Here is a 54,741-nt window from a genome sequence, read left to right on the forward strand (position 1 = left end):
CTTACAGGCCGGCCGCGGCGCGCAGCACAGCGACCTTGTCGGTCGCTTCCCACGAGAATTCCGGCTCTTCACGGCCGAAGTGGCCGTAGGCAGCGGTCTTTTCGTAGATCGGGCGCAGCAGGTCGAGCATCTGCACGATCCCCTTCGGACGCAGGTCGAAATGCTCCTGCACCAGCGCGGCGATCGCCTCGTCGGAGATCTTGCCGGTGCCTTCCGTGTACACCGTCACGTTGATCGGGCGGGCCACGCCGATGGCGTAGCTGACCTGCACCTGGCACTGGCGCGCCAGGCCGGCGGCGACCACGTTCTTGGCGACATAGCGCGCGGCATAGGCAGCCGAGCGGTCAACCTTCGACGGATCCTTGCCCGAGAAGGCGCCACCGCCGTGCGGCGAAGCGCCGCCGTAGGTGTCGACGATGATCTTGCGGCCGGTCAGGCCGCAATCGCCTTGCGGGCCGCCGATGACGAAGCGGCCGGTCGGGTTGACCAGGTACTTGGTGTCCTTGAGCATCTCGGCCGGCAGCACCGGCTTGATGATTTCCTCGATCACGGCTTCGCGGATCTGCGCCTGGCTGATATCCGGCGCGTGCTGGGTCGACAGCACCACGGTATCCACGCTGTGCGGACGACCGTCGACATAGCGCACGGTCACTTGCGACTTGGCGTCCGGACGCAGCCAGGGCAGGCGTCCGTCGCGGCGCAGTTGCGACTGGCGCTCGACCAGGCGGTGCGAATAGTAGATCGGGAAGGGCATCAACTCCGGCGTTTCGTCGCAGGCGTAGCCGAACATCAGGCCCTGGTCGCCGGCGCCCTGGTTCAGGTAGTCGTCGGAGGCGCGGTCCACGCCCTGGGCGATGTCGGGTGATTGCTTGTCATAAGCAACCAGCACGGCGCAGCCCTTGTAGTCGATACCGTATTCGGTGTTGTCGTAGCCAATGCGCTTGATGGTGTCGCGCGCGACTTGGATGTAATCGACGTTGGCGGTCGTGGTGATTTCCCCGGCGAGGACTACCAGCCCGGTGTTGCACAGCGTTTCAGCTGCCACGCGCGCGTACTTGTCCTGCGCCAGGATGGCATCGAGGACGGCGTCGGAAATCTGGTCAGCGACCTTGTCGGGATGGCCTTCGGAGACAGATTCCGAAGTGAACAGGAAGTCGTTTGCCACGAACTTTTTCTCCAGGTTTGGCTATTGCGCGCCAACCTCTCAGCCCGGGCGGCGACGCTTTAGCGGTATTTTCAAGCCGTTCCGGTAGAACGGTATCGCCCCGCAAGTTGTCAGTTAACTCGGCGATACGCGCTATTATACGCGCCTGCAAGCGGTGCTGCAGCGTGCCGTTATCCTGGACTTGCTTGCATACCAGGCGCTGTCGCCGGCTAGCGCCATCCAGTTAGCGGCAGACCGCTGGCCTGGTACCTGCCCACAGGCCGTGCACGCCGCAAGGCGGGACCCATTACAGCATTGAATGCTTGTTGATAGCCCCACTAACGGCACCGCCCGGCAAAACATTAATTACCCACCCGGCCCACCGGGCCGCTATCGCAACCCGATGACCTTCCTGTTCTGGCTGATTTCCCGCTTGCCGCTCTGGTGGCTGCACGCCATTGGCGGCGTGCTCGGACTATTGGCGGCGCGCCTGCCAGGACGCTATGGCAGGCGGCTGGCCGAGAATCTGCGCCAGGCTTACCCCGATGCCAGCAAGGCGATGCTGGCCGAAGCGGCCCGCTCGACGGGGCGCATGATCCTGGAAATGCCCTATTTCTGGAGCCGGCGCAATCCCGAGGCGCGCATGTACGGCTTTGCCGACCGGCTCTGGCCGGAACTCGACCGGCTGATGGCGCAGGGGCGCGGGCTGATCATCCTGGTGCCTCACCTGGGCTGCTTCGAAGTGCTCCCACAGGCATTTGCACTGCGGCATCCGGTCACGGCCCTGTACAAGCCACCACACCAGGCCTGGCTGCGCGACTGGATCGTCAAGATGCGCACGCGGCCCAACCTGGCCATGGCGCCCGCGCAGCCGCGCGGGGTGCGTATGCTGGTGAAGGCACTCAAGCGCGGCGAGGCCATTGGCATCCTGCCGGACCAGGTTCCGACCGGCGGCGAAGGCGCCTGGGCGCCGTTTTTCGGCAAGCCCGCCTACACCATGACGCTGGTGCAGCGCCTGCAGCAACTCACGGGCGCACCGATCGCGGTGGTCTTCGCCGAGCGCCTGCCGCGCGGCGTCGGCTATCTCGGCCATATGCAGGTCATCAACCATCTGCTGCCCGCCGACCCGGCCGAAGCTGTCGCCGTCATCAACGAAGCCGTCGAAAAGCTGGTGAGGGCATGCCCGACCCAGTACCTGTGGGGCTACAACCGCTACAAGCATCCGGGCGGCGCGGAGTTGCCGCCAGCGGAACCGCCCCGGGCGCCGCCGGGCGACGCCTCGCGCAATCCACTGGAAGTACCGCACACAGCATCCGCATCCCTCTCTGACGACCAAAAATGAGCCGCATTTTCACCTGGCTTGGCATCGGCCTGCTGACCGTGCTGGGCAAGCTTCCCTATCCGCTTGTTGCACGCTTCGGCGAAGGACTGGGCAGCCTGCTCTACCTGATTCCCAGCAGCCGCCGCCGCGTGGTGCAAACCAACCTGCGCCTGTGCTTCCCCGAGCGGACCGAGGCCGAGATCGAATCGCTCTCGCGCCAGACCTTCCGCAATGTCTTCCGCAGCTTTGCCGAGCGCGGCATCTTCTGGACCGGCAGCGAGAAGCAGATGCGCCGCTGGGTCCAGATCGACGACCAGGCCGATCTCGTGGCGCTGGACGGTACGCCCCACATCCTTGTCACGCTGCATCTCTCAGGCGTGGAGGCCGGCGCGATCCGGCTCACCATCCATCTGCGCGAACACGTGAGGCGCTCCGGCGCATCGCTCTACACCAGGCAGAAGAACGAACTGTTCGACGGTTTCCTCAAGCATGCGCGCGGCCGTTTCGGCGCCAAGATGATTGCCCGCAACGACAGTGCGCGCGACATCATCCGCTGCCTGCGCAAAGGCGAAGCCCTGCAACTGATCGCCGACATGGACTTCGGCGAGCGCGACTCGGAGTACGTGCCGTTCTTCGGTGTGGAAGCCCTCACGCTGACTTCGGTATCGCGCCTGGCGCGGCTGACCGGCGCCAAGGTCGTGCCGATCTATACCGAGATGCTGCCCGACTACAAGGGATATGTGCTGCGCATCCTGCCAGCGTGGGAAAACTATCCCGGCGACAGCGTGACCGAGGACACCCGGCGCATGAACGCCTTCTTCGAAGATTGCATCCGCCCGCGCGTGACCGAGTATTACTGGGTGCACAAGCGCTTCAAGCACCGCCCGGACGGCGAGCGCGAAAACTACTGACCAGGCAAGCACGGCGCGGGCACCACCTGTCAGATATGCCGCCCGAGCCACCTTCGATAAGCCGCCGGCAAGCGCCGGACAGCCCGACTACAATCGCACTATGAAACTCCAGTTCACCAAGATGCACGGTGCCGGCAACGACTTCGTCGTGCTCGACGGCATCCACCAGACCCTGAACCTGACGCCCGGGCAATGGCGCGCGTTGGCCAGCCGCCATTTCGGCGTAGGCGCCGACCAGATCCTTGTGGTCGAGAAGCCCACCCGCGACGACGTCGACTTTCGTTACCGCATCTTCAACGCCGACGGCGGCGAGGTGGAGCATTGCGGCAATGGCGCACGCTGCTTCGTGCGCTTCGTCACGGACCAGGGCCTGACCGACAAGCGCTCGGTACGCGTACAAGTGATGAATGGCGTCATCACCCTGACCCTGCAAGACGACGGCCAGGTCACGGTCGACATGGGCGCACCGGAGCTGGAGCCGGCCCGCGTCCCCTTCCGCCCCGACGGTCTGCCGGCCAGGGCTGAAGGCCGCGATACGCTCTACGGGCTGGAAGTGAACGGCCGCACGGAATGGGTCTCCGCGGTTTCGATGGGCAATCCGCATGCGGTGCAAGTGGTGGATGACACCGAGGCGTTCCCCGTGCTGCAGGACGGTCCCATCATCGAGCATCACGCGAGCTTTCCCAACCGCGTCAATGCCGGCTTCATGCAGGTGCTGGAGCGTCATGCCATTCGCCTGCGCGTGTTCGAGCGCGGGGCCGGCGAGACGCTGGCCTGCGGTACCGGCGCGTGCGCGGCGGTCGTCGCCGGCATCCGCCGTGGCCTGCTGGACTCGCCGGTGCTGGTGCATACGCATGGAGGCGACCTCTCCATCGCGTGGGATGGCGAAGGCGAGTCGGTGCGAATGACCGGCCCGGCCACCACGGTATTTGAAGGCAGCATTGACCTGGACCGGCTGCCGGCCTGACCATAGGGGCTTGCGGCCAGCCACGGCCGCGCCCACCATGGAGTGCCAATGTCGCTTGCCGATTTCCGCATCACCTCGGGCAAGAACTTTCGCCTTGCCGACTTCAACAGTGACGCCAAGCCGTTCTCCAGCGGCGACAAGACCGCCGACCAGGCCCGCCTGACCGATCTGAGCACCCAGCTCGACGCGGTGCAAGACATCTTCTACGCCGAACACCAGCGCAAGCTGCTGGTGGTGCTGCAAGGCATGGATACCAGCGGCAAGGACGGCACCGTGCGTGGCGTGTTTCGCAGTTTCGACCCGCTGGGCATTCGCGTGGTCGCCTTCAAGGCCCCTACCGCCGAAGAACTCGCGCACGACTACCTGTGGCGCATCCACGCCCAGGTGCCGCGCGCCGGCGAGATCGTCGTGTTCAACCGCAGCCACTATGAAGACGTGCTGATCACGCGCGTACACGAATGGATCGACCAGGACGAATGCGAGCGCCGCTACAAGCAGCTACGCGCATTCGAGACGATGCTGCTGGAAACCGGCACCACCATCGTCAAGTGCTTCCTGCATATTTCCAAGGACGAGCAGAAATCCCGGCTTGAAGCGCGGCTGGCGGATCCGCAGAAGCATTGGAAGTTCGACCCCAGGGACCTGGAAGAGCGGCAGTACTGGAAGAGCTATGCGACCGCCTATGAGGCCGCCATTGCCGCCACAAGCACGCCGGAAGCGCCGTGGTATATCGTGCCGGCGGATTCCAAGACGAATCGGAACCTGATGGTGGCGGAGATCCTGATGGAGGTGTTCTCCAGGTTGAAGCCAGAGTATCCGCCGGGCAAGCCGGAGTTGGCGAAATTGAAGGTGGTGTAGGGTTGGCTGGGGCTTTGACTGCGACCGCGACCGCAGTCAAGCTTCTCCCCGCCCGATCACGAATGCCCGTTCCCCCGATGAATATCGTGCGTGACAAACGGCTTCTCATGCGTGGGCATGGCCAGCCATTCCGGATGCTTCAACGTCTCCCGGATATCATCCAGCCCGCTGGTCCAGTGCTCATTCATCGTCAGTCGTCCAAACTGGTAATCCTTGGCATTCCCCTCGAATGTCTTATCGCGATAAATGAGCTGGATCACATTGCGTCTCGCATCGCACGCGTGCCCCGCCGCTTTCCGGTACCAGTCGTTGTCGCGCTGGCCCTGCGGCACCAGCGCCATCACTTCGCTGAGCATGCGGCGGTAGTTCTGCTGCTCGGCCATGTAGTCGGTGATGGTGCGCGTGCGGCTGGAATACTGGATGTCTTTCTGGCGTTCGGCCACGTCCAGCAGGTTGTGCGGCAGCTTGCCACGCGCGCTCCACAGGTCCACCTGGAAGATCAGCGCATCGCGCCGCGGCTGGGCGGTCAGCACCTCGGACAGCGGCGTGTTGGACACCAGGCCGCCATCCCAGTAGAACTCGCCATCGATCTCAACGGCCGGGAAGCCCGGCGGCAAAGCGCCCGAGGCCATGAAATGCTCGGCACGCAGCTTGCGGCGGGTGTTGTCGAAATAGGCAAAGTTCCCCGTATGCACGTTGACCGCGCCAACCGACACCCGCATCTCGTGATGCTGCTCGTTGATGCGGTCGAAATCGGCGAAACGCTCAAGCGTGCTCTTGAGCGGCGAGGTGTCGTAGTAGCTGGAGGCGCCCGGCCCGGCCTGGCGTTCGAGCAGGCTGGGCCAGGGGCGTGGCTGGAAGAAGCCACGCTGCCCCTCTAAAACCCCGCGCGCGGCTTCGATGCCGTCGAACCAGATGCGCAGCGGATCGGGCCAGTGCACGGCGCTCTCGGCAACGACCTCATACGGCAGCAGGCTGGGCAGCCAGGGCTGCCGGCAGATGTACTCCCAGAAGGCGCGCAATTGCTCGACCCTGCGCTCGGGCGCATTGCCTGCGATCACCGCGGCGTTCAGCGCGCCGATCGAGATGCCTGCCACCCAGTTCGGCTGGATGCCGGCTTCGGCCAGGCCCTGATACACCCCCGCCTGATAGGAACCGAGCGCGCCGCCGCCTTGCAGCACCAGCGCCCTGACGGTGTATTCGTGGTGAACCGGCCGCTTGCTGCCGTCCCCTTGCGGCTCCGGGTCCGGCGGCGCGCAGCCGCCGGGCGGCAGGGGGGTTGGCTCCGGNGCGGCAGGAGGTTTGGCTCCGGCGGGCCCAGCGCTTCGCTCTTGCGCGCCTCGCGCTTGATCGCCGGTGCTGCGGGGTCCGCCACAACGGCTGCCGCTGCGCTCTTCACGGCCGCCTTCGGCGCCCTCCTTCCTGGTACTGCCTGATCCTGCTTTTGCCGACGTCCGCCTGCCACGACCCCTCCTTGATTGCTTTGCTTAACAACGTTGCACGCAGCCATGCCGGCCGGGCGGCGGTGCCGTGGCGCGCCAGCGCCCGGCCATCCCGCCGCAAGGCCGTTTCCTTGCCGCTTATTGCATGTACCAGCCGTGGCTCACGATAAACGACTGCCCCGTCAAAGCCGCCGACGGGAACGCACACAAGAACAGCGCGGTCTGCGCCACGTCGTCCACGGTGGTGAATACGCCGTCCACCGTGCCACCCAGCATGACGCGGCGGATGACGTCTTCCTCGCTGATGCCGAGTTCCTTGGCCTGTTCGGGAATCTGCTTGTCCACCAGCGGCGTACGCACGAAACCCGGGCAGATCACGTGCGAGCGCACGTTGTACTCGGCGCCTTCCTTGGCAAGCACACGCGCCAGGCCCAGCAGCGCGTGCTTGGCGGCCACGTAGGCCGATTTCAGCGGCGAGGCCTCATGCGAATGCACCGACCCCATGTAGATCACGGTGCCGCCGCGCTTGTCCTGGTACATGTACTTGAGCGCGGCCTTGGTGGTGAGAAAGGCGCCGTCGAGATGGATGGCCTGCATCTTCTTCCAGTCGGAGAAGGCGTAGTTCTGGATCGGGTTGACGATCTGGATGCCGGCGTTGGAAACGAGGATGTCGATGCCGCCAAATGCCTTGGCGACCGCGTCGGTTGCATTGTTGACGGCGTCTTCGTTGGTCACGTCCATGGCCACGGCGATAGCGCGCCCGCCCGCTGCCTCGATATCGGCAGCGGCCTTCTGCGCCGCCTCGAGGTTCAGGTCGGCGATGGCCACCGCTGCGCCTTCCCTGGCCAGCAAATCAGCGATAGCCTTGCCAATGCCGCTGGCGGCGCCGGTAACGATGGCGGATTTTCCCTGGAGCTTCATGACGTACCTCCCTTGCGGATGATGCGGGTGGATCGGGCTGATCGGGTTGACCGCATGGGTCGGGCCGATGAAGACCGATGTGGATGCAGGCCGTTCAGGCCAGATAGTCGAACACCACCTCGCCCAGCCCGAGGGTGAGGTCGGCAACGTAATGCTTGGCGCCAATGACTTCCAGCACCGGCAGGCCGGCCACCGGCGCCAGCGCATGCGGGAACAGCGACAGTGCCGCCGGCCCGGTCCAGGCGCCCTTCATTGCCACGTCCTTGAGGAAGTAGCAGACCAGTTCGCAAATGCGCGGGGTGCCATTCACGTGGGGAATGACCTTGAGCAGATAGTTTGGCGTGGTGGACAGCGCCACCCCCAATGCGGCCGCATCGATCTCGCGATGCTTGTAGCCCATGGTGCCGGTGGCCACGCGCACCGGACCGTAGTCGAGCGTGCCGACCAGCGTATCCGTATGGACGGCCAGCTGCGGGGAGGCGAGCTTCTTGGGGAAGCCCCATAGCTCGCGCCCGCCCGCCAGTGGCGGCAGGTCGTCGAGGTACATGGCGTGGGTGTAGTTGCCGGGCCTGCCCTGGTAGGTGACGGGAATCACCTGGCCCGATTCGGTGTAGTCGCCGAAGCCGGTGGAGTCCGGCATGCGGATGAATTCGTAATTGACCACCGCATCGGCGATCTCCAGGGGTTCCGGTACCACGGCGCGCAGGAGCTCGGGATCGGTGCGGTAGGAGATGATGAAGAATTCCCGATGGATGAAGCGGTATGGCCCCATCGGATATGCCGGACTGGTGAGCGGCATGGCGAATGCCTGCTCGCGGATCGTCTTGATGTCCATCGCCAGCTAACCTCCTGAAGAGATGCTGCGTCGCCCCGCCGGGCGGCAAGGCGAATTGCTGGCGGCCGGGCTGGCCAGCCAGCTAGATCAGTCAGACCGGCGTCTTTCCTGCGCGGTTCCCGATATCTGCTGCATTGCGACAGACCTTTGCACGCAACATGCAACTGGCAACAGGCAACAGGCAACAGGTTCCAGACTATACGCCGTAGCGCTGCCGATAGGCAGCCACTGCCTCGCGCGAGCTGCCCAGCGCGGGATCCTGCGAAGCATCCAGGTAGGCCAGCAGGTCGGTCAGGCTGGCGATCGAGATTACCGGCACGCCATATTCACGCTGCACATCCTGCACCGCGGAATGCGTGCCCACCTGTTCCGCCGTGCCGCTCTTTTCCATGCGGTCCAGTGCGATCAGCACGGCGGCGGGCTCCGCACCCGCGGCGCGGATCATCGCCATCGATTCGCGCACCGAGGTGCCGGCCGAGATCACATCGTCGATGATCACGACCTTGCCCTGCAGCTTGGCGCCCACCAGGGTGCCGCCCTCGCCGTGGTCCTTGGCTTCCTTGCGGTTGTAGGCGAAGCCGACATCACGTCCGAGACCGGACAGCGCAACCGCGGTGGCGGACGCCAGCGTGATGCCCTTGTAGGCTGGCCCGAACAGCACATCGAACTCCAAACCGGAGGCCAGCAGGGTTTTCGCATAGAATTGCGCCACCTGGCCCAGCATCGCGCCCTGGTTGAACAGGCCCGCGTTGAAGAAATACGGCGACTTGCGGCCCGCTTTGGTCACGAATTCGCCGAAGGACAGCACGCCGGCGTCCAGCGCGAAGCGGATGAAGGTCTGGCTCAGGTCGCCAGCGCCGGACTGCGGTGTCGTCTGCTGCGTCATCTTTTCTCTCTGATTTCAAAATTTCCCGAGATGTTACGGATTATCAGCGCCAACCTCAACGGCATCCGCTCCGCGGCCAAGAAAGGCTTTTTCGAATGGATGGGCAAGCAGGACGCCGACATGGTCTGCGTCCAGGAGCTCAAGGCGCAGGCTGCCGACATGACGGAAGCGTTCCTGGCGCCACACGGCTACCACGGCTACTTCCATTATGCGGAGAAAAAGGGCTATAGCGGTGTCGGCCTTTACACGCGGCACAAGCCGGAGCGCGTAATCACCGGCTTCGGCGTCCCCGAGTTCGATAACGAAGGCCGCTATGTCGAGGTGCAGTATCCGCACCTCGCCGTGATCTCGGTCTATGTGCCCTCGGGCTCCAGCGGCGAAGAACGCCAGCAGGCGAAATTCCGCTTCATGGAAGCCTTCCTGCCCCACCTGCTGCAGCTCAAGGCCAGCGGGCGCGAGGTCGTGCTGTGCGGCGACGTCAATATCGCGCACAAGGAAATCGATATCAAGAACTGGAAGGGCAACCTGAAGAACTCGGGGTTCCTGCCGGAAGAGCGCAGCTGGATCGGCGAACTCTTTGACGTGCACGGCTACGTGGACGTGTTCCGCAAGCTGGACCCGCGCCCGGAACAGTACACGTGGTGGAGCAACCGCGGCCAGGCCTATGCCAAGAATGTCGGGTGGCGCATCGATTACCATCTGACCACGGCGAAGATCGCGGAAACGGCACATGCCACCTCGATCTACAAGGACGAGAAGTTCAGCGATCACGCGCCGCTGTCGATCGACTACGACTTCCCGCTGTAAGAGCGGGCGCGCCGGCTACGCCGAGCGCACCTCTTCAAGCAGCTCAGGGTGCCGCTCCAGCACCCTGAGCAGCTTGACCAGCGCCAGCGGCGGTTTGGTCTTGCCGGTTTCGTAGCGCGAGAAGGCATTGACGCCACCGCCGAAGATCTCGGCGGCCTCGCGCTGGTCCAGGCTCAGCTTCTTGCGTACGGCAACGATGAAGGCGGGATCGACGATAGCGGCGTTGACCTGCTTGTTGAAAGCCAGCATGCAGGCGGACACGCGATCCGATTCGTCGGGGTCGAGCACGGCCTCACCGCATGCCGGGCAGAACTGTCCGCGCACCGCCGGAATCTCGGTGGATTCGCCACGGTAGACGTAAGGCAGGTCGCGCACGCCGTCGACGAGCTCGGCGCCACCGCAATTCGGGCATTTCATTTTCAGCGCTCCTTGAATGAGACGATCAGCAAGTCGTCAATGACAGTCAGCTTCAGATAGACGCCGCCATACGGCGTAACTGGCCGGTACACGTCCTGCCAGATGGTGTGATCGGCATGCGTCGTCATGCTCTTGTAGAAATCGTGCGGAACCAGACCCGCCACGATGGCCAGCATGGCTGCCCGNGGCCAGCATGGCTGCCGGGTCCAGCCCCAGTGCGCTGGCGCCGGCCACGGCGGAGACCGTCATGCGCACCCGGCCAGCCCCTATCAAGTGCCGGACCCGTTCCAGTTTGCAATGAGGCGTACTTTTCTCCATGCGAATTTAACCTACTTGGTTATACAGCACAAGGGGATTTGCGATGCACTGCGGCACGCACCCTGCGACGTCCCCCTAACCTAGTTACAATGCTGCTTCCCATCCGATTCCGGCATGGGACCTTTCGTATTTCCGAGTGAGTCCGCCATGGTTTTCAAAGTGTTCGTAGATGGTCAGGAAGGCACCACCGGTCTCCGGTTGCTCGACTATCTCTCCGGCCGTTCCGACGTGGAGCTGCTGCGTATCGCCGATGACAAGCGCAAGGATCCGGCCGAACGAGCACGCTTTCTGAATGCCGCCGACGTCGCTTTTCTTTGCCTGCCCGATGTCGCCTCGCGCGAAGCCGTGGCGCTGGTGACCAACCCCAATACCTGCGTGATCGACGCCAGCACGGCGTTCCGCACCACCGACAGCTGGGCCTATGGCCTGCCGGAACTCACGCGCGGCCAGCGCGAGAAGATCCGCACCAGCAAGCGCATCGCGGTGCCGGGCTGCCACGCCAGCGCCTTCCTGATGGCGGTGCGTCCGCTGGTGGAAGCCGGCGTGATGCAGGCCGACTACCCGGTCTCGGCGTTCTCGCTGACCGGCTACAGCGGCGGCGGCAAGCAGATGATTGCCGAGTTCGAAGCCGGCGGTAACCCGAAGCTGAACAGTCCGCGTCCGTATTCGCTTGGCCTCGCGCACAAGCACCTGCCCGAGATGCGCGTGCAGGCCGGCCTGGCGCAAGCGCCGATCTTCAACCCCATCGTCGGCAACTTCCTCAAGGGCCTGGCCGTGACGGTACCGGTGTACCCGGATCGCCTGGCGCGCAAGGTCACGCCCGAGCAGATCGCGGATATCTACCGCAAGCACTACGAAGGCGAGCAGTTCGTGCGCGTGATGCCAGTGGGCGACGAGGCCAACCTCGACGGCGGCTTCTTCGACGTGCAGGGCAGCAACGACACCAACCGCGTCGACCTGTTCGTGTTCGGCTCGGCCGAGCGCATCGTGCTGATGGCGCGCCTGGACAACCTGGGCAAGGGCGCTGCCGGCGCCGCGGTGCAATGCATGAACGTGCATGTGGGCGCGGATGAAGCGACCGGCCTGAGCGCCTGAAGCAAGCCAACGCCTGCGGGAACAAAAAAAGAGCCACCATGTGTGGCTCTTTTTTTGTCTGGGGCCTAAGCGCCCGGACCAGCCCGCTCGGGATCCTCGCTCAGGATGCGCCCCTGTACCGCTGGCGCCTTTACTTCTTCAGCGGCTTTTGCCGGTCGTCGTCGCCGCTGTCCATCGGCGCGCCGCCCAGGTTGGCCATATTGGCGCGGTAAGGCGGCAGCTTGCCGACGCTGGAGTCGATCGCGCGAGCATAGAGCGGCAACACCTCGGGCAGGTGCTTCTCGAGTTCGGCGATGCGGGTGCGGCCCGAGGGATGGGTGGAAAGAAACTCCGAGCCTGACTGCGCCGTGGATTGGGACACCGTGCCCATTTTCTGCCACAGCGATACGGCGGCGCGCGGGTCGTAGCCGGCGCGCGCCGCGATGTCCATGCCCACCAGGTCAGCCTCGGTCTCGTCCGAGCGCGAGAACCGCAGCGTGAGCAGCTGCGCCCCGGTGCCCAGCGCCATATTGCCCAGGTTGCCGAAGCCGAACAGTTGCGAAATCACGTTGGCGCCCAGGTTGGTGATCTCTGACTTGGCAGCCCGCTCGCGCGCATGCTCCTGCAGGGCGTGAGCGATCTCGTGGCCCATCACCATGGCGACTTCGTCGTCGGTCAGCCTGAGCTGGTCGAGCAGGCCGGTGTAGAAGGCGATCTTGCCGCCCGGCATGCAGAAGGCATTGACCTGCTTGGCATTGATCAGGTTGACCTCCCACTTCCATTGCTTCGCGCGCTCGTTCCAGCGCGCGGTCTGCGGCAGGATGCGCCTGGCGATGGCGCGCAGGCGCTGCAACTGCGGATTGTTGTCGCCGACCAGCGTCTTCTTGGCCTGCGCTTCCCCCTTGATCTGCTCGTACTCCTGCGAGGCCTGCTGTTCGATGACCTCCACCGGCACGATCTGGCGGATGGACGCCCCGCCGCGTTGCACGCGGATACCCTCGTCCGCGTCCTGTGGCTGCGCCTGGCCCTGGGCCTGTGCCACTCCCATGCCAAGCGTGGCACTGGCGGCCAGCGCCAGCGCGGCCAGTTGCCGCGGCAACGCAATCCCGGCCCGCTGGTGGCGGTTCTGACAACGCTGGCGATCGGACATGGCGATTCCTCGGATGCGGTTTTCGGCAAGCAGGGCGCTGAAGGATTGGCGCGGCCAGGGCACCGCACGGACCCGGCGCATCCCGCTCACCAGGCCTGTGCTGACGGTAATGCAATAATACACGGCGCCTTGCCCCGCCTGATTGCCATCCTGATTCATGACCTTCCAAGACTATCTCGACATTTTCCGCAATCGCCGCATTGGCGCCATGCTCACGCTGGGCTTCGCTTCCGGGCTGCCGCTCGCGCTCACGTCCGGCACCTTGCAGGCCTGGATGACGGTGGAAGGCCTGGACCTCAAGACCATCGGCTTCTTCTCGCTGGTGGGCCAGGCTTATATCTTCAAGTTCCTGTGGGCGCCGCTGATGGATCGCTACACGCCGCCGCTGCTGGGCCGGCGCCGCGGCTGGCTGCTGGTGACCCAGCTCGGCCTGGTGCTGGGCATCGCGGGCATGGCATTCTGTCCACCGCACGAGGCACTGTGGACGCTGGCGGCGCTGGCCACGCTGGTGGCCTTCCTGTCGGCGTCCCAGGACATTGTGTTCGACGCCTACAGCACCGACGTGCTGCGCGCGCCCGAGCGCGGCGTGGGGGCGGCGGTCAAGGTGCTGGGCTACCGGCTGGCGATGCTGGTGTCGGGCGGGCTGGCGCTGTGGCTGGCCGACCGCGTGATGGGCTGGCAGCAGATGTACATCCTGATGGCGGGCCTGATGGGCATCGGCATCTTCAGCCTGCTGTGGGCGCCCGAGGCGGAATCCCCGGCGCGCACGCCGCGCTCCATGGAAGAAGCGATTCTGGGCCCGCTGCGCGACTTCTTCTCGCGCCCCGGCGCCTGGTGGCTGCTGCTGCTGATCGTGCTCTACAAGCTGGGCGATGCGTTTGCCGGCAGCCTCTCCACCACCTTCCTGATCCGCGGCGTGGGCTTTTCGGCCGGCGAAGTCGGCCTGGTCAACAAGACGCTGGGGCTGGCCGCCACCATCGTGGGTGCGCTGTTCGGCGGCACACTGATGGTGCGCCTGGGGTTGTACCGCTCGCTGATGGTGTTCGGCATCCTGCAGGCGGTGTCCAACCTGGGCTACTGGATCCTGGCAGTGACGCCGCAGCACCTGTGGACCATGGGCGCCACCATCGGGGTGGAGAACCTCTGCGGCGGCATGGGCACGGCGGCCTTCGTGGCGCTGCTGATGACGCTGTGCAACCGTTCGTTCTCGGCCACCCAGTACGCGCTGCTGTCGGCGCTGGCCTCGGTCGGGCGTGTCTACGTGGGCCCCAGTTCGGGCTACCTGGTGGAGGCCTTCGGCTGGCCGGCGTTCTACCTGAGCACAGTGGTGGTGGCGCTGCCCGGCGTGGCGCTGCTATGGGCGATGCGCCACACCGTGCACCGCTACGAGGCGCAGGCCCGCGCCGCGGCCTGAAGCCCGGTAGCGCGCTTACTGCTTGTAGTAGACGATCTGGTGCGAGGTCGCGAGCAGCTCGCCCTGCGGGCTCCAGATCTGCGCACTCTGGTCGAAGAAGCCCTGGCGGAACACCTGGGCCTGGGCGCTGCCCAGCACATGGCTGTCGCCCAGCGCGGCCAGCGTGGGCGCGTCCGCATGGAAATACGTGGTCAGTGACACCGTGCCGGCCGGTACGAAGCCGGCGCGCTTGAGAAAGATGCGCGGGTAGAAGGTGTCGCACCACGCCGCCATCGCGGCAAAGTCCGGCGTGCGCGCCGGCGCGTCGCGCAGCCAGAACTGCGTCAGGCTGTCCGGATGCTCGGTGCCCGATTCCGCGCTCGGCTTGGCGCCGCGCACCGGCCGCAATTCGTAAGCATCCAGCCAGCGCACCTTCGCGAAGCCCGACATGGGCGCCACGGCCTGCGCGGGCGGCACTTGCGGGAACACCGCCTCGCCGCAGTTCCAGGTCTCGCGGCGCACCGCGAAGAAGGCGGTGGCGGTGGTGGCCACCTCATCTCCCTGGCGCAGTTCGATGGACCAGTGCTGGGTGTTGCGGTTGGTACGCACCGGACGCGCCTCGATCACGAACGGCCCTTCGACGATCGGTCCGGCGAAGTTGACGGTCAGCGCGGACGGGTCGCCCAGCCGGGCGGGATGCTGCAGCACTGCCTGCAACAGGGTGGCCGCCGTGATGCCACCGAAGGGGCCGATCATGTTCCAGTAGGCGGGCGTGGTGCGTCCGTGGAACAGATTGTCGCCCGCCGGCTCCAGCGCGATCGCGTGGTCGAAGGAATGGACGATCTGGCTGGCTGACGTGGCTGACATGTTGGGGACCAAAAAAGTACGATCGTTCGATAATACTGCAAACGATGGACGGGCGCTGGCGCCGTCGTTCGAACTTCCCCTCCAGTCCGGCGCCGCTTCAGCCCTGCGCCCGTGCGTGCCGGAACGGATTCCAGCCCAGCTGGTTGCCGATCACCGCCAGCAGGATCAGCGCCATGCCGGCCACTTGCAGCGGCGTGAGCACGACCCCGAACACGAGCACGTCGATCACGATGGCCACCAGCGGGTACACGAAGGACAGCGTGGCGATCGACAGCACGTTAAGGCGCTGGAAGGCGCCGTACAGTAACGTGTACATCACGCCGGTATGTACCAGGCCCAGCGCCAGCAACGCCCCCCAGGTGCGCCCGCCGAACGTCTCCACCGCCGGGTGCGCGAGCGGGAACAGCAGGACCACCCCCATCACCATCTGCAAACCCGCGATCTGCCCTGCCGGAATGCCCTTGAGGCGGCGCGTGGCCATGGTGGTGACGGCGTACAGCAAGGCCGCCAGCATCGCCAGCGCCACCCCGTACAGCATGCCGCCGCTGGCGCCGCCTTGCTCCAGCCCGGTGATCAGCACCACCCCGCCAAAGGCCAGCACCAGCCAGGCAAGCCGCCCGGGGGAGATGGCCTCGCGCTGGAACAGCGCCGCCAGCAGCAACAGGAAGAATGGCTGGGTGTGATAGACAACCGTGGACACCGATATACCGCTATACGAATAGGCGGAGAACAGGGCCAGCCAGTTGAGGATCAGCGTGACACCGCCGAGAGCCAGCCATCCCCAGTCCTGGCTGCGCATGGGCTGCCAGCCGCGGCGCAGGGCCAGCGTGCCCAGCAGGGCGGCGCCGCCGAAGATGCAGCGGAAAAACACAACGTCCAGCGGCGACTGTCCGCTGGTCACGACGAACCAGCCGATGGTGCCCGACAGGGTCATGGCGGCCACCATGCGCCACGCGCCGCCGCGCCGGACCGGTTCCGTGGCCGGAGGTGCCGCTTCGGCGGCCGGCGAAGCGGCGGCGGTGCCGGATTGATTAATGTTCATGGGAGTCTCCTGCGTACTTCGTGCCAATGGCCGCTATTGTTCCACCATGCAGGCAGGTCAACAATCCGCCCGATAAGCAATTACCATTTGACCTGTAGTCACAAATTCAGGAGACAGGCCATGCCAATCGCGCAGCTGAACGCCATGGCGGTATTCGCCAGGGTGGTGGAATGCGGCAGCTTCTCCGCCGCCGCCCGCGAGCTAGGCATGACGCCTTCGGCCGTCAGCCGCCATGTGACACGGCTGGAGGCGGCCATCGGCGGCAGCCTGTTGCAGCGGACCACGCGCGCCTTCGCCCTGACCGAACTGGGACAAGCGGTGCACGCCGCCTGCGCGCGCATGGTGGCGGCCGCGCAGGAGGTGAACACACTGGCCGGCGACCACGCCGGCACGCCGCACGGCCTGCTGCGGATCAGCGCGCCGGTGGTGTTCGGGCAGGCCTGGCTGGCGCCGCGGCTGCCGGCCCTGCTGGACCGCTATCCCGGGCTGGACCTGCAACTGACGCTGGCCGACCGCATGGTGGACCTGGTGGAAGAAGGCGTCGACGTGGCCATCCGCATTGCGCGCGAGCTGGCGCCGGGGCTGGCGGCGCGGCCGATTCGCGCGGTGCGTTACCGGCTGGTGGCCGCCCCGGACTGGCTGGCCCGGCATGGCACGCCCACCGAGCCGGCGGCGCTGCCCGGACATCGCTGCCTCTACCTGGGCTATGGCGCCTTCGGCGAACGCTGGAGCCTGCGGCACAAGGAGGACGGACAGACAGTGACGCTGCGCGTCCCCCCGCGGGTCACGCTCAACAACAGCGCGGCCATTGTCGCCATGGCACAGGCCGGCGGCGGCATCGGGCTGGTGCCCGACTTCTCCCCCGTGGCCGCGCTGGCGTCAGGCAGCCTGGTGCCGGTGCTGGACGACTGGGAAATCCTGGAGCCTTACGTGGGCACCGCCTTTGCGGTCTATACGCCGACGCGCCACCTCGCCCCCAAGGTCCGCGCCTTCATCGATCACCTCGTGATGCAGGCCGCCCTGGAACAGGGCGCGGCGGGCGCCTAGACAATGCTTCGCCGCGCCCTGCCCGCGCGCGTTCAGGTTCAGGTGGAACAGACGCGGTACACCGCCAGGCTGCCGCGCCAGTTCGAGCCCCAGTTGACGGTCACACCCTCGTGCATCACCACGCGATCGAGAATGCGCAGCCCGACCTTGGACGCCAGCGACTCGAAGTCGCTGATGGTCAGGACCCGCACGTTGGGCGTGTTGTACCACTGGTAAGGCAGCGCCTCCGACACCGGCATGCGCCCGCGGAAGACCGACAGCCGGTGCGGCCAGTAGCCGAAGTTGGGGAAGGACACGATGCATTCGCGCCCCACCCGCAGCGTCTCGCGCAGGACCTGCGCGGTGTTGTGGATGGTCTGCAGCGTCTGCGACAGGATCACCGTATCGAAGCTCTTGTCCTCGAACAGCGCCAGGCCGCCTTCCAGGTTCTGCTGGATCACGTGCACGCCCTTCTGCACGCACGCCAGCACGCCTTCGTCCTGGATCTCGATGCCGTAGGCCTGCACATCGAGCTCGTCCTGCAGCACGCGCAACAGGCTGCCGTCGCCGCAGCCCAGGTCGAGCACGGTGGAGTTGGGCTCGATCCAGCGCGCGATGGCGCGGAAGTCTGGGCGCAGCGCCAGGATATTGGGGTTGGCCGCGGCATTCATGCGCCTATCTCCTCGGCGATGCGTTCGTAGTAGGCGCGCATCAGGTTGTGATAGCGCGGGTCGTCGAGCAGGAAGGCGTCGTGGCCGTGCGGTGCATCGATCTCCGCGTAGCTGACCGGACGCTTGTTGTCGAGCAAGGCCTTGACCAGCTCGCGGCTGCGATTCGGCGCGAAGCGCCAGTCGGTGGTGAAACTGGCCACCAGGAAGCTGGCCTGGGTCTGCGACACCGCGCGCGTGAGATCGCCGCCGAAGGCCAGCGCCGGATCGAAGTAATCGAGCGCGCGCGTGATCAGCAGGTAGGTGTTGGCATCGAAGTACTCGGCGAACTTGTCGCCCTGGTAGCGCAGGTAGCTCTCCACCTGGAACTCGACGTCGAAGGAGAAGCGGATATCGTCGGTCTTCAGTTCGCGGCCGAATTTCTCCGCCATGTCCTCGTCGGACAAATACGTGATATGGCCGATCATGCGTGCCACGCGCAGGCCGCGCTTTGGCTTGACGCCGTGCGCGTAGTAATTGCCGCCGTGGAAGTCGGGGTCCGACAGGATGGCGCTGCGCGCCACCTCGTTGAAGGCGATGTTCTGCGCCGACAGCTTGGGCGTGGAAGCCACCACGATGCAATGGCGCAGCCGCTCCGGATACATCAGGCTCCAGGCCACCGCCTGCATGCCGCCGAGGCTGCCACCCATCACCGCGGCAAACTGGCTGATGCCGAACCTGTCCGCCACACGCGCCTGGGCGTTGACCCAGTCTTCCACCGTGACCACCGGGAAGGTGGCGCCGTAGGGCTGGCCTGTAGCGGGATTGGGGCTCATCGGCCCGGTCGAGCCGAAGCACGAGCCGAGGTTGTTGACGCCGATGACGAAGAAGCGGTTGGTGTCGAGCGGCTTGCCGGGCCCGACCATGTTGTCCCACCAGCCCACGTCGCGCAGGTCGTGCGCGTACACGCCGGCCACGTGGTGCGAGGCATTGAGCGCATGGCACACCAGCACGGCGTTGGAGCGCGCGGCGTTGAGCGTGCCGTAGGTCTCGACCATCAGGTCGTAGTCGGCGATCGAGGTGCCGTTGCGCAGCTTCAACGGCTCGGGAAAATGCATGCACTGCGGCTCGACAATGCCGACCGAGTCGGACGGCAGGGCCAGCGCGGCAAGAGGCGGAGCTACGTCTGTCATGGAATAGGCCCGTTGGCAAACGGGCGTAAAAAAACCCGACCGGCATTGCGTGGACGTTGCGTGCACATGACATCAAACATGGCATCAACGATGGCGCAGCCAAATCGGGTTTTGCACGGGTCTTGCGTCCCGCGTGCCGGTGCCTTGCGTGGCAGGGTACCGACCCACCTCTTTAGCCGCATTTATATTGGCTGCCGGTTTCCCCCGAATCAGTGACTCCAGGGGTTACCATGCCGCCGCGCGCCCGCAAGCCAGTCATCAAATCGGCGCGACCCGCTTATTATAGAGCAAACCAACGCGGCGGCGGCGCGCCACCGCAACCATTCCAGAACCGAGCCCGAGCCGAGCCCAGCCTTGACGAAATCACCCAGCATCCTGGTCATTGAAGACGAATCCGCGATCGCGGACACCATCCTCTATGCGCTCGCGACAGACGGCATGGCGGTGGAGCATTGCGCGCTCGGCGGCGCGGCGCTGGAACGCCTGCGCGCGCAGGCGCCGGACCTGGTGATCCTGGACGTGGGCCTGCCCGACATCAACGGCTTCGAAGTCTGCCGCACCTTGCGCACCTTCTCCGATGTGCCGGTGATCTTCCTTACCGCGCGCAACGAGGAAATCGACCGCATCGTCGGGCTGGAGATCGGCGCCGACGATTACGTCGTGAAGCCGTTCTCGCCGCGCGAACTGGCGGCGCGGGTGCGGGTGATCCTGCGGCGCACCGGCATGCGCGCCGCGCAGGCAACCCCCGCGCAGGAAGCCGCTCCGCCCGATGGCTTCACGCTCGACGCCGACGGTGCGCGCCTGGCCTGGCGCGGCCAGTGGCTCGACCTCACCCGCTACGAATACCGGCTGCTCGCCTTGCTGCTGCAGCATCCCGGGCGCATCTATTCGCGCGCGCAGCTGATGGACCTGGTCTGGCATGACGCGGTCGACACCATCGACCGCACCGTCGACACCCATATCAAGACCGTGCGCGCCAAGCTGCGCGCGCTCGACGCGGAGTGCGACCCGATCCGGACCCATCGCGGCATGGGCTATTCGCTCACACGCTGAACCGCGCCTTCCCTCCCCTCTCACCTACGGCCACGCATGCATATCGGGCTTCGCATCTTCTTCGGCTTCTTCCTGATCGTCGGGCTGGCGGCTTTTCTCACGCTGCGGGTGTTCGTGCAGGAGGTCAAGCCGGGCGTGCGGCAAGCCATGGAGGACACGCTGGTCGATACCGCGCATGTACTGGCGGTGCTGGCCGCCGACGACATGAAGAACGGCCGCATCGCCAACGGCGCCTTCGCCCGCCGGCTGGCGCGGCTGCGCGAGGACAAGGTCGATGCCAGTGTGTGGGGCATGCACAAGGATGCGGTGGGCTACCGTATCTACATCACCGACGAACGCGGCATCGTGCGCTTCGATTCCGGCGAGGCGGCCGTGGGCGCCGACTACTCGCGCTGGAACGATGTCTACCGCACGCTGCGGGGCGAGTACGGCGCGCGCAGCACGCGCGCCAATCCGGATGACGACGCCAGCACGGTGATGCACGTGGCCGCGCCAATCCGCGACGGAAACAAGACCATCGGCGTGCTGACCGTGGCCAAGCCCAACGTGACCATGGCGCCTTTCATCGAGCGCAGCCAGCGCAAGATCCTGCTCAACGGCCTGTTACTGATGGGCGGCGCGTTCGTGATCGGCCTGGGCTGCACGCTGTGGCTGGTGCACGGCCTGCGCCGCCTGCAGCGCTACGCGCGCGCGGTGGCCGCCGGCGAGCGCGCCGAGATGCCGTTGCGCGGCGCCAGCGAGCTGGCCGAGCTGGGGCGCTCGGTGGAAAGCATGCGCCTGCGGCTGGAGAACAAGCAATACGTCGAGCACTACATCCACACGCTCACGCATGAAATGAAGAGCCCGCTGGCGGCCATCAGCGGCGCGGCCGAACTGCTGCAGGAGGACATGCCCGCCGCCGACCGCAGCCGCTTCGTCGCCAACATCCGGCGCCAGGCGCAGCGGCTGGAGGAAATGATCCGCAAGCTGCTGGCGCTGGCGGCGCTGGAGCAGCGGCAGAGCCTGGAGACGCACGAGCCGGTTGCGCTGCTGGCGCTGATCGAGCAGTTGCTGCACGAACTGGAGCCGCGCGCGCGCCAGCGTGGGCTGGCCCTGCGCCTGCTGCCGCCGGCCCACCCCGCGCCGGCGGTAAAAGGCGACCGCTTCCTGCTGCACCAGGCGCTGGCCAACCTGCTGGAAAACGCGCTCGATTTCGCCCCGCCGGCGAGCGTGGTGGAAATCGCCGTGGAGCGCCGCGACGGCCCGCCCAATACGATCGCCGTGCGCGTCACCGATCACGGCCCGGGCATTCCCGACTACGCATTGCCGCGCCTGTTCGAGCGCTTCTATTCGCTGCCGCGCCCTGGCGGCCAGGACAAGAGCACCGGGCTGGGCCTGTGCTTCGTAAGCGAGATCGCCACGCTGCATCGCGGCGAGATCGTGCTGGCCAACCGCGCGGAAGGCGGGGCCTGCGCCACACTGACCTTGCCCGCCGCGTAGCGGCTTCACACTCGCCACACAATCGCTTCACGCAGGCTTCCTTGGCGGCTCACACGGGAGTCCTAAGCTCGCGGCATCGTCACTCCCGCGCGCCTGCCGCCATGAACCGAAGCCTGTTTTTCAAGTCCGCCATCACCGCGCTGCTGATCCCGCTGATCCTGATCCCGCTGCATCTCGTCGGCAACGCGGTACAAGACCGCAAGCATTACCGCGAAGAAGCAGTACGCAGTGTCTGGCAAAGCTACGCCGGCCCGCAGACCCTGACCGGCCCGGTACTGGTGCTGCCTTACAAGGAAATCCTGCGCGTGGCGGACAACAGCGACCCTAAGCGGCCCAATGCCACCATGCTGCAGGCCGAGGCCGGGCAGGTACTGGTGTTCCCCACCACGCTGCGGGTCAAGGGCGAGGTGACGCCAAGCGAGCGCTATCGCGGCATCCACAAGGTGCTGGTGTACGAGATGCAGAGCCGCTGGCAGGGCACCATCGCGCTGCCCGACCCGGGCGAGCTGCCGCGCTCGGTCGGCCATGTGGGCTTCGAGTTGGGGCAGCCCTACATCGCGATCGGCATCAGCGACACGCGCGGCCTGATGGCGGCGCCCACGTTCGAACTCGACGGCAAGGCGCTGAAGCTGGAGCAAGGCGTGCGGCTGAAGAGCCTGACGCAAGGCCTGCATGCGGAGATCGACCTGCCGTCGGCCAAATCCGCGAAACCGGGCCTGGACGGCAGGTCCGCGCAGGCGCAGCGCGTGGTGTCGTTCTCGCTGACCTTGCCGCTGCTGGGCGCGCAGTCGCTGGCCTTTACGCCGGTGGCCGACCAGAACGACATCTCGATCGACTCCGCCTGGCCGCATCCGAGTTTCGATGGCGATTTCCTGCCGCGCACCCGCAGCGTGAACGCGCAAGGCTTCCACAGCAACTGGAGCGTGACCTCCTACAACACCAAGGTCCGCAACCAGCTCGCCGGTCCGGGCGACGGCACGCTCGAATCGGTTTCCGTGACGCTGATCGATCCGGTCAACATCTACCTGCAGGCCGAACGCGCGGTGAAGTACGGCGCCATGTTCGTGCTGCTGACCTTCGCCGGCTTCTTTATGTTCGAGCTGGTCAAGCGCCTGCGCATCCATCCCATCCAGTACCTGCTGGTAGGCCTGGCGCTGGCGGTGTTCTTCCTGTTGCTGCTGAGCCTGTCCGAGCATATCGCCTTCGCCCTGGCCTACCTGGCGGCCAGCGCCGCGTGCATCGGGCTGCTGGGCTTCTACCTCTCGTTCGTGCTGCAGAGCTGGCGGCGCGGGCTGGCCTTCGCCACGCTGCTGACCGTGCTGTACGGCGCGCTCTATGGCCTGCTGCTGTCGGAGGACAACGCGCTGATGCTGGGCTCGCTGCTGCTGTTCGTGATCCTGGCCGCCATCATGGTAATGACCCGGCGCATTGACTGGTACGCGGCGGGCGCCGCCTGGCAGCCGCAGCGCGACAAGCCCGCCACGGGCGTGGCCGCCGAAACCACCGTGCAAGCCTGAGCGGAGGGGAACGCCATGCCCACCTACCTCCATTGCGCCCCGCCGCTCGCCCTGGCCGCCGCGCTAGGCCGGCGCAGGGTGCCGGCAAGCCTGATGCTGGCCGGCGTCGCGGCCAGCGTGCTGCCCGACGTCGACATGCTCAATGTCTGGTATGCCGGGGTGCGCTACAACAGCGTGCTGGGCCATCGGGGCCTGACGCACTCGCTCGGCTTCGCGCTGGCGCTCGGCCTCGTGGCGGCGCTGGCGGCAAGGCGCTGCGGCTGGCGGCGCGGCATCGCCTTCCTGTTCGTGGCCTTGAGCACCGTGTCGCACCCCCTGCTGGACCTGCTGACCGACCGCGGCATCGGCACGGCGCTGTTCTATCCGTTGGCGGACCAGCGCGTGACGCTGCCGTGGCGGCCGCTGCCGCTGACCGGCGCCGGGCTGTTCGGCGCGACGCGCTTCTGGCTGGAATGCCTGTGGATCGGCTTGCCGCTGATGACGCTGGCGGCGTCCGGTGTTGCGCTGCGCCAGTGGATCGAGCGTGACAAGCCAGCCCGGCATCGTGCGCTCGCACGCGCCTGTGCAGATTGAGGCCAACATGATCACCGCTACGAAACGCATGCCCAATCCGTTCCTGCTGCACAGCGGCCGGACCGCCGCATCCAACCGGCTCGACCGCCTGCTCACCGCGCCCCGCCCCGGTCTGGCGCTGGCCGGGGCGCGCCGCGGACTTTGCGAGTTTCTCGCCTTCGGCGTCAAGGAGGCGCGCTCCTGCCTGTTCGCGGGACTGTTCTTCCTGGCGGTCTTCGCCGTGCCGCGCGGCGGCTGGATGGGCATCCCGCGCTACGACCTGCTGCTGGCGGCGGCAGTCGTGATCCAGGCAGCGATGGTGTGGGCACGGCTGGAGACGATGGACGAACTCAGGGCCATCAGCCTGTTCCACGTGGTGGGTTTCGCGCTGGAGGTTTTCAAGACATCGGGCGGCATCCAGTCGTGGAGCTATCCTGACTTTGCCTACACGAAGGTACTGGGCGTGCCGCTGTTTTCAGGCTTCATGTACGCGGCGGTGGGCAGCTACATCATCCAGGCCTGGCGCATCCTGGACGTGCGCGTGCGGCACCATCCGCCGCACTGGATGGCCGGCCTGATGGCGGCGCTGGTGTATGCGAACTTCTTCACGCACCACTATATCGGCGACTACCGCTGGTACCTGGCGTGCGGCATTGCCGGCCTGTATGCGCGCAGCACGGTGCGCTTCCGCCCGCTGGACCGGGAGCGCGAGATGCCGCTGCTGCTGGCGTTCGTACTGATCGGCCTGTTCGTCTGGATCGCGGAGAACATCAGCACGTTCTTCGCGGTGTGGCGCTACCCCAACCAGCTGGGTGCGTGGTCGGCGGTGCATGTGGGCAAATGGAGTTCGTGGTCGCTGCTGATCGTGATGACGTTCACCATCGTGGCCAACCTGAAGCACATCAAGGCCAGCATTCATGTGCCGGCGGCCTGAAGGAGAGGCGGCCCCGGGCGGGGCCACCCGCGGCACCTAGCCCAGCAGCACGCGCAGTTGCGCGTCCGCATTCTCGCTCGGGAGCTTGCGGAAGCCGCTCTTGGCGTAGCGATGCCAGTGGCCCTGCACGGTCGCCATGATCAGCGCCGCGCGCACCGGCACGTCGGCGTCGGGCGGGAACGCGCCCTGGGTGATGGCGACCTTGAGGCACTGCCGCAGCGAGGCCTCGATGCGGTCCACCAACTGGTTGATGCGCTCCTGCAGGCGATCATGCTCGCCCACCAGCGCTTCGCCGGTCAGCACGCGGGTCATGCCTGGATTCTTCTCGGCGAAGGACAGCAGCATGCGCACCACGGCATGCGCCTGGCGCAGCCCATGCTCTTCCTGGGTAGTGATCTGGTTGATCAGGCCGAAGACGGTCTGCTCGATAAAGCCGATCAGGCCCTCGAACATCTGCGCCTTGCTGGCGAAATGGCGGTACAGCGCCGCCTCGGAAACACTGAGCTTGGCGGCCAGCGCCGCGGTGGTGACTTTTTCCCCGCGCGGCACTTCCAGCATTCCGGCCAGCGTCTGCAGGATCTGCACCCGCCGCTCGCCCGGACGCGGGCGTTTGCGTGCCGGCGCCCCGTCCGCGCCTGCGCCCTGCCCGGCCGCGGCCGGAGCCGCACCCGATGGGCGCCCGTTACTGTGCATCATGACCCTATTCTCCGAATTCGTCGTTGGAGTTGATGCATGGATTGTACTTTTACGTTCACATAACCGGGGCGATTTACGATGCGCGCCCGCACGCGCGGCGCCGATGCCGGCAACGCTTGCGGCGCCGTCTTGCCTTGCGGCCGCGACGGCGGGTCCTGCGTCTCGGCCGCCACCAGCGTCACCGAATGCTCTTGCGCGGCGTGCCCGGCATGCTGCCGGTCCTCGGCGTCCAGCGTGCTGCGCAGCACGGCGTCGCCGCTGACGCCGCCCGCCGCCGCGCTGGCTGGCATCGGCACATCGTGCGGGCGCGATGGCGCCAGCGTGCGCAGGTAGCCCGTCACCCAGGCAGTGCGAATGCCCGTGCCGGCATAACGCTTGAGGTGGGACAGCGTGTCCTCGACCAGCACCGCCCGGTGCGGCGCCACGCCTTGCTGGGCCAGCAGGCGGCGCAGCATGCGGCGGTCCGGCTTGGGCCGCAGGTGTCCATGCACCCACATGTCCTCAATGGCGACCACGCGCTCAAAACAATGCTGGATACCGGCCACCTGCATGACGGCGCGCGCATATTGCGCCGGTGCGTTGGTCACCAGGATCTTGCGCCCCGGCAAGCGGCGCAGGTGGCCGGCCAGGCCCCGCCGCACGCGCACCATTTCCGCCAGTTCGGGGAAATCATGCGCGGCGCGCAGGAAGTCGGCCGGATCCACGCCGTGGTGGCGGATCATGCCGAGCAGGGTCGCGCCATAGCGCTGCCAGTACTTCACCCGTACCTCGCTGGCGGTGGCCTCGTCGCTGCCCAGCACGCGCGCGACATACGCCGTCATCAACTGGTTGATGGCGGGAAAGATCGCGTGCGACGCGTCATGCAGCGTGTTGTCGAGGTCGAACAGCCAGACCGTGCGGCCGGAATTGTCGCCCGCGGGGCGGCGTCGGCGCGCACCGCGCAGGCTGCGGCGCAAGGGCGGGGAAGTAGATGGCACGCGGGAAGGAAAGAGGGGGGTGAGGCGGCAGCGCGCGGCGCGCGCTGCCGGGAGATGCGTTCTAGTGCGAACGGATCATGGTACCGAACGCTTGTTCGGTCAGGATTTCGAGCAACAGCGAATGTTCGATGCGGCCATCGATGATGTGCACCGAATTGACGCCGCTCTTGGCCGCGTCCAGCGCCGACGAGATCTTCGGCAGCATGCCGCCGGAGATGGTGCCGTCGGCGAACAGTTCCTCGATCTCGCGCGCCGAGAGGTCGGTCAGCAGGTTGCCGGACTTGTCCATCACGCCCGGGATGTTGGTCATCATCACCAGCTTCTCGGCCTTGAGGATCTCTGCCATCTTGCCGGCCACCACATCGGCGTTGATGTTGTAGGCCTGGCCGTCGTCGGAGAAACCGATCGGCGAGATCACCGGGATGAAGGCATCGTCCTGCAGCGCCTTGACCACGGCCGGGTTGATCGCTTCGATGTCGCCCACGTAGCCGATATCGATGAAGGCGCCGGGATTCTCGCGGTCCGGCATCTTCAGGCGCTTGGCGCGGATCAGGCCGCCGTCCTTGCCGGTCAGGCCCACGGCCTGGCCGCCGTACTGGTTGATCAGCATGACGATGTCCTGCTGCACTTCGCCGCCCAGCACCCATTCGACCACTTCCATGGTCTCTTCATCGGTGACGCGCATGCCCTGGATGAAGGTGCCGACCTTGCCGACTTTCTTCAGGGCTTCGTCGATCTGCGGGCCACCACCGTGGACCACGACCGGATTCATGCCGACCAGCTTGAGCAGGATCACGTCGCGCGCGAAGCCGTGCTTGAGCTTTTCCTCGGTCATCGCGTTGCCGCCGTACTTGACGACGATGGTCTTGCCGTGAAACTTGCGGATATAGGGCAGCGCCTCGGCGAGGATTTCGGCCTTGAGGGCTGGGGCAATTGCGGCCACCGCGGTAGCGGCAGGCCCAGGGGTGTCGGCGTTCATGGCAAGGGACATCCGTGAGATTCAACAGGTATCATGGCAATTCTGACCGGCGGTGGGCAACGGGTTCCAGGCATTCCAGACCCCGCATTGACCACATCCGGCCGCGGCAGGCGCCGATTTTACAAGAAACCGCGCCGCACGCGTGCAGACGCTGGTGCGGCAGTGGCGCAAAACCGGTGCATGCGTACTGCGGCGCACCATGGCGTCCTATCCACGCAACAGTCGGCTGACAGTTTCCCACCACCGGACAGCGGCAAGAAAAATGAGCCTGCACCCCGACGATCTTAACGCCCTGCGCCCCCATCTGCTGCGCTTCGCGCGGCTGCAACTGCGTGACCAGGCGCTGGCCGAGGATACCGTCTCCGACACCCTGGTGGCCGCGCTGGAGCACCCGGAGCGCTTCAGCGGCCAGTCCGCGCTGAAGACCTACCTGATCGGCATCCTCAAGCACAAGATCATCGATACGCTGCGCAGCGGCCGGCGCGAAGTGCGCCTGGCGCTCGGCGGCGACGAGGACGGCGAAGCCCAGTCGGATATCGACGCGTTCGACGCCCTGTTCGCCAAGAACGGCCACTACCATACGCCGCCTTCCGACTGGGGCAACCCCGACCGGACGCTGGAGCGTCGCGAGTTCTTCGAGATCCTGCAGCTTTGCGTGGACAAGCTGCCAGCCAAGATTGGCCGGATTTTCATGATGCGGGAATGGCTGGAACTGGAAACCGAAGAAATCTGTCAGGAACTGGAGATCACGACGACCAATGCATGGGTCATGCTGTACCGCGCCCGCATGCGCCTGCGCGAGTGCCTGGAACTGAACTGGTTCGGGCAAAAGGCATGACCGCCTGCCCGACCAAAGGAAGCCATGTCTGATACGCCACCACGAGACTCCCTGCTGCCGAACTGCCGCGAGATCCACCGCCTGACCATGGAAGGCATGGACCGCCCGCTCAGCTGGATCGAACGCGTGCGCATGCGCGGCCACTTGGCCATTTGCGACGCCTGCACCCATTTTTCGGCCCAGATGCGGCTGATGCGCGCGGCCATGAGCCGGCTGGGCCTGGACGACGAGCCGCCCAAGGACAATCCGTGAGCGATCCCGCCACGGTGCTGACGGGGCAATTGCGCCCGGTCGAGCATTGCAGCGCTTGCGGCGCCGGCTTTGTGTGCGGCTACGCCGCCGGCCTGCCGGAATGCTGGTGCGCCAGCCAGCCGCTCTTGCCCGCCCGGCGCATCGTGCCGGGCCAGCACTGCCTGTGCCCGGCGTGCCTGGGCCGCCGCCGCGAGGAGGCCGGCGGCCCGGCCTGATTAGCTGGCTGCCGGCGCCGGGCTGGCCGCGCCGGTCCCGGCGAACTGCATCACCACCACGCCCAGTACCACCAGCAAGGCGCCGGCCAGACGTCCCGGCGTCACCGCGCGCACCGCGAAGCCGGCCAGGCCGAACTGGTCGAGCAGCAAGGCCCCCGCCATTTGCCCCGCCACCACCGCCGCGATAAAGCCGCCGGCGCCCAGGCGCGGGGCCAGCACCAGCGCCGCCGAGATATAGAACACGCCCGCCACGCCGCCTGCCCACATCCAGGCCGGCCCGCGCGCCGCCAGCGCCAGCGCCGGCATGGGCGCCCTGAGCAGCAACAGCAGCGGCAGCACCGCCATCAGGCTGACCAGCAGCGAGGCCACGGTCGCCCACAGCGGGTGGCCCAGGCTGCGCCCGAGCATGGCATTGGCGCCCGCCTGGAAGGGGATCACCGCCCCGGATGCAATGGCCACCAGTACGGGGATGAGGCCGGTCAGTGCCGGCGAAAAGTTACTGATTCCTGGCATCGGGGCATCTCCATGCGGACAAATTTGATGCCCCCAGTGTGAAATATTGCGCCGCGAATTTCCAATTCTCGTTTCATAGCGTTAATATGCGCCGCATGAATGATCTACGCGGTATCGACCTGAACCTGCTGGTGGTGCTGGAAGCACTGCTGGCCGAACGACATATTTCGCGCGCGGCGCTGCGGCTGCACCTGAGCCAGCCCGCCGTCAGCCATGCGCTGGGCCGCCTGCGCCAGTTGCTGGACGACCCGCTGCTGGTGCGCGGCCAGGGTGGCCTGGTGCCCAGCGCGCGCGCCCATGAACTGGCGGGGCCGCTGGCCGAGGCGCTGGCGCAGGTGCGCATCCTGCTGGGGCCGTCCGGCTTCCAGCCCGCCACGGCGCGCCGCAGCTTCCGCCTGGCCATGTCCGACTACGGCGCCATGGCACTGCTGCCCGGCCTGCTGCGCGCGGTGCGCAAGATCGCACCGGGGATCGACCTGGTGGTCAGCCAGGCCAGCCGCGAGGCCATGACGGCCAAGGTGGCCGACGCAGAGATCGACCTGGCGCTGGGCGTGTTCGCGCAGACGCCGGAAGGCGTGCGCAGTACCGAACTGTTCGAAGAAACCTATGCCTGCATGGTGGACGCGGCCACGGTGCGCGGCCTGGGCAAGCTGGATCAGGTCGCCTACCTGGCCCGCTCGCATGTGCTGGTGGCAGCCCACAGCGAGCGCGTGGATGCCATCGATGCCGCCGTGGCCAAGGTCGGCGGGCGGCGCAAGATCGCCTGCGTGTTGCCCCACTGGAGCGTGGCACCGGCGTTGATTGCCGGCACCAACCTGGTCCTGACCACGGCGCGCCGCAGCCTGGCCGCGTTCGAGGAGGACCCGCGCTTCGCGGTGTTCGATCCGCCCTTCCCTTTGCCGGGCTTTGTCTTCAGCCTGATCTGGCACGACCGCACCGACGCCGATCCCGGCCATAGCTGGTTGCGCGAGCGCGTCATGGCGGTGGCCGCCGGGGACGAACCCGACGACGCGATCAGCCTGCGCAGCTAGGCAGCAGCCGGGCTGCCTGGCCGCCCGTAGCGCTTCAGTGCTTGTGGTCGCCGTGCGAGCTGGCGGCAGGCGCCGCGGCAGCAAGGTCGCGCACTTCGGCGTCGACCTTCTGCTCGATCACCTTGCCGCCTTGTTCGATCTTGAGCGTAAGCGGCACGGTATCGCCCTTCTTCAGCGGCGCCTTGAGGCCCATCAGCATCACGTGATAGCCGCCCGGCTTGAGTTCGACATCCTGCATGCGCGGCAGGTCGAGCGCGCCGATGGCGCGCATGCGCATCACGTTGCCATCCATCTTCATCTCATGGACCTCGGCCGTGGCGGCCGCCGGCGTGCTCACGCCGACCAGCTTGGCGGGCTCGTGGGCATGCAGGGTCATGAAGACGCCGGTGGCGGTCTGCGCCGGCACGGTGCCGCGCGCCCAGGCGTTGCTGACGTCGACCTGGGCGAAAGCGGCGTTCGAGCACAGCGCGGCGAGCAGGGCGGCGGGCACCGCGGCGAGGAATCTGGCTTGCATCGGGATCATCTCCACTGAACTTCACAAAGGAATCATTAGACCATGTCGTCCATGGCGGTGCGAGCCAGGCGGCAAGCCCCGCAGCTAACCGGCCAGTCTGGCAGCGCCTGGGCCGCCGACCAATGCGGCACGGTGTCGCACAGGGCGGGCCCGGCCCTTGTCGTTGTTAAACTCGCGGCATGGATACCACCGCAGCCGTGCCGCCAGACACGGCCACCTCCCACCCCGGCCCCGCCACGAGCCACACTGCGGGCTTTGCCCCGGTGCGCCACAACCTCATGAGCCTGCGCCGCCTGTTCTGGCTGCGCTGGGCGCTGATGGGCGGGCAGTCGGTGCTGCTGGTGTCTTGCGAGGCAGTGGCCGGCGTGATCCTGCCATACAGCCCGCTGCTGGCGATCCTCTCCCTGCAAGCGGTGTTCAACCTGCTGACGGGCCTGCGCATGCGCATGCATGGCGGCCGCGGCACCATGCCCAGCGACGCAGAGCTGATGGGCCAGCTGATGGTCGACCTGACGGCGCTGTCGGCCAACCTGTTCTTCACCGGCGGCGCTACCAATCCCTTTGTGTCGTTCTACCTGCCGGGCCTGGCAATCGCGGCCGCCATCCTGCCGTGGCGCAACGTGATCGCGCTCGCGGTCTACGCGATGGCCTGCTACAGCCTGATGCTGATCGAGTATGTGCCGCTGAACCTGCGCAACCCGGACAATGCCGTCAACTACCACCTGGCGGGCATGTGGCTCAACTTCGTCGCCAGCGCGACCATGATCGCGGTGTTCGTGGCGCGGCTGTCCGGCGTGCTGCGCCAGCGCGATGCCGAACTCAACCTGGCGCGCGAGCAGTTGCTGCGCGACGCGCGCGTCGAAGCGCTGAACGACCAGGCCGCCGCGGTCGCCCACGAGATTGGCACGCCGCTGGCCACGCTGGCGGTCATCGCCGGCGAGTTGCGCGCCGATGCCGCGGACCCGCGCCTGGGCGGCACGCGGGTGTCCGCCTACCTGCCGGACCTGCAGACCATGGAACAGCAGCTGGAGCTGTGCAAGTCGATCCTGGCGCGCCTGCGCGACGACCACGAGACCGCGGCGCCGCAGCGCATCGATGCGTGGCTGGACGGCTACGTCGAGCGCTGGCAGTTGCGCCACCCGCATGCCCGCCTCGAAGCCAATGCCATCGGCGAGGCAGCCGCGCTGCCGGTCGAGGCCGCGCGCGTCGGGCAGATCCTGACCATCCTCCTGGACAACGCCGCGCGCAGCCAGCTGGCCGCGGGGCACGAGCAGATTCCGCTGCGCCTGGCCATCTCCCTGGAGAACCACGGCGCGCTGCCTGCGCTGACGTTCCGCGTGACCGACCGCGGCCTCGGCATCCCGCCGTCGCAACGCGCCCGGCTGGGCGAAGCCCCGGTGGCCAGCATGCACGGCGGCCAGGGCATCGGCGTGTACCTGGCGCAAAGTGCCGCCCAGCAAATGGGAGGGCGGCTGGCCTGGCACGACCATCACGAAGGCGGCACCGTGGCCGAACTGCGCCTGCCCGCCCCCTCTGCGGCATCCTTCCCGGATGCCGCTCCGTTTGCCTCACCCCTGACAACGAATCCGCGATGACCGACGCCCTCAATAATCCCGCCGCCGACGGCGCCAGCGACGGCGCGCCCTTCCTGGTCGTCGACGACGATGCCGTCTTCGCCGGCGCGCTGGCGCGCGCGCTGACGCGCCGCGGTTATGCGGTGCAGATCGCGCACAACCGCCAGCAGGCGCTGGCACTCGCCGCGCAAACGCCGTTTGCCTATATCACCCTGGACCTGCACCTGAGCGCGCCGCCGGAAGCCGGCAGCACCGCGCCGGCGGAGTCCGGCCTGCAACTGGTCGCCCCGCTGCGGGCCGCCTTGCCCGATGCGCGCATCCTGGTGCTGACCGGCTACGCCAGCATCGCCACCGCGGTGGCGGCGGTCAAGCATGGGGCTGACGAATACCTGGCCAAGCCGGCCAATGTGGATTCGATCCTGACGGCGCTGATGGCAGGGGTATCGGAAGACGCGGCCGAAGCCGCCATGGAGGAGCCGGTGCCGCTATCGGTGGCACGGCTGGAGTGGGAGCATATCCAGCGCGTGCTGGCCGAGCACGACGGCAATATTTCCGCCACCGCGCGCGCGCTCAACATGCACCGGCGCACGCTGCAGCGCAAACTGGGCAAGCGGCCAGTGTCGCGCTAACGTCCGCTAACGTCCGCTAACGTCCGCTGGCGTCCGCTAGCGCCAGTCGCACGGCGGCCGCTTGCGCAGCGGCTCGCCGCTGCCCGCGCTCAGAGGCGCAACTGCACGTAGTCCCAGTCCAGATCGTCCTCCCGGCCGGCGGCTTGCTCGGCCACGCGCAGGGCGTCGCTGGCATGGCGATCGGCACGCGAGCCCAGGTCGCCGGCCTGCACCGCCAGTTCCACCGCAGCTTGCGGGGCGGCGCGAGTGTGCACGGCAGGCTTGAGCGCCACGGACGCGCCCGACTGGCGCAGCGCGGGCGCCGCCTCCGGGCGCGCGCACAGGAACACGGTTGCGGCGGCGAGGCCGCACAGCACCCCGAACGAAGACAGTAGCTCGCGTTTCATTTCGGTTCTCCTGCCTGGTTGGTTTGTGAGTGGGTGGATGCGGCCTGTGAGCGGCGGTGGCGGCGAATTCGCGAATCCGCTTGGGAGCGGTCGGGATTCCGTGACTCGCGGAACCGGCGCCGCGCCGCTGAAAACCCGCCGGACATGCATCGCGGCGGGTGGTAACCGGCCGGCTGCGCTCATTGGACCGAGCTGGCCGCCACTTTGGCATTGCATCGCTGTGCGCACCAGTGCGCTTACGAATGCTTACCTGCTTTACTTTTGTCTTTTTATCTTTACTTTTTTAAGCTTTACCAGCGTGTGTCACGCTCCCACGCCTTCAGCTCATCTTCCACGCGCTCCTTGGTATAGCCGTAGCGCTCCTGAATCCGGCCGGCAAGCTGATCCCGCTTGCCCTGGATCTGAATAAGGTCGTCGTCGGTGAGCTGGCCCCACTTCTCCTTCACCTTACCCTTGGCCTGATCCCACTTTCCTGCGATCTGATCCCAATTCATGGTCGACTCCTGGTTCGTGTCTGCCGCGATCAGCCCGCAGACGGGCTGATCGGGCATTACGCGCGTGGCTATGACTTACTTGGCGTACTTGGTCTTCACGTTGGCCTGGCACTTGTCCTTGGCATCGCCGGACATGGCATCGCACTTTTCCTTGTCAGCCTTGTAGGCGGCTTCCACTGTGTCCTTCCTGGCATCGGCGCGCGCTTCGGCTACGTCCGTGCTGGTGCCGGTAGCGGCAGCCTTCTCGACCTTCGCCACGCCGAGGGCTTGCTCGTGGGCAGCCTTGGCTTCCTTCACGCACACGTCCTTGTCATTGCCCTTCTTGTCGTCGCACTTTTCCTTGGCCACGCTGTAGTCGCCATCCGCCTTGACCTTGTCCGCCTTGGCGCGCGCCTTTTCCGTGCCATCGCGGACGGCCTCGGCGTTGGCCTTGGCCACGTCTTCGTCGCGCTTGGCTTCCTTCACGCAAACGTCCTTGGCGTTGTCCTTGAGGCTGTTGCACCGGGCGCGTGCAGCCTTGTAGTTGGCGTTAGCGGTTTTCACGGCCGCGTCGTAGTCCGCTTTGGAACCTGCTGGTGCGGCATGCGCCAGCGTGAAGGCGGCAGGGCCGGCAAACATCATCGAACACACTGCTGCGCTCAGCCATTTCTTCATCATGTCGTGCTCCTTTTCAGTGGCGGAATATTGTGGAAAGCGGCCTGGTCGCCAGGCACCTGCCTGGTGCGATCCGCGTTTGCCCACACCGTAGATACAGAGTACGTACAGGCCCTTCCCACAATCAGGTGTCACGCTCCGAAAGCCGCGTAAGACAAATCCGACATGATTCCCGGGCCACACAGCCCTGCGGCGCTCCGCCGCAGCGCCGAGGAGCGCCATCGGCGCTAGACTGGCGCGCTTCCCAGGAGAATCCACATGACCGCATCCCGCCTGCTGCCCGCAGTAACCATCGCGCTGGCCTCGCTCGGCGCAAGCTGGGCTCCCGCAGCGCTCGCGCACATCGTGTTCGAGCAGAAGACCGCCACCGCCGGCAGCTACTTCAAGGGTGCGCTGATGGTGGGCCACGGCTGCAACGGCAGCGCCACGCGCGCCATTACCGTGACGATCCCGGAAGGCGTGCAAGGCGCCCACCCACAACCCAAGGCAGGCTGGCAACTGGAGGTGAAGCGCGCGCCGCTGGCCAAGCCCTATACCTCGCACGGCAAGACCGTGAGCGAGGACGTGCGCACGCTGCGGTGGTTCGCCGGCTCGCTGGCCGACGCGCATTTCGATGAGTTCGTGATGTTGATGAAGCTGCCGGAGCAGGCTGGCAAGCTGTATTTTCCGGTGGTGCAGGAGTGCGAGGACGGCCGCACCGAGTGGACACAAATCCCCGCCGACGGCCAGAGCCTGCGTGAGCTGAAAACGCCTGCGGCGGAACTGGAACTGACCGCGCCGATGCCGGCGGGGCATGTGCACGCGCATTGAACGGACGCAGCAAGCGACAAAAAGGGCGCACCGTGATGCGCCCTTTTTGATGCTGACTGCTATCGACTACAGCACGTAGCGCGACAGGTCTTCGTTGCCGGCGAGATCGCCCAGGCGTTCGTCCACATAGGCCGCATCGATGGTGACCGTCTCGCCCGAGGACCTGGTGGCGTGGAAGGACAGGTCCTCCAGCAGCCGCTCCATGACCGTGTACAAGCGGCGCGCGCCGATGTTCTCGACCTTCTCGTTGACCGAGAAAGCAATCTCGGCCAGGCGGCGGATGCCGTCCGGCGCGAACACCAGCTGGACCTGCTCGGTGTTCAGCAGCGCCTGATATTGCTTGGTCAGGCTGGCGTCGGTCTGGGTCAGGATGGCTTCGAAGTCGGAAACCGACAGCGATTCCAGCTCGACCCGGATCGGGAAGCGGCCCTGCAACTCGGGGATCAGGTCGCTGGGCTTGGACAGGTGGAAAGCACCCGAGGCAATGAACAGGATGTGGTCGGTCTTGATCATGCCGTACTTGGTGTTGACCGTCGTGCCCTCGACCAGCGGCAGCAGATCGCGCTGCACGCCCTGGCGCGACACCTCGCCGCCGCCCAGTTCGCTGCGGCTGGCGATCTTGTCGATCTCGTCCAGGAACACGATGCCGTTCTGCTCCACATTGGCGACCGCCTTGTGCTTGACCTCTTCGTCATTGAGCAGCTTGGCGGCTTCCTCGTCGATCAGCAGCTTGAAGGCCTCGTGCACCTTCATCTTGCGGCGCGCCTTCTTGCCCTGGCCGAGGCCCGCGAACATGGTGCGGATCTGCTCGGTCATGTCTTCCATGCCCGGCGGGCCCATGATGTCCATATTGGGCGAGCCGGCGGAAACCTCGAGCTCGATCTCCTTGTCGTCGAGCTGGCCTTCGCGCAATTTCTTGCGGAACACCTGCCGGGTGTTGGAATCCTTTTCCTCGGGCTGGTTGAAGCCGATATCGCGCGGCGGCGGCAGCAGTACGTCGAGCAGGCGGTCCTCGGCGGCTTCCTCGGCCTTGGTGCGCACCTTTTTCATTTCGGATTCGCGGGCTTGCTTGACCGCCATCTCGGCGAGGTCGCGCACGATGGTGTCGACGTCGCGGCCCACGTAGCCCACCTCGGTAAACTTGGTGGCCTCGATCTTGATGAACGGCGCATCGGCCAGCTTGGCCAGGCGGCGCGCGATCTCGGTCTTGCCGACGCCGGTCGGTCCGATCATCAGGATGTTCTTGGGCGTGATTTCCTGACGCAGGGGCTCTTCCACCTGCTGCCGGCGCCAGCGGTTGCGCAGCGCGACCGCTACCGCCTTCTTGGCCTTGTTCTGGCCGATGATGTGCTTATCGAGTTCGGAAACGATTTCCGACGGGGTCATGGTATGCGACATGGTATCCGTTCAGTGGAAGACGGGCCGGAGCGCGGCGGCCCCCGGTCCCAGGCGGCCGCGCGTCAAGGGACTGCGCGGCCGTCCGACGCTCATTCCAGCGTCTCGATGACGAAATTGGTGTTGGTGTAGATGCAGAGTTCGCCGGCGATGCCCAGCGACTTCTCCACGATGTCCTTGGGCGAAAGCTCGGTGTTCTCCACCAGCGCCTTGGCCGCCGACTGCGCGTAGGCACCGCCCGAGCCGATCGCGGCCACGCCGCCCTCGGGGTCGAGCACGTCGCCGTTACCGGTGATCACCAGGGTGGTGTCGCGGTCGGCCGTGATCAGCATGGCTTCGAGCCGGCGCAGCGCGCGGTCCGAGCGCCAGTCCTTGGCGAGGTCGACGGCGGCGCGGGTCAGGTTGCCCTGGTACTTCTCCAGCTTGGCCTCGAAGCGATCGAGCAGCGAGAAGGCATCCGCGGTGCTGCCGGCAAAGCCGACCAGTACCTTGCCGTTGTAGATGCGCCGCACCTTGCGTGCGGTGCCCTTCATCACAATATTGCCAAGAGTGACCTGGCCGTCACCGCCGACTGCAACCTGGTTGCCGCGCCGGACGCTGACGATGGTAGTGCCGTGATACTGTTCCATGGTGCCTTCGCGAGAATATGTCTTGGACGTAGGTGGCGACGGGGGCGGCCGAATTCAAGGGCCACCGCGCCGGCCATCCCTGGCGCCCCCTGCCGGACCGAAAGCAACCAGATCAATATAGACGAGGCGGCCACAGCAAGCGCGGGCACGCGGCAAGCCGGGGGATGAAAAAGCAAAAAGGCCACGCATCGCGCGTGGCCTTTTCTGCATCCGGGGCTTGCACCCCGCGGGTGGCGGCAATCAGTCCGCGTAGACGCCGGCCTTCTTGATCACCGGGCTCCACTTGCCGATTTCCGCCGACAGGAAGGCCTTCAGCGAATCGGGCGTGGCGCGCTGGGCGGGCACCGCCTCCGCACCCAGCTCGGCCATCTTGGCGCGGAAGTTCGGGTCCGTCACGGCCTTCTGCAGTGCGGCGGAGAGCTTGTCCACCACCGGCTTGGGCGTGCCCTTGGGCGCGTACATGGCGTGCCAGATCTTCACTTCGACACCAGGCAGGCCCTGCTCGGCGGCCGTCGGGATGTCCTTGAAGGCTTCCACGCGGCGGCTCTGCATGGCGGCGTACGGCTTGAGCGCGCCCGCCTTGAGCTGGCCGGCGATATTGGTGGTCTGGTCGCACATCAGGTTGACCTGGCCGCCCAGGATATCGGTCAGCGCCGGCGCCGTGCCCTTGTAGGGCACCGTGGTCAGGTCGGTCTGGATCGCGCTCAGGAAGAGCAGGCCGCACAGGTGCGAGGCCGAGCCGATGCCGGCGTTGGCCATCGACAGCTTGCTGGCATTGGCCTTGATATAGGGCAGCAGTTCCTTGAAGCTGGCGGGCGGCAGGTTCTTGTTGCCGATCATCACCATCGGCACGTCGGCGATCTCGCCCACGGTTTCGAAGTCCTTGAGCGGATCGAAACCGAGGTTGCGGTACAGCGCCGGCGCGGTGGACATGCCGATATGGTGGATCAGGATGGTGTAGCCATCGCCCTTGGCCTGCGCGACCTTCTTGGCGCCGATGGTGCCGCCCGCGCCGCCCAGGTTCTCGATCACCATCGTGGTACCCAGGTGCTTGGACATGATCATGACCAGCTCGCGCGACACTTTGTCGGTCGGGCCGCCCGCGGCGAACGGCACCACCACCGAGACCGGCTTGCCGCCCGGGAACTCCTGTGCCTGCGCGCCCGCATGCATCCCCATCACGCCGACCGTCAGCGCGGCAGCCACAAACTGTGCAACTCGTTTCATGCTTTCTCCTGGATACCCTTCTGTTCCCGTCTCGGCACTGCCCCGGCCGGAGTGGCGCGCCCTGTCGGGCGCGGCCACCCCTGCGCCACCGGCCCGATCGGGGCGGCGGCGCCGACCATGACGCGGGCGCAGCGCATACGGCCGGCGCGGCTTGGGCCGCGCGACCGGAGCGCAATGCTAGCAATGTCGAAAAGTGGCAAATATCCGGAAATACCCGCTAAGACATTTCTTTGCCGCGGCACACCAAATGTACCCAAAGCGCCACAGACAGGTCTTGAGCTGGCTCAACAGAAGAATGCGAGCATTTCCTCCTGCAGCACCCCGGGCGCTTCCTCGGGGATGTAGTGCCCGCATGGGACCCCGCGGCCGCTGACATCGCTCGCCACCTCCTGCCACAGCGACAGCGGCTCGAAACAGCGCGCCACCACGCCGTGCTCGCCCCACAGCACGCGCAGCGGGCAATCGATCTGGCGGCCATCCGCGCGGTCGGCGCGGTCGTGGTCCAGGTCGATGGTGGCGGCCGCACGGTAATCCTCGCACATGGCGTGCACATGGGCCGGATCGCGCATGGCCGCCGTGTAGGCGGCCATCGCGTCGGGCACGAAGGGACTCAGGCCGGCGTGGCGCAGGCCCATCAGTTTGTTAAGGTAGAACTCCGGTTCGGCATTGATCAGCGTCTCCGGGAACGGCGCCGGCTGGATCAGGAAGAACCAGTGCCAATAGGCGGCGGCAAACGCCATGCTGGTGCGTTCGTACATGGCCAGCGTAGGGGCGATGTCGAGCAGCATGGCGCGCGAAACGCGACCGGGGTGGTCCACGCACAAGCGATGCGCCACGCGGGCGCCGCGGTCATGGGCACATAGCGCGAAGACGTTAAAGCCCAGGCGCGCCATCACCTCCACCTGGTCCTGCGCCATCGCGCGCTTGCTGTAGTTCTCGTGGCCGGTGTTGCCCGGCGGCGCACTGCTGCTGCCATAGCCGCGCAGATCGGTGGCAATGACGGTGAAACGGTCGGCCAGCGCCGGCGCCACCTTGTGCCAGATCAGATGGCTCTGCGGATGCCCGTGCAGCAACAGCAGGGGTGGGCCCGAGCCGCCCCGCACGCCAGCGATGGCGACCTCGCCAAGCTGCATGCGGAAAGGCTCGAAATTGGGAAACAGCAGGGCGCTGGCATCGTTCTGCATTCAGGTCTCCTCGGAATCTCCGGAAATTCGGCCGGTCTGCGGCGCCCATGCTTGCCCTTGCGCCTCGCGTGCCGCCTGCTGGCGATGATAGACGCAAAGCAGGCGGGCGGCGGCAAAGGCATCAAGCATCACCGAGTTGACGCAACTGAATTGCATCACCTGTGACGCTATGGTTAAATCGGTCCATGAGCAGCAGCCCCTCCCCCACCCAGGACATGCCTACCTCCGCCATGACACCCGCGCCGGGCACCCTGGACGCCGCCCACGAGCGCCTGCGCGAACTGGGCGCCCGTGTGACCCAGCCGCGCCTTGGCATCCTGGCCTGCCTGATGGAAAGCAATGAGCCGCTGACCCACCAGGCTGTGATCGACCGCATGCCGGCCGACGGCGAAGCGATCGACCGCGTGACCGTCTACCGCGTGCTCGACTGGCTGGTCGAGCAGGGACTGGCCCAGAAGCGGGCCGGCCACGACCGCGTATTCCGCTTCAGCCTGGTCGAGCACGAGGCAGCCCGCGCGCAAGTGCACCGGCAGCACAGCCATTTCCACTGCAACCGCTGCGACCGCACCTTCTGCCTGGACGGCGTCAGCGCGCCGGCGCAGGCCGCGCCCAAGGTGCCCAGCGGCTTTGCCGTGGAGCACGTGGAACTCACCGTCAACGGCGTTTGCGCCGAATGCGGCGCACGCACCCATGGCCGGCAAGGCTGAGCGAGGGGGCTGCTTGCCTGCCCCACACAAGAACGAAGTTATCCTGGCCACACTTGCCCGCGCACACGACAGGCCAAGCGGCATCCCTTCCCGGAGAAAACAATGTCCAAACTGACCCCGGTCACCATCCTGACCGGCTTCCTCGGCAGCGGCAAGACCACCCTGCTCAAGCGCATCCTGAACGAGCAGCACGGCATGAAGATCGCCGTGATCGAAAACGAGTTCGGCGAAGAAAACATCGACAATGAGATTTTGGTGCAGGATGGCCGCGAACAGATCGTGCAGATGAGCAACGGCTGCATCTGCTGCACCATCCGCGGCGACCTGGTGGCGGCGCTGTCGCAACTGATGACCCGGCGCGATGCCGGCGAAATCGATTTCGACCGGGTGGTGATCGAAACCACCGGCGTGGCCAACCCCGGCCCGGTGGCCCAGACGTTCTTCATGGACGACGAGATCGCCCAGCGCTACCTGCTCGACGCCGTGATCACCCTGGTGGACGCCAAGCACGCCAACCAGCAACTCGACAAACAGGAAGAGGCGCAGCGCCAGGTCGGCTTTGCCGACGCCATCTTCATCACCAAGGCGGACCTGGTGGCGGAAGACGACATCGGCGACCTGCGCCACCGCCTGCTGCACATGAACCCGCGCGCGCCCGTGCGCACGGCGCATTTCGGCGAAGCGCCGATCGACACCATTTTCGACCTGCGCGGCTTCAACCTGAACGAAAAACTGGAAATCGACCCGGATTTCCTGCGCGCCGAGGCCGAAGAGCACGATCACGACCATGGGCACGAGCACGCCCACGGCGAGCATTGCGGCGACGACTGCGGCCATGGCCACCACGATCACGGCCACGGCCACAAGCACGACCACCACCACCATCACCATCACACCGACCGCATCGGCTCTTTCGTCTTCCGTAGCGAAAAACCCTTCAACTACGGCAAGCTGGAGGAATTCCTGTCCGGCATCCTGTCGGTCTACGGGGAAAAGCTGCTGCGCTACAAGGGCGTGCTCTATATGGACGCGGTGGACCGGAAAGTGGTCTTCCAGGGCGTGCACCAGTTGATGGGCAGCGATATCGGCGCCAAATGGGGCGATGAAACCCCCGGCACCAAAATGGTCTTCATCGGCGTGGACCTGCCCAAGGACGCCATCCTGAAGGGCCTGGCCACCTGCCTGGCCTGAGCCCGCCGGACCCCGCCGCCCGCCCTGGCGCCCCCCTCCACCGGAGGGAGGCGGAGATATCAGGGAAAACTCCCCGCTTTTCTCCCATATCTCCAAATTTTTTGTTCAAGTACAATAGGCTGGATTTAGTGCGGGTAACGTAGCCTTTTGTCTTTTGGTCATGGCGCCCGCAATGCAGGGCGGCGGTCGTCGTCAGCATGAGGCGGGCTGCCGGCAGGTGCGGTCGCAGTGCTTGATGCGGAGACCGCCCTCCGCTTGGGGCACCCGTCACGCGCCGTCATCGATCGACGCGAGAGAGAGGTGTCCCATGGTAGCCGCAACGAAAACGAAAGAAAGCCGCAGCAAAAGCAGCAGCGCTGCGGCCGAGACGCTGAAGGCGCAGTCCATGGAGGCTGCGCCTGCTCCCCGCGGCAGTACGGCGCACGCCGGTGCGGGCGAGGCCAAGGGAGGCACGCAAAGCAGCAAGACTGCAGCCAGCCAGAGCGAAACGTCCGCACCGCGCAAGCGGCCGGACACTGCACCCGAGCGGACCAAGACGCCGCCGGTCGCACCAACAAGAGAATCAGCAGCAACCATGAGCAGCAATAAACTTCTGACTGAAGCTGAAATCCTGAAGATGGGCGACAAGGATTACATGAACGAGGCGCAACTCGCCTTCTTCAAACATCGCCTTGAGCAGCTGCGCGACGATATCCTGAAGAACGCCGATCAGACCACCGAGCATCTGCGCGAAACGGTCATCGTGCCGGATCCGGCCGACCGCGCCACCATCGAGGAAGAGCATGCGCTGGAACTGCGCACGCGCGACCGCGAGCGCAAGTTGCTCAAGAAGGTGGAGCAATCGCTGGCCCGCATCGAATCCGGCGACTACGGCTGGTGCGAGGAAACCGGCGAGCCGATCGGCGTGCCGCGCCTGCTGGCGCGCCCCACCGCCACGCTCTCGCTGGAAGCCCAGCAGCGCCGCGAACTGCGCCAGAAGCTGTTCGGCGACTGATCCGCAGCCTGCCCGCGCTGCCCGACGGCCCGGTTCTCCGGGCCGTTTTGTTTGGGCGCATGCCGCTGGCCGGATGCGGCGCCCTTTCGCCTTTCGCCTTTGTGGTGTCACAGGCACGGGCCTATCATTAGGAACGGCGGGATTCTTGCGGCCAACGCGCCTTGAATTGCCTGCTTTCCCGACCGCTTTCTGATACAGTCGCAACTTTGTTGCAATAACGCGTGCCGCCCTGCCCCGGCGCGCCTCGATGCCATGGCCGATCGCCTGCCCGTCACCGTGCTGTCCGGATTCCTCGGTGCCGGCAAGACTACCCTGCTCAATCATGTACTGGCCAACCGCGAAGGCAAGCGGGTGGCTGTCATCGTCAACGACCTGGCCGATGTCAACATCGATGCCCGGCTGCTTGGCGACGGCATGCTGGCGCAGGCCGGCGAGCGCCTGATCGAACTGACCAACGGCTGCATCTGCTGCACGCTGCGCGAGGACCTGCTGACCGAGATCGGCAAACTGGCGCGCGAGGGCCGCTTCGATTACCTGCTGGTGGAGTCGACGGGCGTGGCCGAGCCGCTGCCCATCGCCGAAACCTTCACCTTCGAGGACGAGCACGGCGTGGCGCTGGACAGCATCGCCCGCCTCGACACCATGGTGACGGTGGTCGATGCCGCCCACTTCCTGCAGGATTTCAACGAAGCCGATTTTCTCCAGGACCGTGGCCAGGCCCGCGACGAGGAGGACGACCGCACGGTGGTGGACCTGCTGATCGAGCAGGTCGAGTTCTGCGACGTGATCGTGCTCAACAAGCTCGACCTCGTCAGCGAGACCGAGCGCCAGCGCCTCGCCGGCATCCTGCATTCGCTCAACCCGCGCGCCAGCATCGTACCGGCGAGCTTCGGCGAAGTGCCGCTGGACAGCATTCTCGACACCGGCCGCTTCGACTTCGATGCCGCCGCCGCGGCACCGGGCTGGCTGGCCGAACTGCGCGGCGAGCACGTGCCGGAGAGCGAAGCCTACGGCATCGGCAGCTTTGTCTACCGCCGCCGCCGCCCCTTCCATCCGCAGCGCTTTGCCGACCTGATCCATACCGAGTGGCTGCGCGAGCATGGCAATGTGCTGCGCTCCAAGGGCTTCTTCTGGCTGGCCACGCGCATGCACGCGGCCGGCACCTGGGGCCAGGCCGGCGGCGTATGCCGCCACGGCGGCGCCGGCGCCTGGTGGGCCGCGCTGGATCCGGCCGAATGGCCGGACGACGAAGCAGGCCGCGCCGAACTGCTAGCCGACATGACGGTGGACGGCAAACCCGCCCCTTATGGCGACCGCCGCCAGGAACTGGTGCTGATCGGCCAGGATCTCGACCGCCCCGCGCTCGAGGCCCTGCTCGATGCCTGCTTGCTGACCGATGCCGAAATGGCGGACGGCCCCGACGCCTGGGCGCAGTACCCCGACCCGTTCCCGAGCTGGGATGACGGCCTGGACGAAGGCGACGACCACGAGCATGGTGAGGACTGCGGTTGCGATGACCACGGTCATCACCACATGCACGGTCGCGGCGGGCATGGGCACTAACGCCCTGCCGCTCTGGCAACGCCTGCAGCGCCGCCGCGCCCGCGGCCTCGGCCTGTGGCCGGCGCTATGGCTGGCGCTGTGCCTTCTGCTGGCCCAGCATGCCGGCCTGACGCACCGCATCCATCACGGCGGGCTGCTCAGCCCGCCACAGCAGGCGAACACCAGTAACGGCGAGTTTGACGCTGGCCAAGACGGCACCGCTGTCACGGCCTCCGGCACCGGCGCGATCCAGGCCGCCGACCCCGGCCAGCCCTTCTCGCTGAAGCTGGCAGGACACTTCTGCGTCTTGTTCGATGGCGCCACAGTGGCCGCCAGCCATTGCGGCGCGCCGGTCATGCCGGCGCTCACGCACCTGCAATCGCCGGTTCCGTTCAGCGTCGGCTGGCGCCGGCCGGACCTGCAGCATCCCCAGCCTTTCCGCTCGCGCGCACCCCCGGCCGTTCACGCTCAAGCCTGAACCCCGGGCGGCGGCCACCCTGCCTCCGCTCGCCGCCTGACGCAACGCGCCACGCTTGCGAACCGCCCTGCCCGCCGCCGCCCAGCGCAATTCGCGCCGGGCGGCGCATGGCCGGCGCTCGCATGCCAGCGCCCAGCGTTCGATAGCATCCAAGAATACCGCGAGCCATGTCTTTCCGCCTCCAACAAGAACACCGCGTGCGGCGCACGCCGCTCGCCGCCATTGCGGCCCTGATCGCCTCCGCCTCCGTTTCCACCGGCGCCTTCGCGCAAGGCGCCCCCGCCGCCCCGGCACCTGCCGCTGCCCCCGCCAGCGAGGCAACGCCGGCGCCTTCGGCCACCCTGCGCGAGGTGGTCGTCACCGCCAACCCGCTGGGCAGCGAGCTCACCGACCTGGTGGCGCCGGTCTCCTCCCTCGGCGGCGATGCCCTCACCGTGCGCCAGGGCAGCACGCTGGGCGACACCCTGGACAAGCTGCCGGGCGTTTCCTCCAGCTACTTCGGCCCCAATGCCAGCCGCCCGATCATTCGTGGCCTGGACGGCGACCGCATCAAGGTGCTGCAGAACGGCGGCAGCACCATCGACGCTTCCACGCTGTCCAACGACCACGCCGTGGCGCTCGACCCGCTGGTGGCCGAGCGCATCGAGGTGGTGCGCGGCCCGGCCGCGCTGATGTACGGCGGCAACGCCATCGGCGGCGTGGTCAACGTCATCGACAACCGCATTCCCAAGGAGCCGATCGAGGGCATCGGCGGCGCTGTCGAAGCCAGCGCCACCGCCGGCGGCGACGTCGCGCGCAACTCCAGCGGCCTGATCGAGGCCGGCAACGGCCAGATTGCCATCCACGCCGATGCATTCGTGCGCAAGACCAGCGACCTGCACATTCCCGGCTACGCCCGCAGCGCCGCCCTGCGCAACAGCCAGCCGCTCCCGGACGGCGAAAGCGAAGCCTACGGCCGCCTGCCCAACACCAGTTCGCAGCAGCAAGGCGGCTCGCTGGGCGGCTCCTACACCTGGGCCGACGGCTTCGTCGGCGCCAACTACAGCGAGTACCACAACGCATACGGCACGCCGGCCGAGGACGACGTGCGCCTCCAGATGCACCAGCAACGTTTCGCGCTGGAGGGCGAGGCTCGCAACCTGACGGCCAATACCGGCGGCTTTATCGAATCGGTCAAGGGCAAGTTCAGCTATACCGACTACGAGCACAAGGAAATCGAGGGGGGCCAGACCGGCACCATCTTCAAGAACAACGGCTGGGATGCGCGCTTCGAGGCCAAGCACGCGCGCATCGGCAACATGACGGGCGTGATCGGCACCCAGTTCGGTTCGACCCGCTTCTCGGCGCTCGGCGAGGAGGCCTTCGTGCCGACCACCGATACCGACAATGCCGCGCTGTTCGTCTTCGAGGAAATGCCGCTGACCGCCGACGGCGACCTCAAGCTCAACCTGGGCGGCCGCATGGACCACACCAGCCTGAAATCCTACGCCAACGGCAACGACCGCTTCGCCGACGCCAGCCGCAGCTTCAACGCCGGCAGCGCCTCGGCCGGCCTGCTCTACAAGCTGGCGCCGGCCTGGTCGCTGACCAGCAATCTGGCCTACACCGAGCGCGCTCCCACCTTCTACGAGCTGTACGCCAACGGCCCCCACCTGGCCACCGGCTCATGGGAGCAAGGCGACCCCAACGCCGCCAAGGAACGCGCCACCTCGCTGGACCTGGGCGTGCGCTTCAAGTCCGGTCCGCACAGCGCCGGCATCTCCGGCTACTACAGCCGGTTCTCGAACTACCTGGCGCTCACCAACACCGGCACGGCACGCGACGCGGAAGGCGATTTCGTGACACCCGGCAGCGCCGGCGCGCTGCCGGTGATGCAGTACATGGGCGTGCCGGCCACGATGTATGGCTTCGAGGCCGAAGGCAAGGCGCGCGTGGCGCAGAAGTTGCTGACCGGCAGCGACACCCTTGACCTGGAAACCCGCGCCGACTACGTGCGCGGCGAGAACCGCAGCACCGGCCAGCCGCTGCCGAGGCTGGCGCCGCTGCGCCTGGGCGGCTCGCTGGTCTATGGCGCCGGCCCCTGGGGGGCGCGCGCTGACGTGACCTACGCGGCCCGGCAAACCCGTGTGCCCGCCAATGACACGCCCACCGATGCCTACACCCTGCTCGGCGTGTCCATCACCTACAAGTTCAAGGTGGCGGGATCCCAGACCCTGGTCTACCTGCGCGGCGACAACCTGACCAACCAGGATGCGCGCATGGCCACCTCGATCCTGCGCGATATTGCGCCGCTGCCAGGTCGCAGCGTCAAGCTGGGCGTGCGAACGACGTTCTGAGCGCGCCCTGGAGCGCGCGAACGGGGGCGCAGCCCTCGCTCCGGGCCTCAGGCAATCCCGTTGCTGCCGTGCCGCGCAAATCCTTCGCGCGCGCCGAGCCGCTCGAAATAGGCCGCCACCGCGGGGAAGGCGGGGTGCGCCAGCGGCGTGGCATACCAGCGGTTCACCGACAGGCCGATCGGGATGTCGGCGAGCGTGAAGCGCTCGCCGGCGACATAGGCGCCGGTGTCTGCAAGCTGCCGCTCCAGGATGCCGATATGCCTTGACCAGCTGGCAACGGAGCGAGCGGTCTCCCGCTCGTCCCGGTGCAACGGCGATTGCCGAACCAGCGCCATGAAAGCGTAGCGCCACGCGTTGTTCAGCTCCGTCGCCTGCCAGTCCATCCATTGATCCACCCGGGCGCGCTCCCGCGCGTTGCCTGGGTAAAGGGTGCCATCACCGTAGCGCGACGCCAGGTAGCGGATGATGGAGTTCGACTCCCACAGCACGAAGCCATCGTCGTCGATCACCGGCACCATGGCGTTCGGATTCAGCGCGAGGAATTCCGCGCTATCCGTCGCGCGATAGCCAGAACCCCAGTCCTCGCGCACGAACGGCAAGCCGAGTTCGTCGCAGCACCAAAGCACTTTGCGCACATTGATGGAGGAGGCCTTTCCGAGAATCTTCAGCATGGATGAGCGGTGCCGCTGGCGGAGTGGATGCGGCATCCACTATACGGCGCGACTGTCAGGCCGCACAGGAACAGTTGCGCCGTTTTGCGGCGTGCCACTCGGCCCGTTCGTGCCACACAGCAGGGAAAACTTGCGGCGAAACGGCACGCCGGCTGTGCATGGCCGCATCACGCCGGTGCATCCGGCGCTGCGGGTCTGCCCGCCTTGACATGGATGTCTGCGACTCCCGACAATCCCCGCACAGCATCTTGCGCATCTTGCGCATCGCGCCTACCAGGGACAAATCGATGACCATCATCCGCCGCGCCCTCGGCGCCGCAGCGCTTGCCACGAGCCTTGCCTGCGCCGCCCTCTCCCCGACTGCTTTTGCCGCGGGCCTCACCATCGGCCTGTCCGGGGACATCACCTCGCTGGACCCGCATTATCACAACGTCACGCCCAACGCGAACGTGGCCGAGCATATGTTCGAAGCCCTGATTGCCAAGGACGAGAGGATGCGCTTCAAGCCGGCGCTGGCGCTATCGTGGAAGCCGGTCGACGACACTACCTGGGAGATCAAGCTGCGCCCCGGCGTGAAGTTCCACGACGGCAGCGAGTTCACCTCGGCCGACGTGGTCTACTCGCTGAACCGCCCCGCCACGGTCAAGAACAGCCCCTCGCCGTACACCATCTACACCAAGGGCTTCAAGGACATCGTCGCGGTCGACAAGCTGACCGTGCGCATCACCACCCACGGCCCCTACCCGCTGGTGCCCAATGACCTGTCCACCATCTACATGGTATCGAAGAAGGTCGCCGAGAACGCCACCGGCGAAGACTTCAACAGCGGCCGCGCGATGGTGGGCACCGGCCCCTACAAGTTCGCCAGCTTCCGCAAGGGCGACCGCGTGGAACTGACCCGCAACGAAGCCTACTGGGGTAACAAGCCGGAATGGGACACGGTCTCGCTGCGCATCCTCACCAACGACGCGCCCCGCGTCGCGGCATTGCTTGCCGGCGACGTGCAGGTCATCGAGAACGTGCCCACGTCGGATATCCGCAAGCTCTCGGCCGATCCCGGCGTGAGCGTGTTCAAGGTGTCCACCTTCCGCATGATGTACCTGCACCTCGACACCAACCGCGACGTCACGCCCTTCGTCACCGACAAGGCCGGCAAGCCGCTGGCGAAGAACCCGCTGAAAGACCCGCGCGTACGCGCCGCGATCTCGCACGCCATCTCCCGCCAGGCCATCGTCGACCGCGTAATGGAAGGCGCCGCCGAACCCACCGGCCAGCTGGTCAACTCCACGCTCTTCGGCTACGTGCCGGGCCTCAGGCCCGACACCTTCGATGCGGCAGGCGCAAAGAAGCTGCTGGCCGACGCCGGCTACCCGGACGGCTTCCAGCTCACGCTGCACGCGCCCAACAACCGCTATGTCAACGACGAACAGGTCGCGCAGGCCATCGCCTCCATGCTGTCGCGCATCGGCATCCAGGCCAAGGTGGAGGCCATGCCGTCCGCCACCTTCTTCACGCGCGCCAACAAGCTGGAGTTCTCCCTCTTGCTGGCCGGATGGGGCGCGGATACCGGTGAAGCGGGATCGTCGCTGAAGTCGCTGCTGGCAACCTATGACCCGGCCAAGGGCTGGGGCGCATCCAACCGCGGGCGCTACAGCAACCCGGCGCTGGACGCCAAGCTGACCACCGCGCTGACCACTATCGACGATCGTGCCCGCGAGAAGCTGCTGCAGGAGGCCACGGAAATCGGGATCAAGGACTATGGCGTGATTCCGCTCTATTTCCAGATCAATGTCTGGGCGGCGAAGAAGGGATACAAGGTGACGCCGCGGCAGGATGAGCGCACCTACGCGTTTGCCATCACCAAGGGTTGACGGGCGCAAGCTGTCGAGCTGGCCGATCTCGTATTCGATGGCCTGGCACAGACAGCTTCCCTTCGTTTCAGGTCTCCTTGCCCGCGGCCGGGCCGGCATTGCGGTACCACGGCGGCACCAGCGAATACATCGCCGCCGCGCACGGCACGCCGTGCAGCACCAGCCGGTTGCGTGCGATGCATTCGAACTGCGCGCCGATCTTCTCCGCCACGGCGCGGCTCGCCACGTTGTGCTCCGCGGCGACCACCTCCAGCCGCGTCAGCCCGAGCCGGTGGAAGCCATAGCAGGCCATCAGGTCGGCCGCGCGCGCGCCCAGCCCCTGCCGCTGCCGGCTCTGGCGGATCCAGTAACCCAGGTTGGCGAAGTTGTAGTCCCGGTTGATCTGGTTGATGGAGACGCCCCCGTACAACTCCCTGCCGTCCAGCGCGAACACGCCGACATCGTAGGCCTCGCCGATGCCCATGTTCTCAGTGCACATGTCGACCCAGCTCTCGGCATCGCGCACGGAATAGCCCGCACGGCACCACGGCAGCCACTTGCCCACCGTGTCGAGCGATTCGTGCACGGCCGCCACGAACTGCGGCACGTCGGTATAGCGAAAGGGACGAAGGAGAAAACCTTGGCCGTGGAGGGGTTGCATGGTGCGTCCTTGCTACTGGGTCGGCGGAGGAGTTGCCGGCACCGAATCCCGGCGGTGCGTCGGACTCTCCCTGCCAGTCAGTGTAGCAATCCGCCGGTCATCGCGCCTTCCTGGCTTCGGCGATCAGCAGCCGGGCCTGCACGCGCGCATGCAGCAGTGCCATGTCGGCATGGCGCAGGCGGGGGTTGCGGCTCAGTGCGGCCATCACCTTGCCGGACTGATGCGCGGTAGCGATACCGGCTTCGGCGGCGGTGTTGTCGATCAATGCGTCGAGCTCCGGCTCCGACAGCGGGCGGGCAATGCGGGCGGCCAGGCTTAGCGGGGTGTCGTCGAAGCGGGCGCCGTCGTCGAAATGAATCCAGCCTTCTAGCGTCACGGGCAGGCCGTGCGGGTCGAGTTCGCCGAAGCGCAGTTCGCTGACGTCGACCGCGTGATGGCGGCCGTCGACGTAGATCGAGCCGTCGATATAGCCGGGCTCCGGGTTGAGCGGGAACAGCAGGCGCCGGCCTGCCAGTCCTTCCAGGCTTGGCGATGGCAGGCTCACGCCATCGAGACGGATCGCGGTACGCACCGGCACGCCACCGAGCACGAAGGGCGCCAGCTCGATCTGCAGGTCGGCGCCGTGCGCGTGGATGGCCGAGGGCAAGAGATGCGCGACCAGCGGCTGGAGCAATGCGACGGGAAAGACAGGCATGGATGACTTCCTCGCAAGGGATCGGGGCAGGCGCAAGCGCCAGGGCGGGGCGCCACCGCTCAGTCCCGGTTGTACACCTCGCCGTCTGCCAGCGCCAGCGCGCCCGCCGCGGCGAGGGACTCCAGCACCCGGTCCAGGACCTGCGCCAGGTCCTGCCCGGCCATGAAGCGCGCCTGAATGCGCAGCATCAGCGGTGCCTGCGCCATCCACACCAGCAGCGCGTCGCGCGGCATGCGCTGCTGCTCCAGCAGCTTGAACTTCACCAGCACCTTGACCGCGTGCGCGGCGTTGCGCCCGGCATCGCCGCTCAGGTAGGCCAGCCGCCCGCCGGCAACGTCGAGGGCGGCGGCGACGTTCGTGAACGGCCGCCCGTGGCCGGGAATCACCACGCGCGCATCCAGCCCGGCGATGCGCTCCAGCACGGCCGCCTGCTCGGCGAAACCGCTCTCGCCATCGAGTTCCGGGAAGATCACGCCAAAGCCGTTCTCCCACAGCGCATCGCCCGAAATCAGGATGCCTTCCTGCGGCGCGAACAGCATCACCGCATGGGGATCGTGGCCGGGCGCCGCCACCACCTGCCAGTCCATCCCGCCCAGGCGCAACACATCGCCGTCCTGCACCACGCCGTCGAAGCCGAAGCGGTCGCACTGCTGGCCGGTGGCGCCGTAGCTGAGGGCGTCCACATCCCACGCGCGCACCGCCCCGGCCTCCGCGGCGGGGATCAGCGTGCGCGGTTGCCAGCGGGCCTGCAGCGCGGCATTGCCGCCGCAATGGTCGGAGTGCAGATGCGTGTTCACGAGGCGCCGCAGCGGCCGCCCCCGCAGGCCGGCCTCGACCAGCGCCAGCGTCTGCGGCGCATGCGTGACATAGCCCGAATCGACCAGCGCGGTGTCGTCGCCGTCCACAAAGAGGATGTTGTTGGCCGACAGCCAGCCGCGCTCAAAGACGCGCATGGTGGATGGCAGGGTGGGAGGCGTGAAGGTGGCTGGCATCGGGCTATCGGTTAATCAGGGCTAGTCAGCGATCGGCGGGGGGGGGGGGGGGGGCGGGGGGCCCCCCCCCCCCCCCCCGCTAGGTGCCCACCATGCACAAGCATCNCGGAGTGGGCGCATCGGCGCGCCCCGCTCCCACCGGCAAGTCGGCGGCGGCACGGAACGCGTCGGAGGCAAAGAAAGGATCCTGGTCCAGCCGCGCGGCCAGCATGTCGAGCACATCGAGGCCCCAGAACAGCTGGCCCTGCGCGTCGCCCTGCAGCACGGCGGTGGGCACGCCGAACACGCCACGCGCCACGGCTTCGTCCCCGTGTTCGCGCAGGCGCGCCTTGACCGCATCCTGCGCCAGCGCAGCGGCGGGTACGCCAAGCAGGGCGCACAGCGCGTCGAATTCCGCCTGCTGCTGCGGCACATGGCCTTGCTGCCAGACAAAGCGGAATACCGGCGCCAGCGTGGCGTGCGTGAGCCGGCCCTCGAGTTCCAGCGCTACCGCCAGGCGCAGCAAGGGCAACGGATTGAAAGGATGCACGGCAGGCATGGCGAGCCGGATGCCGTCGCGGTGCGCGATCCATGCCACATGTTCGAAGGTGAAGCGGCGCTTGGGCGCGATCTCGGCCGGGCCGACATTGCCCCAATGGCGCAGCAGCCCGGCAAACAGCAGCGGCACGTAGCGTACCGTGGCATTGGCCGGCAAGGCCCGGGGCAGCCGCTCGAACGCGAGGTAGGCGAACGGCGAGATCGGGTCGAAATACCAGTCGATGGCGTTTGTCATGGTGTCATGGCCGGATCACTCCGTGGTGTTGGGGTGGACACGCATGGCAGCCGCCGGCGCAGTCAAGGCGCCGCCTGTGCGGCGAGTTGCGCGGCGCGCGACGGCAACAGCAGCCAGATCCTGCGCCGCTCCGCCTCGTCGCTGCCGGACCATGCGGCAATCTCGCCGATGGTGCGCAGGCAGCCTTCGCAGTAGCCGCTGGCGGCATCCATGCGGCATACATTGCGGCAAGGCGACGGTACGGGCTGCGCGCACTGCGCGGCTTGCGCGCCGCGCGTGAGTTCGGCGGCAAGGCGGGTGGCTTGCGACATCGGATCAGCCCCTGCCAGCCATGCGCGCCTGCGCGGCGGCGGTCGTGGCGCGGGCGATGCCGGGTGCGAGTGGCGGCTTCATGCGGAATCGCGCTGCGCCACATCGGCCACTTCGGCCCCGGTCATGCGCTGCAGTTCTTGCGGCGTGAGGTTGAACACCGCGTGCGGATGCCCGGCGGCAGCCCACAGGCTGTCGTAGCGGAACAGGTCGCTGTCGAGCAGCATCACCGGCGCCACCGCGTGGCCGATCGGGCAGACACCGCCGATGGCGTAGCCGGTCTTCTCGCGCACGAACCTGGCGTCGGCCTTGCCGAGCTGGCCCACCACGGCGGCCACCTTGGCTTCGTCGACACGGTTGCTGCCGCTGGCGATCACCAGCACCGGCGCGTCGTCCGCCACGCGGCGAAAGATGATGGATTTGGCGATCTCGGCCACCGAGCAGCCGAGCCCGGCCGCAGCCTCGGCCGAGGTCTTGCCGGTGGCGGGCAGCATGACCACCGGCTTGTCGTGGCCGAGGCCGGCGAGCAGGCCCGCCACGCGCTGCGCGGCTTCGGGCAACGCTGCCGTGTCCCCGGCATTGTCAGGAGTGCGAATGTTCATGTCGGTAGGGTGCGAATGGCAATGCCTTACACGCAGGCGGGCGCGGCATCGGCAGCGGCGCCCCACTTCGTCAGCAGCGCGCGTCCGACGCGCGAGCTGTTGGCGCGGCCGATCGACTGCGAGATGAAGTCGCCCGCCCGCACCACCTGCTCCAGGTCCACGCCGGTATGGATGCCCATGCCGTGCAGCATGTACAGCACGTCTTCCGTGGCGACATTGCCGGTGGCGCCCTTGGCATAAGGGCAGCCGCCGAGACCGGCCACAGACGCGTGGAAGATCGAGATGCCGACCTGCAGGCTGGCCAGGATATTGGACAGCGCCTGGCCATAGGTATCGTGAAAATGGCCGGAGAGGCGGTCGATGGGGAATTCGGCGGCCACCGCGTGCATCACCTCCTGCACCCGGCCCGGCGTGCCCACGCCAATGGTGTCGGCGATGTCGATCTCGTCGCAGCCGAGATCGCGCATGCGGCGCACCACGTCCACCACCGCGTGCACCGGCACTTCGCCCTGGTAGGGGCAGCCCAGCGCGCAGGAGACGCTGGCGCGCAGGCGCAAGCCTTTCTCCTTGGCGGCGGCGGCCACCGGCTCGAAGCGCGCGATGGATTCGGCGATCGAGCAATTGATGTTCTTTTGCGAGAAGGCCTCGCTGGCGGCGCCGAAGATCACGACCTCATCCGCGGACGCGGCCACCGCGCCTTCGAAGCCCTTCATATTGGGCGTGAGCACCGAGTACAAGGTGCCGGGCCGGCGCTGGATGCGCGCCATCACGTCGGCGCCGTCGGCCATCTGCGGCACCCATTTGGGCGAGACGAAGGAAGCCGCTTCGATATTGACGAAGCCGGCGTCGCTCAGGCGGTTGATCAGCTCGACCTTGACCTCGGTCGGCACCATGGCTTTTTCGTTCTGCAGGCCGTCGCGCGGGCCGACTTCAACGACTTTCACATAGTGGGGCAGGTTCACGATGTCTCCTCGTTTCGGGTAGCCGCGCAGGCGCGGCGTATCCGGTGCATGGCGCCGGGGCGCTCCGCCCCGGTGCCCGGTTCGTTCAATAGCCGCGTTGCAGGTCGACCACGCCGGCGATCGGCTGGCCCGCGCGCAGCGCGCGGATCTTGCCCGCGATCTGTTCAATGCTGTCTTCGCGCAAGGTTAGCGCCGCGATATGCGGCGTGATGGTGATGCGCGGCTCGGA

The 54,741-nt window shown here is 66.8% G+C and carries 59 protein-coding genes and 1 pseudogene (1 of these 60 cut by a window edge); 27 read left to right on the forward strand and 33 right to left on the reverse strand.

The window, feature by feature from the left end; all coding sequences use genetic code 11:
* Position 1 precedes the first annotated feature (1 nt).
* A complete protein-coding gene (metK, locus tag CF70_RS30040; protein WP_035874278.1) occupies positions 2-1,165 on the reverse strand; it encodes a methionine adenosyltransferase in 1,164 nt (387 codons plus the stop codon).
* A 382-nt stretch (positions 1,166-1,547) separates the two neighbouring features.
* Here metK and CF70_RS30045 point away from each other — a divergent pair, with 382 nt between their 5' ends.
* From CF70_RS30045 to CF70_RS30060, 4 genes are all read left to right on the forward strand, one after another.
* A complete protein-coding gene (locus CF70_RS30045) occupies positions 1,548-2,486 on the forward strand; it encodes a lysophospholipid acyltransferase family protein (RefSeq protein WP_035874281.1) in 939 nt (312 codons plus the stop codon).
* Positions 2,483-3,376: a lipid A biosynthesis lauroyl acyltransferase gene (locus CF70_RS30050; RefSeq protein WP_035874284.1), complete on the forward strand. Its 894-nt coding sequence runs from the start codon at positions 2,483-2,485 to the stop codon at positions 3,374-3,376. The genes CF70_RS30045 and CF70_RS30050 overlap by 4 nt, the downstream gene beginning before the upstream one ends.
* A gap of 100 nt (positions 3,377-3,476) precedes the next feature.
* Positions 3,477-4,343, forward strand: coding sequence for a diaminopimelate epimerase (gene dapF, locus CF70_RS30055; RefSeq protein WP_035874287.1), 867 nt, complete (start codon positions 3,477-3,479; stop codon positions 4,341-4,343).
* Between the two features lie 48 nt (positions 4,344-4,391).
* Positions 4,392-5,201: a polyphosphate kinase 2 family protein gene (locus CF70_RS30060; protein ID WP_035874290.1), complete on the forward strand. Its 810-nt coding sequence runs from the start codon at positions 4,392-4,394 to the stop codon at positions 5,199-5,201.
* Between the two features lie 56 nt (positions 5,202-5,257).
* Here the strand turns inward: CF70_RS30060 and CF70_RS30065 are convergent.
* From CF70_RS30065 to pyrE, 4 genes are all read right to left on the reverse strand, one after another.
* Positions 5,258-6,490, reverse strand: a 1,233-nt coding sequence (locus CF70_RS30065; RefSeq protein ID WP_414629487.1) for a DUF3734 domain-containing protein, incomplete at its 5' end; no start/stop codon positions are given.
* Positions 6,491-6,781: 291 nt separating this feature from the next.
* Positions 6,782-7,564 (reverse strand): 3-hydroxybutyrate dehydrogenase, encoded by a 783-nt coding sequence (locus CF70_RS30070; RefSeq protein WP_035874293.1) that lies wholly within the window; start codon positions 7,562-7,564, stop codon positions 6,782-6,784.
* A 94-nt stretch (positions 7,565-7,658) separates the two neighbouring features.
* Positions 7,659-8,399 (reverse strand): acetoacetate decarboxylase, encoded by a 741-nt coding sequence (locus CF70_RS30075; protein WP_035874296.1) that lies wholly within the window; start codon positions 8,397-8,399, stop codon positions 7,659-7,661.
* A gap of 196 nt (positions 8,400-8,595) precedes the next feature.
* Positions 8,596-9,285, reverse strand: a complete 690-nt coding sequence (pyrE, locus tag CF70_RS30080; protein WP_035874299.1) for an orotate phosphoribosyltransferase — start codon at positions 9,283-9,285, stop codon at positions 8,596-8,598.
* Between the two features lie 30 nt (positions 9,286-9,315).
* On the opposite strand from pyrE, the gene CF70_RS30085 reads away from it, so the two are divergent.
* Positions 9,316-10,092 carry an exodeoxyribonuclease III gene (locus CF70_RS30085; protein WP_035874303.1) on the forward strand — a complete coding sequence of 259 codons (777 nt, stop codon included), beginning with the start codon at positions 9,316-9,318 and terminating at the stop codon, positions 10,090-10,092.
* Positions 10,093-10,107: 15 nt separating this feature from the next.
* Here the strand turns inward: CF70_RS30085 and CF70_RS30090 are convergent, their stop codons facing one another.
* Together CF70_RS30090 and CF70_RS38460 are read right to left on the reverse strand one after the other, a co-directional pair.
* A complete protein-coding gene (locus tag CF70_RS30090) occupies positions 10,108-10,509 on the reverse strand; it encodes a type II toxin-antitoxin system MqsA family antitoxin (RefSeq protein ID WP_035874306.1) in 402 nt (133 codons plus the stop codon).
* Positions 10,510-10,511: 2 nt separating this feature from the next.
* Positions 10,512-10,694 (reverse strand): type II toxin-antitoxin system MqsR family toxin (locus CF70_RS38460; protein WP_235185271.1); only part of this gene is annotated, 183 nt, incomplete at its 5' end.
* Between the two features lie 280 nt (positions 10,695-10,974).
* On the opposite strand from CF70_RS38460, the gene argC reads away from it, so the two are divergent.
* Positions 10,975-11,922 (forward strand): N-acetyl-gamma-glutamyl-phosphate reductase, encoded by a 948-nt coding sequence (gene argC, locus CF70_RS30100; protein ID WP_035874308.1) that lies wholly within the window; start codon positions 10,975-10,977, stop codon positions 11,920-11,922.
* Between the two features lie 130 nt (positions 11,923-12,052).
* Here the strand turns inward: argC and CF70_RS30105 are convergent, their stop codons facing one another.
* Positions 12,053-12,949, reverse strand: coding sequence for a M48 family metallopeptidase (locus tag CF70_RS30105; RefSeq protein ID WP_235185274.1), 897 nt, complete (start codon positions 12,947-12,949; stop codon positions 12,053-12,055).
* Between the two features lie 259 nt (positions 12,950-13,208).
* Here CF70_RS30105 and CF70_RS30110 point away from each other — a divergent pair, with 259 nt between their 5' ends.
* Positions 13,209-14,465, forward strand: coding sequence for a muropeptide transporter (locus tag CF70_RS30110; protein WP_035874312.1), 1,257 nt, complete (start codon positions 13,209-13,211; stop codon positions 14,463-14,465).
* Positions 14,466-14,480: 15 nt separating this feature from the next.
* Here the strand turns inward: CF70_RS30110 and CF70_RS30115 are convergent, their stop codons facing one another.
* Together CF70_RS30115 and CF70_RS30120 are read right to left on the reverse strand one after the other, a co-directional pair.
* A complete protein-coding gene (locus tag CF70_RS30115) occupies positions 14,481-15,311 on the reverse strand; it encodes an acyl-CoA thioesterase (protein WP_035874315.1) in 831 nt (276 codons plus the stop codon).
* Positions 15,312-15,408: 97 nt separating this feature from the next.
* Positions 15,409-16,353 (reverse strand): DMT family transporter, encoded by a 945-nt coding sequence (locus CF70_RS30120; protein ID WP_035874318.1) that lies wholly within the window; start codon positions 16,351-16,353, stop codon positions 15,409-15,411.
* Between the two features lie 120 nt (positions 16,354-16,473).
* On the opposite strand from CF70_RS30120, the gene CF70_RS30125 reads away from it, so the two are divergent.
* Positions 16,474-17,400, forward strand: coding sequence for a LysR family transcriptional regulator (locus CF70_RS30125; protein WP_035874321.1), 927 nt, complete (start codon positions 16,474-16,476; stop codon positions 17,398-17,400).
* 38 nt (positions 17,401-17,438) lie between these two features.
* On the opposite strand, the gene metW is transcribed toward CF70_RS30125, so the two are convergent.
* On the reverse strand, positions 17,439-18,050 hold the full coding sequence (metW, locus tag CF70_RS30130) for a methionine biosynthesis protein MetW (protein WP_035874324.1): 612 nt from the start codon (positions 18,048-18,050) through the stop codon (positions 17,439-17,441).
* The gene (gene metX, locus CF70_RS30135) at positions 18,047-19,219 is read right to left on the reverse strand and encodes a homoserine O-succinyltransferase MetX (protein ID WP_035874327.1); all 1,173 of its coding nucleotides are present in this window, start codon (positions 19,217-19,219) and stop codon (positions 18,047-18,049) included. Before metX ends, metW begins: the two co-directional genes overlap by 4 nt.
* 354 nt (positions 19,220-19,573) lie before the next feature.
* Between metX and creB the strand changes: the two genes are divergently transcribed.
* The 5 genes from creB (at position 19,574) to CF70_RS30160 (ending at position 24,754) form a co-directional block, all read left to right on the forward strand.
* The gene (gene creB, locus CF70_RS30140) at positions 19,574-20,272 is read left to right on the forward strand and encodes a two-component system response regulator CreB (protein WP_035874330.1); all 699 of its coding nucleotides are present in this window, start codon (positions 19,574-19,576) and stop codon (positions 20,270-20,272) included.
* A 36-nt stretch (positions 20,273-20,308) separates the two neighbouring features.
* Complete coding sequence (gene creC, locus CF70_RS30145) at positions 20,309-21,751, forward strand: two-component system sensor histidine kinase CreC (protein ID WP_035874332.1); 1,443 nt, start codon at positions 20,309-20,311, stop codon at positions 21,749-21,751.
* A gap of 101 nt (positions 21,752-21,852) precedes the next feature.
* The gene (gene creD / locus CF70_RS30150) at positions 21,853-23,268 is read left to right on the forward strand and encodes a cell envelope integrity protein CreD (RefSeq protein WP_035874336.1); all 1,416 of its coding nucleotides are present in this window, start codon (positions 21,853-21,855) and stop codon (positions 23,266-23,268) included.
* A 15-nt stretch (positions 23,269-23,283) separates the two neighbouring features.
* On the forward strand, positions 23,284-23,841 hold the full coding sequence (locus CF70_RS30155; protein ID WP_035874339.1) for a metal-dependent hydrolase: 558 nt from the start codon (positions 23,284-23,286) through the stop codon (positions 23,839-23,841).
* 28 nt (positions 23,842-23,869) lie between these two features.
* On the forward strand, positions 23,870-24,754 hold the full coding sequence (locus tag CF70_RS30160; RefSeq protein WP_051649250.1) for a DUF817 domain-containing protein: 885 nt from the start codon (positions 23,870-23,872) through the stop codon (positions 24,752-24,754).
* 36 nt (positions 24,755-24,790) lie between these two features.
* Here CF70_RS30160 and slmA read toward each other — a convergent pair whose 3' ends face one another.
* From slmA to argB, 3 genes are all read right to left on the reverse strand, one after another.
* Positions 24,791-25,450 carry a nucleoid occlusion factor SlmA gene (gene slmA / locus CF70_RS30165; RefSeq protein ID WP_035874342.1) on the reverse strand — a complete coding sequence of 220 codons (660 nt, stop codon included), beginning with the start codon at positions 25,448-25,450 and terminating at the stop codon, positions 24,791-24,793.
* Positions 25,447-26,427 (reverse strand): pyrimidine 5'-nucleotidase, encoded by a 981-nt coding sequence (locus CF70_RS30170; protein WP_035874344.1) that lies wholly within the window; start codon positions 26,425-26,427, stop codon positions 25,447-25,449. The genes slmA and CF70_RS30170 overlap by 4 nt, the downstream gene beginning before the upstream one ends.
* Positions 26,428-26,488: 61 nt before the next feature.
* Positions 26,489-27,406: an acetylglutamate kinase gene (argB, locus tag CF70_RS30175; RefSeq protein WP_035874470.1), complete on the reverse strand. Its 918-nt coding sequence runs from the start codon at positions 27,404-27,406 to the stop codon at positions 26,489-26,491.
* A gap of 262 nt (positions 27,407-27,668) precedes the next feature.
* Between argB and CF70_RS30180 the strand changes: the two genes are divergently transcribed.
* The 3 genes from CF70_RS30180 to CF70_RS30190 are packed head-to-tail and all read left to right on the forward strand — an operon-like array spanning position 27,669 to position 28,711.
* The gene (locus tag CF70_RS30180; protein WP_035874347.1) at positions 27,669-28,244 is read left to right on the forward strand and encodes a sigma-70 family RNA polymerase sigma factor; all 576 of its coding nucleotides are present in this window, start codon (positions 27,669-27,671) and stop codon (positions 28,242-28,244) included.
* 24 nt (positions 28,245-28,268) lie between these two features.
* Positions 28,269-28,496, forward strand: a complete 228-nt coding sequence (locus CF70_RS30185) for a zf-HC2 domain-containing protein (protein ID WP_035874350.1) — start codon at positions 28,269-28,271, stop codon at positions 28,494-28,496.
* Positions 28,493-28,711 (forward strand): cysteine-rich CWC family protein, encoded by a 219-nt coding sequence (locus tag CF70_RS30190; protein WP_035874353.1) that lies wholly within the window; start codon positions 28,493-28,495, stop codon positions 28,709-28,711. Before CF70_RS30185 ends, CF70_RS30190 begins: the two co-directional genes overlap by 4 nt.
* Here the strand turns inward: CF70_RS30190 and CF70_RS30195 are convergent, their stop codons facing one another.
* Complete coding sequence (locus tag CF70_RS30195) at positions 28,712-29,224, reverse strand: DMT family transporter (protein WP_035874356.1); 513 nt, start codon at positions 29,222-29,224, stop codon at positions 28,712-28,714.
* 95 nt (positions 29,225-29,319) lie between these two features.
* Here CF70_RS30195 and CF70_RS30200 point away from each other — a divergent pair, with 95 nt between their 5' ends.
* A complete protein-coding gene (locus CF70_RS30200) occupies positions 29,320-30,255 on the forward strand; it encodes a LysR family transcriptional regulator (protein ID WP_035874360.1) in 936 nt (311 codons plus the stop codon).
* A gap of 34 nt (positions 30,256-30,289) precedes the next feature.
* Here CF70_RS30200 and CF70_RS30205 read toward each other — a convergent pair whose 3' ends face one another.
* Complete coding sequence (locus tag CF70_RS30205; RefSeq protein WP_035874363.1) at positions 30,290-30,769, reverse strand: copper chaperone PCu(A)C; 480 nt, start codon at positions 30,767-30,769, stop codon at positions 30,290-30,292.
* A gap of 179 nt (positions 30,770-30,948) precedes the next feature.
* Here CF70_RS30205 and CF70_RS30210 point away from each other — a divergent pair, with 179 nt between their 5' ends.
* Positions 30,949-32,364: an ATP-binding protein gene (locus tag CF70_RS30210; RefSeq protein WP_035874366.1), complete on the forward strand. Its 1,416-nt coding sequence runs from the start codon at positions 30,949-30,951 to the stop codon at positions 32,362-32,364.
* Positions 32,361-32,972 carry a response regulator transcription factor gene (locus CF70_RS30215; protein WP_035874369.1) on the forward strand — a complete coding sequence of 204 codons (612 nt, stop codon included), beginning with the start codon at positions 32,361-32,363 and terminating at the stop codon, positions 32,970-32,972. Before CF70_RS30210 ends, CF70_RS30215 begins: the two co-directional genes overlap by 4 nt.
* Positions 32,973-33,061: 89 nt before the next feature.
* Here CF70_RS30215 and CF70_RS30220 read toward each other — a convergent pair whose 3' ends face one another.
* From CF70_RS30220 to CF70_RS30230, 3 genes are all read right to left on the reverse strand, one after another.
* Positions 33,062-33,358, reverse strand: a complete 297-nt coding sequence (locus CF70_RS30220; RefSeq protein ID WP_035874372.1) for a hypothetical protein — start codon at positions 33,356-33,358, stop codon at positions 33,062-33,064.
* A 290-nt stretch (positions 33,359-33,648) separates the two neighbouring features.
* The gene (locus CF70_RS30225; protein WP_035874473.1) at positions 33,649-33,852 is read right to left on the reverse strand and encodes a CsbD family protein; all 204 of its coding nucleotides are present in this window, start codon (positions 33,850-33,852) and stop codon (positions 33,649-33,651) included.
* Positions 33,853-33,927: 75 nt separating this feature from the next.
* Positions 33,928-34,509, reverse strand: coding sequence for a hypothetical protein (locus tag CF70_RS30230; protein WP_035874375.1), 582 nt, complete (start codon positions 34,507-34,509; stop codon positions 33,928-33,930).
* 255 nt (positions 34,510-34,764) lie between these two features.
* On the opposite strand from CF70_RS30230, the gene CF70_RS30235 reads away from it, so the two are divergent.
* On the forward strand, positions 34,765-35,316 hold the full coding sequence (locus CF70_RS30235; RefSeq protein WP_051649244.1) for a YcnI family protein: 552 nt from the start codon (positions 34,765-34,767) through the stop codon (positions 35,314-35,316).
* A gap of 66 nt (positions 35,317-35,382) precedes the next feature.
* Here the strand turns inward: CF70_RS30235 and hslU are convergent, their stop codons facing one another.
* The 4 genes from hslU to CF70_RS30255 form a co-directional block, all read right to left on the reverse strand.
* Complete coding sequence (gene hslU, locus CF70_RS30240; RefSeq protein WP_035874378.1) at positions 35,383-36,714, reverse strand: ATP-dependent protease ATPase subunit HslU; 1,332 nt, start codon at positions 36,712-36,714, stop codon at positions 35,383-35,385.
* An 89-nt stretch (positions 36,715-36,803) separates the two neighbouring features.
* Positions 36,804-37,340 carry an ATP-dependent protease subunit HslV gene (gene hslV, locus CF70_RS30245; RefSeq protein WP_006162714.1) on the reverse strand — a complete coding sequence of 179 codons (537 nt, stop codon included), beginning with the start codon at positions 37,338-37,340 and terminating at the stop codon, positions 36,804-36,806.
* A gap of 240 nt (positions 37,341-37,580) precedes the next feature.
* Positions 37,581-38,567 carry a tripartite tricarboxylate transporter substrate-binding protein gene (locus CF70_RS30250; RefSeq protein WP_035874382.1) on the reverse strand — a complete coding sequence of 329 codons (987 nt, stop codon included), beginning with the start codon at positions 38,565-38,567 and terminating at the stop codon, positions 37,581-37,583.
* A 284-nt stretch (positions 38,568-38,851) separates the two neighbouring features.
* Positions 38,852-39,751, reverse strand: coding sequence for an alpha/beta fold hydrolase (locus CF70_RS30255; protein ID WP_035874384.1), 900 nt, complete (start codon positions 39,749-39,751; stop codon positions 38,852-38,854).
* A 230-nt stretch (positions 39,752-39,981) separates the two neighbouring features.
* Here CF70_RS30255 and CF70_RS30260 point away from each other — a divergent pair, with 230 nt between their 5' ends.
* The 6 genes from CF70_RS30260 to CF70_RS30290 all read left to right on the forward strand — a co-directional run bounded on the left by CF70_RS30260 (position 39,982) and on the right by CF70_RS30290 (position 46,999).
* The gene (locus tag CF70_RS30260) at positions 39,982-40,458 is read left to right on the forward strand and encodes a Fur family transcriptional regulator (protein WP_152561961.1); all 477 of its coding nucleotides are present in this window, start codon (positions 39,982-39,984) and stop codon (positions 40,456-40,458) included.
* Positions 40,459-40,560: 102 nt separating this feature from the next.
* Positions 40,561-41,649 carry a CobW family GTP-binding protein gene (locus CF70_RS30265; RefSeq protein WP_035874388.1) on the forward strand — a complete coding sequence of 363 codons (1,089 nt, stop codon included), beginning with the start codon at positions 40,561-40,563 and terminating at the stop codon, positions 41,647-41,649.
* Positions 41,650-42,223: 574 nt separating this feature from the next.
* Positions 42,224-42,643 carry an RNA polymerase-binding protein DksA gene (dksA, locus tag CF70_RS30275; protein WP_035874393.1) on the forward strand — a complete coding sequence of 140 codons (420 nt, stop codon included), beginning with the start codon at positions 42,224-42,226 and terminating at the stop codon, positions 42,641-42,643.
* A 252-nt stretch (positions 42,644-42,895) separates the two neighbouring features.
* A complete protein-coding gene (zigA, locus tag CF70_RS30280) occupies positions 42,896-44,206 on the forward strand; it encodes a zinc metallochaperone GTPase ZigA (RefSeq protein WP_035874396.1) in 1,311 nt (436 codons plus the stop codon).
* Complete coding sequence (locus tag CF70_RS30285; RefSeq protein ID WP_035874481.1) at positions 44,196-44,663, forward strand: hypothetical protein; 468 nt, start codon at positions 44,196-44,198, stop codon at positions 44,661-44,663. Before zigA ends, CF70_RS30285 begins: the two co-directional genes overlap by 11 nt.
* A 167-nt stretch (positions 44,664-44,830) precedes the next feature.
* Complete coding sequence (locus CF70_RS30290; RefSeq protein ID WP_035874399.1) at positions 44,831-46,999, forward strand: TonB-dependent receptor; 2,169 nt, start codon at positions 44,831-44,833, stop codon at positions 46,997-46,999.
* A 47-nt stretch (positions 47,000-47,046) separates the two neighbouring features.
* Here the strand turns inward: CF70_RS30290 and CF70_RS30295 are convergent, their stop codons facing one another.
* A complete protein-coding gene (locus CF70_RS30295; RefSeq protein WP_035874402.1) occupies positions 47,047-47,670 on the reverse strand; it encodes a glutathione S-transferase family protein in 624 nt (207 codons plus the stop codon).
* A 287-nt stretch (positions 47,671-47,957) separates the two neighbouring features.
* Between CF70_RS30295 and CF70_RS30300 the strand changes: the two genes are divergently transcribed.
* Positions 47,958-49,541, forward strand: coding sequence for an ABC transporter substrate-binding protein (locus CF70_RS30300; protein WP_035874484.1), 1,584 nt, complete (start codon positions 47,958-47,960; stop codon positions 49,539-49,541).
* 67 nt (positions 49,542-49,608) lie between these two features.
* On the opposite strand, the gene CF70_RS30305 is transcribed toward CF70_RS30300, so the two are convergent.
* From CF70_RS30305 to CF70_RS30340, 8 genes and pseudogenes are all read right to left on the reverse strand, one after another.
* The gene (locus CF70_RS30305) at positions 49,609-50,181 is read right to left on the reverse strand and encodes a GNAT family N-acetyltransferase (protein ID WP_035874405.1); all 573 of its coding nucleotides are present in this window, start codon (positions 50,179-50,181) and stop codon (positions 49,609-49,611) included.
* A 97-nt stretch (positions 50,182-50,278) separates the two neighbouring features.
* Positions 50,279-50,875: a GatB/YqeY domain-containing protein gene (locus CF70_RS30310; protein ID WP_035874408.1), complete on the reverse strand. Its 597-nt coding sequence runs from the start codon at positions 50,873-50,875 to the stop codon at positions 50,279-50,281.
* Positions 50,876-50,934: 59 nt separating this feature from the next.
* A complete protein-coding gene (locus tag CF70_RS30315; RefSeq protein ID WP_035874411.1) occupies positions 50,935-51,867 on the reverse strand; it encodes an MBL fold metallo-hydrolase in 933 nt (310 codons plus the stop codon).
* A 106-nt stretch (positions 51,868-51,973) separates the two neighbouring features.
* A pseudogene (locus tag CF70_RS30320) lies at positions 51,974-52,639 on the reverse strand (2-hydroxychromene-2-carboxylate isomerase); the annotation flags it as partial.
* 62 nt (positions 52,640-52,701) lie between these two features.
* A complete protein-coding gene (locus tag CF70_RS30325) occupies positions 52,702-52,950 on the reverse strand; it encodes a DUF1289 domain-containing protein (RefSeq protein WP_035874414.1) in 249 nt (82 codons plus the stop codon).
* 78 nt (positions 52,951-53,028) lie between these two features.
* Complete coding sequence (locus CF70_RS30330; protein ID WP_035874416.1) at positions 53,029-53,550, reverse strand: YbaK/EbsC family protein; 522 nt, start codon at positions 53,548-53,550, stop codon at positions 53,029-53,031.
* A gap of 26 nt (positions 53,551-53,576) precedes the next feature.
* Positions 53,577-54,512 carry a hydroxymethylglutaryl-CoA lyase gene (locus CF70_RS30335; protein ID WP_035874420.1) on the reverse strand — a complete coding sequence of 312 codons (936 nt, stop codon included), beginning with the start codon at positions 54,510-54,512 and terminating at the stop codon, positions 53,577-53,579.
* Between the two features lie 85 nt (positions 54,513-54,597).
* A protein-coding gene (locus CF70_RS30340) for a 2-hydroxyacid dehydrogenase (protein ID WP_035874423.1) crosses the window boundary here: on the reverse strand, positions 54,598-54,741 show its 3' end. It continues 798 nt past the right edge of the window; the window shows 144 of its 942 coding nt (coding positions 799-942); the start codon falls outside the window, past its right edge; its stop codon occupies positions 54,598-54,600.

It is taken from the genome of Cupriavidus sp. SK-3, from assembly GCF_000611145.1.
Classification (GTDB): Bacteria; Pseudomonadota; Gammaproteobacteria; order Burkholderiales; family Burkholderiaceae; genus Cupriavidus.

Excerpts from the sequence above, each read along its gene's own strand:
- slmA (WP_035874342.1), bottom strand. The coding sequence starts at position 25,450 with ATGATGCACAGTAACGGGCGCCCATCGGGTGCGGCTCCGGCCGCGGCC.
- metW (WP_035874324.1), bottom strand. The coding sequence starts at position 18,050 with ATGAATGCCGCGGCCAACCCCAATATCCTGGCGCTGCGCCCAGACTTC.
- CF70_RS30325 (WP_035874414.1), bottom strand. The coding sequence starts at position 52,950 with ATGTCGCAAGCCACCCGCCTTGCCGCCGAACTCACGCGCGGCGCGCAA.
- CF70_RS30300 (WP_035874484.1), top strand. The coding sequence starts at position 47,958 with ATGACCATCATCCGCCGCGCCCTCGGCGCCGCAGCGCTTGCCACGAGC.
- hslU (WP_035874378.1), bottom strand. The coding sequence starts at position 36,714 with ATGTCGCATACCATGACCCCGTCGGAAATCGTTTCCGAACTCGATAAG.
- hslV (WP_006162714.1), bottom strand. The coding sequence starts at position 37,340 with ATGGAACAGTATCACGGCACTACCATCGTCAGCGTCCGGCGCGGCAAC.
- CF70_RS30265 (WP_035874388.1), top strand. The coding sequence starts at position 40,561 with ATGTCCAAACTGACCCCGGTCACCATCCTGACCGGCTTCCTCGGCAGC.
- CF70_RS30185 (WP_035874350.1), top strand. The coding sequence starts at position 28,269 with ATGTCTGATACGCCACCACGAGACTCCCTGCTGCCGAACTGCCGCGAG.
- CF70_RS30220 (WP_035874372.1), bottom strand. The coding sequence starts at position 33,358 with ATGAAACGCGAGCTACTGTCTTCGTTCGGGGTGCTGTGCGGCCTCGCC.
- CF70_RS30075 (WP_035874296.1), bottom strand. The coding sequence starts at position 8,399 with ATGGACATCAAGACGATCCGCGAGCAGGCATTCGCCATGCCGCTCACC.
- CF70_RS30310 (WP_035874408.1), bottom strand. The coding sequence starts at position 50,875 with ATGCCTGTCTTTCCCGTCGCATTGCTCCAGCCGCTGGTCGCGCATCTC.
- CF70_RS30045 (WP_035874281.1), top strand. The coding sequence starts at position 1,548 with ATGACCTTCCTGTTCTGGCTGATTTCCCGCTTGCCGCTCTGGTGGCTG.
- dksA (WP_035874393.1), top strand. The coding sequence starts at position 42,224 with ATGAGCAGCAATAAACTTCTGACTGAAGCTGAAATCCTGAAGATGGGC.
- CF70_RS30330 (WP_035874416.1), bottom strand. The coding sequence starts at position 53,550 with ATGAACATTCGCACTCCTGACAATGCCGGGGACACGGCAGCGTTGCCC.
- zigA (WP_035874396.1), top strand. The coding sequence starts at position 42,896 with ATGGCCGATCGCCTGCCCGTCACCGTGCTGTCCGGATTCCTCGGTGCC.
- metX (WP_035874327.1), bottom strand. The coding sequence starts at position 19,219 with ATGACAGACGTAGCTCCGCCTCTTGCCGCGCTGGCCCTGCCGTCCGAC.
- CF70_RS30110 (WP_035874312.1), top strand. The coding sequence starts at position 13,209 with ATGACCTTCCAAGACTATCTCGACATTTTCCGCAATCGCCGCATTGGC.
- creD (WP_035874336.1), top strand. The coding sequence starts at position 21,853 with ATGAACCGAAGCCTGTTTTTCAAGTCCGCCATCACCGCGCTGCTGATC.
- CF70_RS30235 (WP_051649244.1), top strand. The coding sequence starts at position 34,765 with ATGACCGCATCCCGCCTGCTGCCCGCAGTAACCATCGCGCTGGCCTCG.
- CF70_RS30290 (WP_035874399.1), top strand. The coding sequence starts at position 44,831 with ATGTCTTTCCGCCTCCAACAAGAACACCGCGTGCGGCGCACGCCGCTC.
- CF70_RS30225 (WP_035874473.1), bottom strand. The coding sequence starts at position 33,852 with ATGAATTGGGATCAGATCGCAGGAAAGTGGGATCAGGCCAAGGGTAAG.
- CF70_RS30090 (WP_035874306.1), bottom strand. The coding sequence starts at position 10,509 with ATGAAATGCCCGAATTGCGGTGGCGCCGAGCTCGTCGACGGCGTGCGC.
- CF70_RS30180 (WP_035874347.1), top strand. The coding sequence starts at position 27,669 with ATGAGCCTGCACCCCGACGATCTTAACGCCCTGCGCCCCCATCTGCTG.
- CF70_RS30250 (WP_035874382.1), bottom strand. The coding sequence starts at position 38,567 with ATGAAACGAGTTGCACAGTTTGTGGCTGCCGCGCTGACGGTCGGCGTG.
- creC (WP_035874332.1), top strand. The coding sequence starts at position 20,309 with ATGCATATCGGGCTTCGCATCTTCTTCGGCTTCTTCCTGATCGTCGGG.
- CF70_RS30255 (WP_035874384.1), bottom strand. The coding sequence starts at position 39,751 with ATGCAGAACGATGCCAGCGCCCTGCTGTTTCCCAATTTCGAGCCTTTC.
- CF70_RS30305 (WP_035874405.1), bottom strand. The coding sequence starts at position 50,181 with ATGCAACCCCTCCACGGCCAAGGTTTTCTCCTTCGTCCCTTTCGCTAT.
- CF70_RS30120 (WP_035874318.1), bottom strand. The coding sequence starts at position 16,353 with ATGAACATTAATCAATCCGGCACCGCCGCCGCTTCGCCGGCCGCCGAA.
- CF70_RS30230 (WP_035874375.1), bottom strand. The coding sequence starts at position 34,509 with ATGATGAAGAAATGGCTGAGCGCAGCAGTGTGTTCGATGATGTTTGCC.
- argC (WP_035874308.1), top strand. The coding sequence starts at position 10,975 with ATGGTTTTCAAAGTGTTCGTAGATGGTCAGGAAGGCACCACCGGTCTC.
- CF70_RS30200 (WP_035874360.1), top strand. The coding sequence starts at position 29,320 with ATGAATGATCTACGCGGTATCGACCTGAACCTGCTGGTGGTGCTGGAA.
- pyrE (WP_035874299.1), bottom strand. The coding sequence starts at position 9,285 with ATGACGCAGCAGACGACACCGCAGTCCGGCGCTGGCGACCTGAGCCAG.
- CF70_RS30210 (WP_035874366.1), top strand. The coding sequence starts at position 30,949 with ATGGATACCACCGCAGCCGTGCCGCCAGACACGGCCACCTCCCACCCC.
- dapF (WP_035874287.1), top strand. The coding sequence starts at position 3,477 with ATGAAACTCCAGTTCACCAAGATGCACGGTGCCGGCAACGACTTCGTC.
- CF70_RS30060 (WP_035874290.1), top strand. The coding sequence starts at position 4,392 with ATGTCGCTTGCCGATTTCCGCATCACCTCGGGCAAGAACTTTCGCCTT.
- CF70_RS30285 (WP_035874481.1), top strand. The coding sequence starts at position 44,196 with ATGGGCACTAACGCCCTGCCGCTCTGGCAACGCCTGCAGCGCCGCCGC.
- CF70_RS30315 (WP_035874411.1), bottom strand. The coding sequence starts at position 51,867 with ATGCCAGCCACCTTCACGCCTCCCACCCTGCCATCCACCATGCGCGTC.
- CF70_RS30260 (WP_152561961.1), top strand. The coding sequence starts at position 39,982 with ATGACACCCGCGCCGGGCACCCTGGACGCCGCCCACGAGCGCCTGCGC.
- CF70_RS30160 (WP_051649250.1), top strand. The coding sequence starts at position 23,870 with ATGCCCAATCCGTTCCTGCTGCACAGCGGCCGGACCGCCGCATCCAAC.
- CF70_RS30105 (WP_235185274.1), bottom strand. The coding sequence starts at position 12,949 with ATGGGAGTGGCACAGGCCCAGGGCCAGGCGCAGCCACAGGACGCGGAC.
- CF70_RS30115 (WP_035874315.1), bottom strand. The coding sequence starts at position 15,311 with ATGTCAGCCACGTCAGCCAGCCAGATCGTCCATTCCTTCGACCACGCG.
- CF70_RS30070 (WP_035874293.1), bottom strand. The coding sequence starts at position 7,564 with ATGAAGCTCCAGGGAAAATCCGCCATCGTTACCGGCGCCGCCAGCGGC.
- argB (WP_035874470.1), bottom strand. The coding sequence starts at position 27,406 with ATGAACGCCGACACCCCTGGGCCTGCCGCTACCGCGGTGGCCGCAATT.
- CF70_RS30215 (WP_035874369.1), top strand. The coding sequence starts at position 32,361 with ATGACCGACGCCCTCAATAATCCCGCCGCCGACGGCGCCAGCGACGGC.
- CF70_RS30085 (WP_035874303.1), top strand. The coding sequence starts at position 9,316 with ATGTTACGGATTATCAGCGCCAACCTCAACGGCATCCGCTCCGCGGCC.
- CF70_RS30295 (WP_035874402.1), bottom strand. The coding sequence starts at position 47,670 with ATGCTGAAGATTCTCGGAAAGGCCTCCTCCATCAATGTGCGCAAAGTG.
- CF70_RS30195 (WP_035874356.1), bottom strand. The coding sequence starts at position 29,224 with ATGCCAGGAATCAGTAACTTTTCGCCGGCACTGACCGGCCTCATCCCC.
- CF70_RS30205 (WP_035874363.1), bottom strand. The coding sequence starts at position 30,769 with ATGCAAGCCAGATTCCTCGCCGCGGTGCCCGCCGCCCTGCTCGCCGCG.
- CF70_RS30155 (WP_035874339.1), top strand. The coding sequence starts at position 23,284 with ATGCCCACCTACCTCCATTGCGCCCCGCCGCTCGCCCTGGCCGCCGCG.
- CF70_RS30125 (WP_035874321.1), top strand. The coding sequence starts at position 16,474 with ATGCCAATCGCGCAGCTGAACGCCATGGCGGTATTCGCCAGGGTGGTG.
- CF70_RS30050 (WP_035874284.1), top strand. The coding sequence starts at position 2,483 with ATGAGCCGCATTTTCACCTGGCTTGGCATCGGCCTGCTGACCGTGCTG.